Raw genomic sequence first — 56,969 nt, forward strand, 5'->3', positions numbered from 1 at the left:
TACTTTTTGGTGTATAATAGTTTTGCATCTCAGAATCTTTCTAATTGTTGTTGTGGTGATTACAATTATATCTCTCTGAGATGTTTTTTGATACCCTTAGGTGGCTAACTTCATTTTAGAACTTTCCCAAAGAAAATCACGTATTGAAAAAGTTGTAAAAATGGTAAAATAGGTTGACAGAGGGCATTGAATGTCATATAATAAAATAGTTGCCGCTATAGTTAAATGGTATAATAGAGCAATGGTAATGCTCCGTTCCGAGTTCGATTCTCGGTGGTGGCAGATAGCGAGTTGACTACGGTCAGCTCTTTTATTTTGGAGAGAGACATGACGTACGAACAAGAATTTTTAAAAGAATTTGAGGAATGGGTTAACACTCAAATTATGATTAATGAGATGGCAATGACAGAAAGCCACAGAGTCTTGGAAGAAGACAAAGATGAAAGAGCTGCAGACGCTTATATTCGCTACGAAAGTAAGCTGGATACCTATCGTTTTATCCAAGGCAAATTTGCTAATTATAAAAACGGCAAAGGATTTCATGAGTTGCCAGAAGGATTATTTGGAGAAAGGAAATATTAAAATGGTAAAAAATCGTAAAAAAGCACTAAAACATCAAATGAAACGTCAAGGTTTGTTGAAAACGACAGCACCTGTTGTTAACGTCGCAGAGACAGCTTTAACAAAAGAAAAATCAGCTCCAGTTTCAAAAGCAACATTGAGTCTTGAAGAATTTTCAGCGATTTCAGCAGTAGCTGATATCCGTAGCAATCTTGTCGAAACACTTTATAACGAGGGTATTCGTTCACTTGCAGACTTTGCTAACGTTACCGAAAAAGAACTTCTTGCCCTTAAAGGTATCGGACCTGCAACGGTTAAAAAATTAAAAGAAAACGGCGTTACACTTAAAGCTTAACTCAGTTGAATAGACTGAGTTTTTTTCTATAACAGTCGATACACAACTTGTAAAAAAATTACGTTATAAACGGCAAAAACCATCTAGCTCACGTAAACTAGATGGTTTTCTGTTTGTTAAGGTCGTGATAAGATTTAACTGCTGGAACATCTGTCTCGTGTTTTCCAATTAATTTTTCCATCCAAATCATATTATACCAGCGATTAAATTTATAGCCTGATTTGTGAAAGGTTCCAACTAGCTGATAGCCCTGTTTTTCATGAAAACTTTGGCTCACATTGGTCAAGTAATCGTCTTCGACTTCTGCTTGTGCAATGCAGGCATTAAGATTGAGCACTCCCATTTCTTTTAAGATGCTTTCCAGACTTTCGTAAAGCCTAGCCCCTATCTTCTTACCACGCGCAGCTTTGTCCAAATAAACCGTGACTTCTGCAGACCACGCATAGGCTGCTCTGGGATGAAAAGCTGACGCATAGGCATAACCAAGAATACGACCATCCTCTTCAGCAACCAAATAAGGATAGAACTCTTGAACCGACTGCATGCGCTGCTGAAAATCTTTTAACGTCGGCACCTCATACTCAAAAGTAATCGCCGTTTCCATGACATAGTAGGCATAAATCTCAAGTAAGTCCTTGGCATCTGAAAGTTGCGCTGGACGAATTAAAATTGACATCTTATACTGCTCCTAAAAATATCGTTTGGATGAGGCCAACTGATAGATAAATTACTAACAAAATAGCAATAAGCCAGATCACCCAAGTCTTTAAGTCCACTTTCCGTAACTTTAATTGGAATAACGTATTCACAACTAAGGGAATTAGACTATAATAAGCAGATAGTTTAACCGATAAGGTCAACTGATTTAATAACATTTCTGAAACGCCATTAGATGTCTTGAGATAATAAACTCCAATTAGAACACCTACACTGACAATGAAAAAGGATGACAGTAATCTGCGATAAGGCATCTCTTTGGGCGCTGTAAACCAAACCCAAATACCATAAAAAGCAAACCAACACAACAGTAAAAATGGATGAACAGGTAACATATGAGATTCCTTTCTGACGTCTATTGATAGGTCAATTATAACACTATCACTCTAAAAATCAAGAAATACCCAGCTGCGATGTACTTACCATTAAAGAAAAGGACTATAACATGTCAGCGGTGCTAGCCAAAGCAGCTGCTCAACTGAATAGTATCAAACAAAAAAGAGCCCTACGGCTCTCTTTCAATGCTTATTTAACAAAGTCCAAAAGTGCAAGGAAGCTTTCTGGTTGAAGTGAAGCACCACCAACAAGAGCTCCGTCAACATCTGGGCAAGCCATATACTCAGCAACATTTGCTGGGTTTACAGAACCGCCGTATTGAACACGAACTTTGTCAGCAACGTCTTGACCGAAGTCAGCTGCAACCACATCACGAACAGCTTTACACATGTTTTGTGCATCTGCTGAAGTAGCTGATTTACCAGTACCGATAGCCCAGATTGGCTCGTAAGCGATAACTGATGATGCTACTTGCTCAGCAGACAATCCTTTAAGAGCAGCAGACACTTGCGCACCTACAAACTCAACTGCTTTACCTGCTTCGTAAGTTTCAAGAGACTCACCACAGCAGATGATTGGCGTCATACCATTAGCAAAGATTGCGTGTGCTTTTTTGTTGATGTCTTCGTCAGTTTCGTGGAAGTAGTCACGACGCTCTGAGTGACCGATGATCACATATTCTACACCAAGGTCAGCGATTGTCGCTGGGCTATTTTCACCTGTAAAAGCACCTGCATTTTCAAAGTAGCAGTTTTGAGCAGCTACTTGCAACTCAGTTCCTTTAACACCTTTTTTCATACCTTCAAGGAAGATAGCTGGTGAACCGATAACTGTGTCCACAAGTTCGTTTGATGGAATAGCATCTTTAACAGCTGCAACGAATTCGCGTGCTTCAGACGCAGTTTTATTCATTTTCCAGTTACCAGCAATAATTGGTTTACGTGACATTTCACATACCTCTTCTATTTTTTATTTACATTGTCTATTTTATCACATTTTAATTTTTATAGCTAATCATTTTCATCCAATATCAAAATAGGTTTTCAAAAACTCTTTTTCTTTCGGTGTCAGGGGGCGGTAGCTTCCAGGCTCTAGCTCTTCTTCTAGGTGAAAACCTCCGAAGGAAATGCGTTTTAAATAGGTCACTTTGACACCATAGGCTAGAAACATTTTTTTGACCTGATGAAATTTTCCTTCTGAAATGGTCACCCTAGCACAGCTCTTTTCTGAACTAGAGCTAATAATCTCAAGTCTAGCTGGTTTACAGGTCGTTCCGTCTAAGAATGCTATGCCTTTTTCAAAAAAAGCTGGCGCATCAGCATGGAGTTTGTCATTAACTTCGACGTAGTAAGTCTTGTCGACGTGGTGCTTGGGATGTAACATGCGAAAGCCGAGTGGACCATTATTAGTAATGATAACCAAGCCTTCTGTATCACGGTCTAATCGCCCCACAGGATAAAGTCCCTCACGGTAATCTGTCTCCGTTATTAAATCAATGACAGTCTGGTGCTCACGATCTGTTCGAGCAGAGACGACACCAGATGGTTTGTTCATCAGATAGTACACCTCTGGGCTGTGCGTCACCTTTCTTCCTGAAACGGTAATCTCTTGAAGACTGGCATCAACGTTGAGATTAGCAGTTGTTACCACTTCTCCATCTACTCTTACCTGATGTGCTTTCAGCAATTTTTTAATATCATTTCGAGAACCTAGGCCCGCCTCTGTCAGTAGTTTATCAAGTCTCATGATTTTATTATAACATATCATCCAATTTGACTATGACTTAATCATACGACCTACTGTCATATACACCCAAGCAGAGTTTCCCTCTCTTCTGAGATTATTGTGCTCACTTCTCTCAAAAACTTCAGGTTACAAAGCTACCCCAAATACTTCTAAATAATTTAGTTCTTCAGTTGTCAGTCGTCTAAACTCACCACGCTTTAAATCTGTTGGTAAGGTTAATGGTCCCATCGAAATACGTTCTAAGGTGACCACTTCTTTGCCACAAGCCGCTACCATACGTTTGACCTGATGAAATTTTCCTTCACGAATTGTGATTTTAACGCGACAACTCTGACGACTGTCATCAGCTGACAAAATCTCTAATGTTGCTGGTTGGCAGGTATGGTCTTTGAGGGCTATGCCTTTTTCAAAAGCCAAAATATCCGACTGATCCATAACCCCTGAAACGTCTGCTAGATACTCTTTGTCCACGTGCTTTTTGGGCGATAGCATCGCATGAGCCAGCTGACCGTTGTTGGTCAATAGAAGCAAGCCCGTCGTATCAATGTCTAGTCTTCCCACAGGAAAAACCTCTTTGTGGCGAGCAGTATCATCTAAAAGGTCCAAAACTGTATGATGGTGGTTATCTTCCGTCGCAGAAATCACACCACTAGGCTTGTTGAGAAGGTAATAAACAAAAGTCTCGTGAGTAAGCCGTTGACCTTGGTAGAAAATCTGGTCTGTTGTTTCATTAACCTGAGTTTTAGGTGAGGTTTCAATCTGACCATTAACAGTAATTTGCTTCTTCTTGAGAAACACCTTTACTTCCGTTCGAGAGCCAATGCCACAATCCACTAAAAATTTATCTAGACGCATGCTACTTCCTTTCTTTTTAACTATTATAGCATAGAAAAAAGAGAAGACCAATTGCGGTCCTCTCCAAAATTCGGCGTTGTCATCTACTTGTTATCGTTGATAACAAGGCTTAAAAATTCGTTTTGTAATAATCAGTGATCCCTTTAACGATACCATTTGCTAACTTCTCACGATAGTCTACTGTAGCAATCTTTCGATTTTCTGCCGAATTTGATAGATAGCCTAATTCCAACAGTACCGCAGGCGCTGTTGTTTCGCGAAGAACTGCAAAGGTATTGCGTTTAACTCCACCATTTTTAGCACCGCTTGTTCCCACAACAGAATTTTGAATCGTTGACGCAAGGCTAGCGCTTAGGCGTAAACGTTCTTTATCATTATGGTAAGTTTTGTTAATTCGTGATGGGTAGTCTGAATAATACTGATAATAGTAGGTTTCAACGCCAGATGCAGATGGTGACGTTGCAGCATTAAAATGAATACTGATGAACAAATCTGCATTAGACTGATTAGCTTTTTCAGAACGAGGAAGCAAATCAACAAATCGATCATCCGAGCGTGTTAAAACAACTTGATAACCAAGTTTTTCCAACTTAGTCTTAAGACGATTTTGCATATCCAAGTTCAAAGTCTTTTCTTGTTGTCCATAGTAGGCAGCACCTGGGTCTGAGCCACCGTGACCAGCATCTAAATAGATGACTTTATTGACAGCCTTATAGTTTCCTTTTGAAGCAGAACCTTTTTGGATGTTCTTTACTTCCAGATTAACTTGGCTTTCAGATACAAAATCCTGTTTACCTTTCTCGTCTGTCACATAGAGATGGACATGATACTTACCACTACTGTACTTATGGTCGCTTGCTCTAACTGTTAGTTTATAAGTTCCATTACTTTGTTTACTTGCCGTATACCACTTAATATCATCCTGTCCATTAGCATCTGACCAGGTTGGTAAGTGGACTTGTTTAATACCATTTGCTGATTTAAGGTTAGAAACAATCACATCAAAAGTTCCAGTTTGATTGTTCACATTTTTAATCTCTAATTTAGCTGTCGGCTTTGGCAATGCCTTAATATCAATAGTATCGCCATCAAGGAAGGTTAACTTGCCATCTTTTGTACGACCGTAACTATGAATATGGTAAATTCCCGTATCATATTTATGGTCTTTGATGTCAACGGTCAAACTATAGCTACCATCTGTTTCCTTTTTAGCTTGGTACCACTTAATATCATCTTGATCACTCTTAGCTGACCAGGTTGGAAGCATAACTGTTCCAATAGTGCTCGGAACATTCTTGACGGTAACCTTAAAGCTCGTTGCTGTCAATGCTTTAACCGTTGTCTCAGGTTTAGAGCTTATTGGTACCTTTTTCGGAGCCGCAACATCATGTGTCACTGCATTTAAGAAAATATTAGCAACTGAACCTGCATTACCATAAACATGAAGATGGTAACGTCCACTTTCATACTTATGCTCTTTGGTATCAACGGTTAATTGATAGCTACCATCTTTTTGTTTATTAGCTACATACCACTTAATGTCATCTTGACCACCTTTATCTGTCCAAGTCGGGATACGAACTTGGTTAATATAGCTTGGAACATTCTTTACAGTCACACCAAAACTTGTTTCTGTGAGAGGCTTAATCGCAGTCTCCACTTTAGGAGTTGCAACATCATGTGTCACTGCATCTAAGAAAATATTAGCAACTGAACCTGCATTACCATAAACATGAAGATGGTAACGTCCACTTTCATACTTATGCTCTTTGGTATCAACGGTTAATTGATAACTACCATCTTTTTGCTTGTTGGCTACATACCACTTAATGTCATCTTGACCACCTTTATCTGTCCAAGTCGGGATACGCACTTGATTGATGTAACTTGGAACATTCTTAACCGTGATGGTAAATTTATCATCTGCAATGCCTTTAACACTGCTCTCTACCTTTGATTTTGGTTGATCATAAGTTGTACTAGCAAGGAAAGTCTTCTTACCTGAGCTTTCTCCATAAAGATGGAGGTGATATTTATTAGTCTCGAATTGATGTTGATCAAGAGAGACTGTCACTTTATAATTACCGTTTGCTTGTTTTTGTGCTTGATACCATTTGATATCATCTTGACCATTCTTTTCAGTCCAAGTCGGAAGCAGCACTCTCGTGTATTTCGCTGGTACATTGCCAATAGTAACTTCAAACAGACGATCATTGAGCGCTTTAACCGTTAGAGATGGTGCTTTAGGAACTGGCTGAGTATAAGTCGCTTGACCAACATAGACCTTCTTACCATTTGGTTTTTCCTCATAGTAATGAATATGATAACGGCCTGTAGAAGATTTATGGTTATTAGTATCTACAGAAAGCTTATAAGTCCCATTATTCTGTTTTTGTGCCTGATACCATTTGATGTCATCTTGACCATTAGCAGCAGACCAAATTGGTACGTAAAGCTTTTTGAAATACTTTGGAACATTTGAAACGGTAACCTCAAAACTCGTTTGGCTAGTCGCCTTCACATTAGTCTCGAGTTTTGGTTGCGCCAATGTGACTTCTTCTGATTTGACAAACGTCATCTTTCCAGTTGCTTTTTGTCGCAAATAAGCATGGAGATGATAAAGCCCATACTCCCAGTGATTGTTATAGGGAACTGTTGTATGCGCATTGTTCATGGTGTACCACTTGAGATCGTCCTGACCCATAGCTTGTGACCAGACTGCAACACGTACTTCACTATCTTTTGGGATTTCCCCAGAATAGCTAACTTCCATATTCTCAGCAGTTTGATTTACCGTAATAGCATTCTGGGCAGGCGTTTCTGCAACTCTTGCCTCTGCTAACTTAGGTTCAGTAACTACTGCTTTTTGTTGTTGCTTAAGCTGATTCTCAGCTACTTTAGTGACCGCCGTTGCCTCTGTCTGCTTTCTTGATGTCGCTACGCTCACTTCACTTATAGGCTGTTCAGTAGTCGTCGTTACCTTACCTGTATCAGTGACAGCTACTGACTGTGATGTTAGTGAGTTACTCTTTGCTTCAGTTGTAGAGGCTTCCGTTTGTAAAGAAGCAACCACCTTCTCAGAACTTTCCGTTACAGCAACTGAACCATTTTGAGTCACTGAACCTATCTCTTCTGCTTGTACATCGTTTTTAGCAAGAAATAGCGTAAGCGCTAAAGGAATTACCAAATAACTTTTAAAAGATTTTTCCATTATATCTCCCGGACTTTCCGAATATTTTTATTATTATACCATATTTTTATGCATTAATAAAGTAATTTAGTCATTAATACCCATTATTTTATAATATTTAATATCATAGTTGCAGATATTAGCCAAACGATATACAACTTATCCTCATAAGAGAAGTCACTTTTGTATAAGACTAACCTAATATTTTTTGATAAAATAGCAGAGCAGAATTTATTATTGAAGGAGTCATTATGGAAGACTTGGAAAAAAGAATGCTATCTCACGCTTCTGGTGAGCACCGCTTTGACCCAAATCAGCAAAAAGCATTTTTAGGAACCTTTAGAGAACGAGTGGTGTTAGCTGTCAAAATAACCGATTTAGGTCCTGAATTGTTTAAAAACCTCCCAGAGTTTCTAGCAAATCTCAACCAAAATTGGCAACCTTTGGTGGCTAAAATTTCCTCAGAAATCAGTCTATCATCCCAAATGACCTTGATGAAATTATCGGAACAGCATAACCTTCCTAGCACGATTGTACAAGAAAAAGAGGCAACCTCTCCTTACGCCTTTATCGTACATTCTGACCACGCCATCAACCTAGAACAAATCGAACCAGTGTTAGCCACAACCTCAGACAAAACAAGTCCTGAACAGAAAAAATTATCCTTTTTTAAAAAATTATGAAAAAAGCGATAATTGTAAAATCGAAGCTACAATAGGTAGTGCCCTCAAATTGAAGATAGAAAAAGAGGTAGGAATTTTCCCAACCTCTCTTTTTAAAATCGAATCATTTCTCGACTCTTTTCATAAGAATTGACAAAGCGATCTGTTACGCCAGGCTCTACAATTTCTAGAGCATAAGAGATATCATCAAAAGCCTCTTTGTAATTAAAGTGCATTTGGAAGAGTTCCATTGTGCGATCATAGCTTTCTTGAACATTTTGATCAAAGCTACGGTAGCGATTTGAATACTGTAGTAACTGTTCAGTCAAAACAGCGTCTTGAACAACTTTATAAGTCACTTCTTCTAAATTAGCCATTGCTTTAGTAGAGACTTCCTTCATTTTATCAACCGTCATCATATCGACACGACCACGACTGAGTTCATCGCGAAGCGCTTCTAACTGCGAGCTTGCAGTGAAAAATTGGCTCATAAAATCTTGCGGAATTCCTGGAAGATTGCGTTTTTCCATAAAACGCTTAATGGTGTGAAGGCGATTGATATAGACTTCTAATTTATGACGAGCATTGACTTCGCCTTTCTCAGTCCCTTTCAAGCTATCGTAAATAGCTAACTGTCCTTCTTCAACATCAGCAATCTTAGATTGTAACTTTTCCAAAACCTTTTGCCATTCAGAAAATGGCTTTTCTTGCTCTGCCATGTTATCAAGTGCCGGTTGCAACTCTTCTTCCATATCAGACAAGTTTGAGCTATATATTCCTAACTTGTTACCAATGCTATCGCTGAAAATATAGCGTTGCGTTAGGCGATTAAGCTCATTAATTAGACTCGCATTGTTTCCTTTAACATGAGCCAAATATTTTGGTAAGCGATTTGTTGCTTTAACGACTTCCTTATGTGCAGCGATTTCACGTTCGAAAAGATCGTAAAAGCCATTTAAGCGCTCTTGAATGTCTCGGCAACTTGTTTCAGCCTTAACCAATTCAAGATCTGCCAAATCATCAGAAGTGTCACTAATCGCTTCACGGATAGCTTGAAAACCAGTTTCAATATCGTCTTCAGCAAAATAATAATTTTCTTCTAATAAGCGACTGTAGCCCGTTTCTAAGTCTTCTAATTGGTCTGGGAAATCTTCCTCTAATTTTGTAACAATCGGTGGGATTTTCTCAGAAATTTGACCAAGAGCAATCGTGTGCTCTTCAGCTTTTTCTAAAATTTCTGCCGCTTCAACAGGGTCACCAGAAGAGTTAAGCGTCACAAACTGTGAAAATTCAGATTGAATATGAGTAAGTTGCTTGCTAATCTCTGGCATAGCTTTGCCATAATGATCAGCTTGGTTTGCAATTTCTGTTTGCAATTTTTCATACATATCCAAAGCGTAAGTCACTCGCGAACTGTTTTTTTCTTCTTGCTCTGCCAAAACTGCCAAAGCTTCGCGAATCGCTTTAATGTCTTCTTCAACAACATCCAATTGACTTTGAATACCTTTGATTTCATGCTTTGCCTTGATGAAATTAAAGGTATCATTTAGACTCTCAGCTTCAAAAATATGATTTTCAATATCTGAGAAGGAATTTAGGGTTAAATCAACCCATTTTTGATTCCACTCTCGAAACGAGGTCTGGCTTTGTCCAATCAAGTGTAAGCTTTTAACATGCTCAATCTCTTCATTGACAGGTAACTCAAAAAGTTCTTGCTTTTTCTCTTCTAAACTTGCAATCAAGGCGTCATTTCTTTTTCTCACAACAACGCCAAACAAATAGGCAATAATCACTAAAATAATTATTGCTACTATAAGTAGAACGATTCCGTTCGACATGGGGATCTCCTTACATATTTTCTAAAAGGTCTATAACATTACAATTATAACACAGCTATAGCCTCTTTTCAATCAGATGACCAAGTTTAAATGTCCAAAGTTGAATAAACTGCGTTTTCTTCAATAAATTCACGACGCGGTTCAACCTTATCCCCCATCAACATATCAAAGATTTTGTCTGCTTCAGCAGCATCATCAACTGATACACGCGCCATGAGACGACGTTCTGGATCCATTGTAGTTTCCCAAAGTTGATGATCATCCATTTCCCCAAGACCTTTATAGCGCTGAACTGTTGGTTTTGAACGCCCTACAGTATAACGCGCCAAAGCTTCTTGAAGTTGAGTTTCTTGATCTGCACCTGGTTGAATGTATTCTTTAATTTCAGACCCAACTTTAACCCCATAAATTGGTGGTTGGGCAATGTAAACATACCCTGCTTCTAAGACTGGACGCATAAAGCGGTAAATTAATGTCAATAAAAGGGTGCGAATATGGGCACCATCAACGTCGGCATCTGTCATGATAACCAATTTTTGATAGCGAGCTTTTGACACATCAAAATCAGCACCAAATCCTGTTCCCATAGCTGTGAAAAGGCTACGAATTTCTTCATTAGCTAGGATTTTATCCATGGTAGCTTTCTCAACATTCAAGATTTTACCTCGAATTGGTAAGATTGCCTGATATTCACGGTTACGACCTGATTTTGCTGAACCACCCGCTGAGTCTCCCTCAACGATGAAAAGTTCATTCATTTCAGCATTATTTGATGAACAATCCGCCAATTTACCTGGAAGATTTGAAATTTCAAGCCCTGATTTTTTACGGGTTACTTCACGTGCACGCTTGGCTGCAATTCTAGCTTTAGAAGCCAAAATCCCCTTCTCAACGATTTTACGAGCTGTTTGAGGATTTTCCAAAAGGAAGCGTTGGAAGGCATCTGAAAAGAGGCGATTCGTAATTTTGACCACTTCAGAGTTTCCAAGTTTTGTTTTCGTTTGCCCTTCAAACTGTGGATTAGGGTGTTTGACAGAAATAACTGCTGTTAGTCCCTCACGCACATCTTCACCCGTTAGATTATCATCCTTTTCTTTAAGGATGTTGTTGCTACGCGCATAATCATTAACGACACGGGTCAAAGCGGTGCGGAAACCTTGTTCATGGGTACCACCTTCATGCGTGTGAATATTATTGGCAAATGACATGACTGTCTCATGGTAACCTGTTGTGTATTGCATGGCAACCTCAACAGAAATCCCATCCATTTCACCATCGGTGTAAATAGGGTGCTCAAAAATAACATCTTTATTCTCATTGATGTACTCAACGTAAGATGTAATCCCACCTTCATAGTGGAAGTCTTTTTTCTGTTCAAGCCCCTCACGTTTATCAGCAATTGAGATTTTCAATCCCTTGTTCAAGAAGGCTAACTCTTGAATACGTTTTGCGAGTTTAGAGAAATCATATTCTGTTGTCTCTGTAAAAATGTCAGGGTCTGGTGTAAAGTGGACAGTCGTCCCTGTACGATCAGTTGTACCAATCACTTCAAGGTCTGCAACCACTGCACCACGACGATATTCTTGGTAATGAATTTGACCATTTTTATGGACATGTACATCGAGTTGTGTCGAAAGGGCATTTACAACCGAAGAACCTACTCCGTGCAAACCACCAGACACTTTATAGCCACCACCGCCAAATTTACCACCTGCGTGAAGAACCGTAAAGACAGTCTCCACCGCTGGGCGACCAGTTTTTTCTTGGATATCGACAGGGATTCCACGTCCGTCGTCTACTACTGTGATTGAGTTATCTGGTTCGATGACCACATCGATCTGGCTAGCAAAACCTGCAAGTGCCTCATCGATAGAGTTATCAACGATTTCCCAAACCAAGTGATGGAGACCTTCCTTTGAAGTAGATCCGATATACATCCCTGGACGCATACGAACGGCTTCAAGACCTTCCAATACTTGGATTTGGCTGGCATCATACTCCTGCGCTAAAGCTTCTAAATTTTTATTTTCGTCAGTCATTTAAGTCACTATCTCCATCAAGGATTTTTTATTATCAACGAGCAAGGTGTCAAAACCTGCAGCTCGTCCTGCTTGTCTATCAATCTCACGATCACCAATCACAAGAGCCTTTTCAATATGATATTTGTCTTTCAAATAGAGCATACTCTCAGGATTTGGTTTACGGGCAAACCCATTGTTTGATGTCACCACTTCTGTGAAATAGGGATAAAGCTCTGTGAGTTCTAGAATAGATAACACTTGCTTATTGCGATGTGATATCAAAAAATTGCGACCATCTTCAGCTACAATCTTGGCTAAAATCTCACGAGCTCCTTCAAATAATACAGGATGTTTAAGGTATTCTGCTTCAAACAGTTTATACTCTTGTAAAAAGCTTTCTTCATTAGGAATAAAGAAATCAATTGCCGCATTTGTTGATTCTTTCAATTTCATGTAGACATCATCATGCGACGCTTTTATGCCATAGTTTTCTAAACAGGCTACAAAAGCTTGCGTGGAAACTTCATAGTTATCAAGTAAAGTTCCACCTAAATCCCATATGTAATCGTGATAATTCATACCCTTCATTATATCATATTTCTTTCATTTTTGACAGAAAGAGGTAAGAACAGCACGACAAACGCATGAAATCTTCTATTTCCATTTTGCAAGTGTTGAAAGTTTTTTGCCCTAAAGCAATTGTTTTAAATACTTGTCAAAGGACAGACTTAGGGCATATTTCTTACGACGCAGACTCATCTTCTTTCCAAAATCTAACTGTTTTAATACCGCTAAACAGAATTTATCCATGACATTTAAATTAAATGCGAGTTGTTTATTCAAAGTCTTATTGGCATCTTCACGAAAAACAACATCTAGTAGCCAGTGCATGCTCTCTATCTGCCAATGCCCCCTTACATAATCACACAACTCTTTAGCGCTAACCTGACAACTTAAAATAAAGTAGCGGGTTTCTTCGCTCTCTTGACCATTCTTTGTTATCTGAATACGCGCCCGTCCAATGCTTTGGATATGTCCCCAATCGGGATGCTCTTGACGTATCCACTCTGTATCAGTAATGACTTCATACTGTCTCAATTCAATCTGACCGTGCGCTTTCTCAAGCGTTTCATAGCTATCGTCAAAGTTCTGAGAGAGTTCAAAATAGGGACGAATACCTTCTAAAAGGCTCTTTTGATTCTCTTTGACTGCTAGACAATAATCTGCTTTCTTCATGATAATCTTATCCGCAATATCCTTTTGTGTGCCCATAGCGTCAATACTAATCATGCACCCTTTTACTGAAATCATGTCTAATAATCGTGGAATCGCTGTAATCTCATTGCTTTTTTCATCACTCGCTACCTGGCCATACGAAATCCCTAAATCTGTCGCATAGGCTGAGACAATATGTAGGGCTTTTTGAGTTTGACTGGCATTACCACGGATAGTCTTCCCGTCAATGGCTACTAAACGTTTTGAAAGTTGTGGTAAGGTTTTAGCTGATGAGTCACATGGTTCAAGAAGAGAAGTCCATATCTGTGTGAGTTCTACAAGAACTTGTGAATCTAAAGTCGCAAAAACACGTTGTAGAGTGTCATGAGAGGGAATGCCATTTTCTAATTTGAGAACGGTGCGTAAGGATTTCTCATAGGCAATACCAAACTCCTCTATCTCATCCCAGTGTTCTGCGCCTGATAAGCGAGCAAAGAAGATCAAAAGAACGATATCTGACAATAAGTGTTTGACTTTCCATGGCTCACGATCATCTCTCACAGTAACCAAGAAATTTAAAAGGTCTTCCATAACAAAATCCTCCACTTTTATTATAGCGGAGAATGTTGAGTTAATTTATGAAAGTCTTTTTTGTAAGCCATATTTTCTTCATGCGTTTGTCGTGTAAGAACAGGAATTGATTTATCAAAAAAATCAATTTCCTTATCTTACCTCTGTCGTGTTTTACAGTATTTAATTGTAACCTCAATCCTATCTATTCAGGTTATTATGATAAGCCATGGACAAAATCAGTCCAACGCCAATCAAATTAGAGATTAGAGAGGATCCCCCTTGAGAAATAAAAGGCAGCGGAATACCTGTCAGTGGTAAAATCCCTAGCGCTGCTCCAACATTTTCAAAAACATGGAACAAAATCATCATGATAAAGCCGACCGCAATCACCGTATAAAAACGGTTATTGGACTCCAAGGTAATGCGCAACATCCTGTAAAAGAGCCACAGGTAACAGCCTAAAACCAAAGCTGAGCCAATGAACCCAAAATTCTCACCAATAACGGTAAAAATCATGTCACTCTCACGAACAGGAACCGACAGTTCTGCAACATTGAACCCTTTCCCAAATAAACCACCACTACCTATCGAAATTAATCCCTGCGTTTGCTGATAGGCAATTCCTGTAGCATAAGCAAAAGGATCCAGCCAGGCAGAAATACGATTGATCTGATAGGTGTCCATTCCCATATGAAAGAGCCACTCACGACCTTGCTCCCAAGAAAAGAGAGCAATAAAAGCGGCGATGAGGAGAAAGACAGAAAGAATAATGGGCAATAAAATTTTCCATGAGACACCAGATAACACCGTAACCCCTGCTAAAATAGCAATAAAGACAAGGGCTGTCCCCAAATCTTTCTGAGCTGCCAAGAGAGCTAGGACTGGCAAGGTTATCAAGACATATAATCCTAATAATTTCCAATCTTCTACCAACTCTTTTGATTTCCTTTTTTTCTGAAATGTAACGGTTACTCTTGCCAAAGCTAAAATGTAGGCAATTTTCATAAATTCAGATGGCTGATAAAGTGTGATATTATTGATTGTCACCCAGTTTTTAGCACCTGTAGCTGCATAGAGGCTAGGACTATAGAAGAACAAGGGTAAAAACATGGTCCCAAGTCCCAAGATGTAAAACCAAGGCGTTGCCTTCCATAAGAATTTTGTGTTAAAAAACATCACTACAAAAGCTGATAAGATTCCCAATAGCAACCACAGTCCTTGCAAGAGGAGAACATTTCCCAAACGATCAGGATAATCTGCCAATGTCGCAACATAGACCGACAAAAATCCCATAACTAACAGAAAAAAAACAGGTAGCAATAGAGAATAATCAACCCGCTGCTCCCAAGTTTTTAAATGCTTTACCATAAGATCCCTCACCTACCAAACTATCCTAAATTAAATGTCTATCCATTATAGCATGATTATCACTCAAGCACTACCACTTTTTGACTGGTATAAATACTGTGTTTTCGATTAACGCTATAGGAGAAAGCTACAGCAACCAAAAAGAAAGGAGTGTTTTCAAAGCCAAAAAACTCACCACCAATAAAAATAGGAGCTAAGATGGTGTTTGTTGCAGAAGCAAAAACAGCAATATAGCCACTAGCTGCCACAATTTCTAAAGGCAACTGAAAAACGCCTGCTAAAACAACGCCTAGTGATGCCCCAATAGAAAAGAGCGGCATCACTTCTCCCCCTTGAAAACCAAGAGACAGCGTCAACACGGTTAACATAATTTTCAACAGCCAATCATAGCTGGTAATAGTTCCACCAGAAAAAGAGGCCTCAATCAAATTTGTCCCAAGACCAGAATAACGCCCCTCATGGCACAAAAATAGCATAAGAGACAATAAGATACCAACACAAAAGATGCGATGATAAGGATTTTTAACCAGCTCTGCCATTTTTTCCTTCGTCCAAGATAAGCTAGCCGCAAAACCATTACCTACTAGACCAAAGATAAGTCCTGCTACTGCTAATTTCACAAAGGTCAGAAAATCTAATCTTAAATCACTTTCAATCAAATGAGTGAATTTTTCCAACCCTAGGCTATTAGAGGTCCACGCAGCCGTAAAAGAAGCAAGGATTGTAGGTAATACAAATCTTACACGGAGTTGCTCTATCACTAACACTTCTAAAGCAAAAAAGAGTGCCGCCATCGGTGTTTGAAATAGTCCTGCAAAACCCGCTGCCATTCCCATGGTTAAAAATAATGGCGAACTTTTTTCAAAAACTATATAACGAGAAAAGAAATGTGAAATGGTAGCCCCAATCTGTACCGCAACACCTTCACGACCTGCAGACCCACCAAATAAATGCGTTAGCCATGTTGTGACGACAATCAGCGGAACTAAAATCAAGGGAATTTGCTCGTCTTTTCCTTGACCCACTTCAAAAATAAGAGCCATCCCTCTCTTGGCTTGCCCGCCAAATGTTCGATAGAGAAAAACAATCAATAAGCCTGAAATCCCTAAAAACGGAATCAGATAGAAAAAATGCTCTGTCCGAATTTCTGAAATGAGGAGCAAACCTTTCCCAAAAATCGTATCAATGACACCAACAAGAACTCCTATAAAGAGAGCAAGTAAACAGGTCAAAAATGTCTCTTTTAACGTTAAATCATTGCCGTCTTTTATTCCTTTTAACACTCTTTGACCCCTAATTGACGACTTTGATATGCCCTAGAATGTTTCATCATATCAGAAAAGGTTGCCACAATCGCCTCTTCAAAGTCTTTATTTGCAACTTGGCGCGCAACCTTATCTAAGACCATTTGTTCACGAGAAGTGTCTAAAACAGCCTTTCCTGTCGCCCTTTTATAAGCTGTCACTTGATTGACGAGGCCCATGCGTTCTTCTAACAAGGCAATAAGCTGCGCATCAATTTTGTCAATATCTTGACGAATAAGGTTTAAATCCATGTGTTATCTCCTATTCTCTACAGGCAATTGCAGAGCATTCCTTTCTTTAACTATGATGATTAGTGAAACAGGGCTTGATTGACCAAATGAATATCACTTTCATTGACAACAAGATAAATGGTCGCTCCTGCTTGTAACATTGTTTTTCCAGTGACAACTTCACTCTTACCATGAACAACTTGTGTCGTAATGAGAACATCTGCTGGCAACTCCAACTCCGAAACACGTTGACCGACCAATTGCTCAGTGACAGGTAATTCGATCATCGTTGGTTCATTATTTTCCAGATGACTCACTGGTACCATTTTAGCTAACATGGCCTCGTAAATTGGTTCGCCGCCCAGTAAATCCATGGTTAGGTAGGATACCAAAACAACAATGCCAATCGTCATCAATTGAGACAAATCTCCCACCATCTCAGTAACCAAAATCATCGCTGTCAGCGGAGCCTTAGACACCGCACCAAAATAACCAGCCATACCCAAAATGATAAAAATCGTCACCTGACTTGCCTGCGCTAGCCCCATTGTTTCCAATAAAAGGCCAAAAATATAGCCAGATAAAGAACCGAGAGCTAACAGTGGCAAGAAAATCCCACCAGGAAGACCACTTCCATAGGCAATCATGCTCCAGACAAAGCGAATCGCTAAGAACAAAATAGCTGTGCCAAGTAGCATGCCACTATCAGGCAAGTGTAAGATGAGATGGTGTCCACCGCCCAATAATTCTAATGAAAAGTAGCCAACAGGAAAGGTTAGAAGCAATGCAAAAATACCATAAAAATGCGCTGGAATCTTAAACATCTTTCCAAGTGCATCGTAAACTTTACCAACACGAAGCACCACCCATTCATAGCCATACCCTAAAAGACCTAAGAAAATCCCCATAGGAACAAGGAGTAAGTATTGACTAAGCTGCAAAACTTCAAAACCGTCAGGCATATGAAGGACTGGCGTCAATCCAAAAATATTTAGCGAAATGATATTGGCTACCAAACTCGCAACTAAAGCAGTTATCCAAACCAGTCGTGAAAAATGGTGATAAACTTCTTCAACAATAAATAGCAGCCCTGCTATGGGTGCATTGAAGGCTGCTGAAAGCCCCGCTGCCGCACCACTTGCAATTAAAATCCTTTTTTCTTTGGGCGTCACCTTAAGAGACTCTGCTAGTCCTTTGGCAGTAACCGCCCCCAACTGGATACTAGGACCTTCACGCCCCAGCATCAAGCCCATGGAAATCGCAAGACTGCCACCGACAAATTTTTTCCAAAGGACTGACCACCAGGAAACACGTAACCTTCCCATCAGTTCTCCCTCAACATGAGGAATCCCAGAACCTTTAATATCTGAATCGGATTTCACTAATAGACCTACTAAAATGATTAGCACTAGGCTAATCCCTACCCCCCCAATAAGATAGGATGGTTGGTTACTTGCATGCGCATAAGCTTTCAAGGTCCAATCTGTTAGAATACCGATAATAAGACGAAAAAGACTGACAACAACTCCCGCTAGAACACCCACTAAGCAGCCTCTCCAAACCGCTACCAGAAGATGTTGCGATGACAAACGAAATTCTTTTTGATGTGTTTTCATAATAAGTTTCAATAGTACATAAAGAAGGTTAGAGTGACCCCCAACCTTAATCTCTTATCCTAATTTTGCTGATAATGTTTCCGCAAAGGCTTCTAGATTTTCAATATCTTCATCCTCTGCCGCCAAGTCTACCTTAACAGAATCAGCACCCTTTGTGGCACCTGTCAAAGCAAACTGTTCTTCAAATTCATCAACGGATTTACAGAAGTAATCGTAGAAAGTATCTCCTGAGCCAACAACTCCAAAAATCTTTCCTGATAAATCGACATCTGCTAAATCTTCATAGAAATCGACAATTTCATCTGGCAATTCACCATCACCGTAAGTGTAAGTAGCCACAATAGCAATATCAGCATCTTCAAAGTCAGCGGCATCAACGGTTGTACACTCATCAACATCTACTGTGTGCCCTAATTCTTCCAACTTCTTAGCGACGATGTCTGCAATTTCTTCCGTATTTCCGGTCATGCTGGCATAAACAATTTTTGCTAAAGCCATAGTTTCCTATATTCCCTCCAAAGTCAAATTACTATTATTATAGCATACTTTTAAAGAAATGGGGCATAGCCTTCAGCAAGTTTTTGCAAAAGCAATTCCTTTTCACTATCACTAGCAAAAGAGCCTTTTATCGCATCTTGATTATGCTGGTAAAAATCTGTGGGACTTGTGCCAAAATGAGCCGCAAAAAGACCGTACTCTTTCGTTAAATTGGTATCTGACACAGTTCGATTATCTGTGTTAATCGAGATATTAGCCCCTGCTGCTTTTAGGTCTAAATAAGGGTAATCTGCAATTGTCTCAATCGCTTTCGTTTGTAAATTGCTTGTAAGAGCTAATTCTGCTGTCAAATCTGCAGCAACAAACGATTCAAGCAAACCTGGAATTTCCATAATAGCTGTTGTATGCCCTGTTCGCTTGACACCAGCTTGAATCGCATAAGCAATATTTGTTGCGCAACCACATTGCTCCCCTGCATGCAAAGTCATTTTAAAACCAAGATCATGCGCATGCTGAATGCCTTTACTTAGACCTTCTGCTGGAAAATCAACTTCATTACCAGCAAAATCAGCCCCTACAACATAAGGTTCCTCACTGGCTTTTACCTCTGTAAACATCGCCATTGTAGCTTCTAAATCATTTTGACGCAAGCCACAAACCAAAGCCTTAGCCACAATACCAAAATCTTTTTCAGCTTTTTGCAATCCTCGGCAGACTGCTCGGACCACCTGTGCTACTGATAGCCCTTTATCCATTGATAATTCAGGTGCAAATCGGATTTCTGTATAAATAACATTTTCCTCAGCTGACTGTTTGGCAACATCGTAAGCCGCCAACTCCAACGCCTCTTCCGTCTGTAACAAAGGACGAATAAAATCAAAGGTTTTAAGATATTCATTTAAGCAAGTGATATCGGCAGGGGCTGTCACAAGTGATTTTAACTCATCATCACTCGCTGGAATGGAAATCTGTTCCATGGCAGCCAATTGACGAATCATCGGCAACGACAACGAACCGTCTAAATGACAATGTAGTTCGGTTTTTGCAAGCTTTGAAAAGTCAACTTGATTCATGAGAGACTCCTTTTTCCTAAAAGTTGTCATTATCTTACCATAATGAGCCAAAAAATCAACAAGAAATACGAACTTTTAGAAAATCTTATCCTTTTCTTTAGATTATTCTTATCCTCTAAAGATTAACTTTAGAATTTTGGCAAAGTCAATCTCTTACTTAACCTCCCAAAGCACAATTAGCAGCTCTTTTGTCAACTATTTATATGCTAAATTTTTGAAAAAAACCTTTCTTTTTGATAGGCTAATGACAAGAAATTTAATAAGGAGAAATCTTATGTCAGATTATATTTTACCTGAAGTTTGGGAAGCCCCCCAACAAATGGGCGGGGCTTGGGGTGGTCTCAATCAACCAACTGCTGGAGCACGTTTTGAACAAACCTTACCAAAGGGGGATAAACCTTTCCAAGTCTATTCACTGGGAACACCAAATGGTATCAAGGTTACCATTATGCTAGAAGAATTAAAAGAGCTTGGACTTGCTGCTGATTATGACCTTTTCCGTATCAAAATCGGAGACGGTGATCAATTTGGATCTGATTTTGTCAGCATTAATCCTAACTCAAAAATTCCTGCTATGCTCGATTTATCAGGAGATGAGCCTGTCCGTGTCTTTGAATCTCCGTCTATCTTGCTTTACTTAGCTGACAAATTTGAACACTTTATTCCTAAAGATTTTACTAAACGTACAGAGGTGATGAATTGGCTCTTTTGGCAAACAGGCGCAGCACCTTTCTTAGGTGGTGGATTTGGACATTTCTTCCATTACGCTCCTGAGAAAATCGAATATGCTATCAACCGCTTTGCTATGGAAGCGAAGCGCCAATTGGACCTTTTGGATAAGGAATTAGCCACTAAAACTTATATCACTGGTGAGGAATACACTATTGCCGATATCGCTATCTGGTCTTGGTACGGTCGTCTCGCTCAGGATAAGGTCTGGGATCGTGCTGGTATTTTTCTTAACGTCAAAGAATACAAAAATCTGCAACGTTGGACAGACCTCATTGCTAATCGCCCTGCTGTTAAGCGTGGACTAGAAGCCACTTATCAAGAGATTGACGCATGAGTTGGCAAGTTAAAACCTTAGATGAATTGACTCCACGTCAACTACATGCTATCTATCAGACCAGAGTAGCGGTTTTTGTCGTTGAGCAAACCTGCCCCTATCCCGAAGTTGACGAGTACGACCTTAATGCCATGCATTTATTTCAGGAAGACAATTGCAGCATCAAAGCCTATTGTCGCCTCATTCCTACAGATAATACCATCAAACTCGGTCGTGTCCTAGTAACAGAGGCCTATCGTGGAACTGGATTAGGGAGAAAGTTAATTAATCAAGCCCTATCAACCTGCCAACAACACTTTCCTAATCAAACCATCTATGCTCAAGCTCAAGCACATCTTAAAGATTTTTACGCTTCCTTCGGATTTAAAGCCATCTCAAAAGAATATCTAGAAGATGGCATTCCACATGTCGATATGACTTTAACTGCTTAAAAAGGGGGCAATTCCTACAGCACAGAATTTGGTACTCGTATAATATGGTATAATAACTAAAAACAATCCAAGAGAGGTAACCATGACTTTTCATTCTATTCTTGATAAAATCAAGGCATACGACACCATCATTATCCACCGCCACCAAAGACCTGATCCTGATGCCATTGGTTCTCAAATTGGTTTGCGTGAGATCGTCCGCACTAATTTTCCAGAAAAAACAGTTCTAGCAACCGGCATCAACGAACCGACGCTGTCTTGGATTGCGGAGATGGATCAGGTCGCTGATAGTGACTATGAAAACGCCTTGGTTATCGTCACTGATACTGCTAACACACCTCGAATTGATGATGAGCGCTATCAGACTGGAGAATACCTGATTAAAATTGACCACCATCCAAACGATGATGCCTATGGAGACCTTATCCACGTTGATACGACTGCCTCATCTGCTAGTGAAATTATCACCGATTTTGCTCTGACTGTCGGTCTGAAACTTTCTGATTTTGCAGCAAGCGTCCTCTACAATGGGATTGTCGGTGATACTGGGCGATTTTTATACCCTGCGACAACTAGCAAAACCATGCAAATTGCTGCTAAGTTACGCGAATACGACTTTGATTTTTCAGCTATGGCCCGTCGAATGGATTCTTTCCCTATGAAAATTGCTAAGCTCCAAGGCTATATCTTTGATCATCTCGAGGTTGATGAAAATGGGGCTGCGCGTGTCATCTTGACCCAAAAAATGATGGCAGATTTTGACGTGACAGAAGCCGAAACCTCTGCCATCGTTGGAACGCCTGGAAAAATTGATAGTGTTGAAAGTTGGGCAATTTTCGTGGAACAAGCTGACGGCACCTACCGTGTTCGTCTCCGCAGTAAGTCAGCTATTATCAATGAGATCGCCAAACGCCATGATGGTGGCGGACATCCCCTTGCCAGCGGAGCCAATTCCTATAGCTTGGAAGAAAATGAACAAATTTACCAAGAAATTAAAGAATTATTAGCTAAATAACTTGTCAAGCTCTGCCATTTTTGATAAAATAACAGAGTTAATAATAACTATGGTACGTAAAGTACTATGGCAGAAAGGAACTCATTAACAATGAAAAAAGATATCCATCCAGAATACCGTCCAGTTGTTTTCCTTGATACAACTACTGGTTACCAATTCCTTAGCGGCTCAACAAAAGCTACTAAAGAAACTGTAGAATTTGAAGGTGAAACTTACCCACTTATCCGTGTGGAAATTTCATCAGATTCACACCCATTCTACACTGGTCGTCAAAAATTCACTCAAGCAGACGGACGCGTGGACAAATTCAACAAAAAATACGGTCTCAAAGACGCAAACGCAAAATAAGGTCGAGAAACCGCATTATAAAGCCATTCCTAGTTTTAGGAATGGTTTTTATTTTTAAAAAGGTAACGGAAAAGGTAACGATTTAGGGTTATGCCTCTAAAAATTTGATAAATTTTTCCGCAGTCTGCTCCTTGACGTTTTCGGTTACGTGGGCGTAAATATTCATAGTTGTTTTTATATCTTCATGCCCTACGCGCTCTTGAACTTCTTTTATAGTTGCCCCAGCTTCAAATAATAACGATATGTGAGTATGGCGAAAACCGTGAGGTTTGATATAAGGAAGGTTATACTTCTTCAGAATTTTCTTTAAGCGATAATTGATAAAGTCAAATCCTCTAGGTTTACCCGTTTCCGCTGGAAAGAGGATATCAGTATCTTTTAAACGGTTAGGAAAGTTAAAGAACTGCCTTTCTTGTCTCCATTTCTTTAATATTTGCACGGTGACGGTATCAAGGGCTAGGGTTCGCTTACTTTTCTTTGTCTTTGGGGTTTGGAAAATAACGGCATTGTTTTCGCCGTATGCTACTGTCTGATTGACTGATAGCTTGTTAGTAGTGAAATCTATATCTTTCCACCGTAACGCTAAAACCTCGCTCTTACGCATACCAGTATAAGCAAGTAGTCGGAAAACCGTTTTTAATTCTGCATTATCTTCCTTGTCAACACATTCAAGAAAGGTTAACAACTGCTCCCGATTATAAAAGTTCTCTAGCTTTTTTTCATCTTCATCTACTTCTGCGGATTTACGGGGCTTTATAATCTTTCTCATTGGGTTATCATTAACATAACCGAGACTAACCGCATAGTCTAGCACCGTCTTAGTCATGCCTATAAAGTTAGCATACTTCTTATATTTCTTAAACCATTCAAGCGCCTGTTTTTGGCACATTGGTAGGCTTATCTTATCAATATAGCACGCGCCAAATACTGGTATGATATGTAAATCAGCTTGCGCCTTTTGTCGGGCGTAGGTGCTTGGTTTTACGGTGTTTTTGTAATGTTCTAACCATAGGTTATAAACTTCTTGAAAAGTTATCTTTTCAGGCTTATTAAAATAGCCGTCAGTCTCTACCTTGATAAGTAACTGACTTTCTGCCAACTTAGCTTCATTGCGGGTTTTGAAGCCTTTCTTTTTAACCCGTTTGTCCTTTCCTGTGAGTGGGTCTTTTCCCACGTAAGCTATAAAATAGTATCTAGTAGTACCATCTTTTAACGTATAGAGTTTAATCATTAGTGTACTCCTTTTTCTTTAACTGCTTACCTCGCCTAGTTTAGAAAATAAAGAGTATTGACACGCTTGCGCGTGAATTACCGCGCGATTGTCAAGCGTAACTAGATTTGTTATACTGAAATAGCCCCTTTGGGATAGGAAGGGGGTGAATAGTCATGTTAGACGTATTCCTTACAGTATTTCTTGCGCCTTTGCTTGTTGCTATCCTAACGGCATTATTTGAGTATTGGCTCAACTCACGCAAGAAATGACCCTTAGGGCATAGCTAGAAATAGCTAAGAGCCAAAAAGAAAACCCTCAACGTTGCGACCGTTGGGGGCTTTTTTTGTGCCATGCTAGACACATTCCTTACTGTTAAGGGTATTATATCCCAAAACTGCCCCCAAAGTCAAGCGGTTTACTTGTCATCATTTTTTATTAGTTGTCATCAGTTATTTTTAGCTAACCGAGAGGCAGGCTTTTTTGATAATTAACAAATATACCACACGCCAACCTAGAAAGGTTGGCTTTTTAGTTGTCTGTGTTTCTGCTTGCTAGTTTTTTGATAAGGTCATAAGCTATCTCTCTATCTCGTTTATCAAGGGTTATATAGTCTATAAGAATATCACTAAAATTAGTACCTAGTTCTTTATCAGCAATCACTAGACGTAGGACTATTGAAAAATATCCCTCGTCTATATCTGATAACCCTTTTTTTAATCTATTAAATTTTATAGGGTCATCTATATAGCTTTCTAAAAATGTATAAGCTTGTTTAGCTTCTTCTTGCTTTTTGAGACTGACTTTATTTAATTCCTCTATATCTATTTCATTAAAAAAATCCGCAATAGTAAAATCAAACTCCAGATTGTTATCAGCAACAATTTTAATAAAATTGTCTCTTGTAATATCCAAATAATTATATAGCTTAGACGCTTCTTTAAACGGGATAAAATTTTTCTCATTTTCCCACGTTTCCAAAACTTCTTTAGGAAGTCCCAAAAGTACCGACAAGGTATCTATACTTAGATTAAAAAATTTTCGCGTCTTATCCAAAGTTAAAAATTTAGGTTCTGTCGCTTCATCTAAACCTAGTAAATACCCAACCGAAACACCGAAGAAATCGGCTAGAGCTTGGGCTTTTTCGGGTTTTATTTGACTTTCTCCATTTTCCCAGCGCGATACACTCATTTTAGTAGTATATAACTTATCAGCTAATTCTTTTTGAGTTAGTTTTTTCTCTCTCCGTAACTCTTTTAATCTATTCATGGTAAAACCACCTTTCAAAAGTGATTATATCACAAAATAACATAAACTGTTATTTTTTTGAAAAAAATACTTGCAGAGTAACGGAAAATGTTATATTATATCCTTGCGGTAACAAAAAATGTTACAAACCAACCGCCTTTCAATTCTATTCATGGTTGGCAATATCAAAACAAGGAGGTATTTAATGCTTATCACAGTTGAACACGCTGAGAAAGTTCGTATTAAACGTGGGCGCTTGGATTTAACTAAAGCTGAGACGGCTAAACGTATTCAAGTTACACCGAACACACTAAAAAAAATCGAGTTAGGAAACTATGACGCTCCTAAAGCGGTTTATGAAAAAGTGATGAACTTTTTACTAGAAGAATAGGAGGAACATACTATAGGACTACTAACCGCACTACTGCACTTGTTAACGTGGGCTTTTGCTACTGACTACCCCGAGGAGGAAGAAAGCTAATGCCTAGTATTGATAAAGATACCGTGATTTGTCAAAGTAAGGACGGGAACAACACACCTATCACCGCAGAAATGGCACTTAATGACGTTTTTCAAATCTTAGATGATATTGATACACTACTAACGTCAGCATTTGGCACAGACGGGCTATATAGAAAGCCTTTTGACACTAAGCTAGAAGTCCTTTATCAGATTTGGGCGCTACTTTCCGAAGCTTTGGAAGATAATAAATAAGGGTGTAACGACTACTTACACCCTAAATCCTACGGAGGGCGCAACCCCTTAAAACTACGAACCGACCAATAAAACCTTAAAACAATATGATTAAGTAAAACAACGGCTTACCTCGCCTAGTTTAGAAAATAACCACGCCGAGCGCGTGACAAAAAGGAAAACAACTATATGATTAACGAAACCGAACATACTTCAATGACTAAAAATGATTTTTTAGTGTTACGCACCGCAGACTTGAAAGAAAATGCTACTTTTAACGACCTAGCACTTAAAGTGGCACGTCTTGAGCTTTCTCTTATGGATTTACTAGATAGCACGCTAGACGCGGTAAAATACCCCGATATGGCGATTTTAAGCGTACCCGAGCATCTACCTAAGTTAGATAAAAAGGCGCTTGATTTACTGCTAAAATTGGACGAGGAGGGCGACTATATCGCTCTATGGGGATATCTGTCAGATGAAAAAAGCAGAGCTTAAACAACTTCTTCAACGTGCCAAGGAGGCGGACAAACTGCTTGACACCATAACCGACCAACTCGCCCACCTACAAAGCGAAACATTAGAAACAAGCCTAGCACAACCATTTGAAACGGTTAGCCGTTTTATATGGGGTGTCATCAAGTATTTAGAAAGAGAAATTGAGAAAACACATGACAACACCTAAAACTAACCCAACTTATCAAGAGTTTAAGAAATGGATAGACGAACGCGAGGCACTCGCTAGCGCCATGCAAGAAGTTAAAAATCCCGATGTTTTAGACGGCTTGCTAGAAAGCAACGCCCTTGCCTGGTATGACATTAAAACCATGCTAGAAGATTTTACCCTACACTACCAACCAAACGGCAAGCCCAAGCATAAAAAACGCAAGAACAAGGTAGGCAAGCGCCCCGACATGGTTTCTGTTTTAGTCAATCTGTTTAAAATTGATGAACTACTAGGAACGTTTGAAAGTCTTCAAGAAGATATCAAACCCAAATATCGCGAGGTTTACGGCAATGCTTGGATAGAGCTGGAAGAACTCACAGGCTCGCTAATTAGCCACTGTATGAACGTTATTACCCCTAGAGAAAGCCGACAAATTGACAAAATCCAAGAAAAAGAGGCAGAAAGCGAGGGAGACAATGGCTAAAACACCTTTTACACAAGAAATTTTATTACAAGTTTACAATGAAAACGGACTTATTTCTTTTGACTTGCTAATGGAAAAGCTGAACGGTTGGCGATTATCAGACATTAAAGAGCGACTTAATCAATGGCGTTTTAGAAATGTGATTAATTACACCGTTCAAGATGGCGAAATAACCGACTTTCAGCTTTTGAAAAACAAAGTTGAAAGCTCGCAAGAAGTAAGTGAGGGGCGCAAGTTAAAGCTAGAAGCGTATTTTAAGCAAGTTCTAGCTACCGCAGAAATCATCAGCAAAACCACCGCAAGCGACACCAACAGATTAAAGGCTATTCAGCTTCAACAACAAGCTATCAACGAAATACCAGACAAGTATTTCAAAGAATTTCATGAACTATACGCCTAGAGTACCTTAAATTATTAAATTTAGGGGGGAAAATCAGCGTTTTAAATTGATTTTAATATAAATCATCACCTAATACCTAAAACGGCGTATAAAGGATTTTAGAGGGCAAAAACAAAAGGAGGCTAAGAATGACCGTCGCACTACTCGGAGAGCAAGCAAGCGTAGAGCTAGTAAAAGGCACGCTAGACATTGCTAGAGAAATGGCACGCGCAGAGGTTGAAAAACAATTAAGAAAACCCCTACGGCAACAAGAACTACTAAAAGAATATCGGTTTGATATCCGTTACCTAAAATACCTAAAAGCCAACGGACTAAAGTCACGCAGGCAAGGGAAATCAGTGTATTATGACGTTCGAGACGTTGACGCCATTCTTGAAAAACTTAAAGAATAGCAACAAAAAAAGGCTTATAGAACCGACCAAAGTTTAAAGCCTTTCAGTAAATATGATTAAGCAAAAGCACACTTTAGAAAAAAACTAAGGGCTTTTACTATTGCTTAAATCATATCACACCTAAGCAATAGAGACAAGATATAAATGATTTTAGGTTAGGTTATCGCCATAGATAGCTAAACTATCTAAACCACTAGAATTAACTACACACTTGATAAGCTATTTATTTTAGCACAAATTTACACGACCATAGCAAAAAAAGCTAGTAAATTTAGGGCGGTTATCCGCTGAGGGATAGCTTAAGCAAGCAAACGGATATAGTAAAAATCTCGTATAGAAAAACCTAAAAAGGCAACTCTTTAAATCACGGATAAGCACGCGCACCAGCGCAGGCAATTACACAGGGAATAAAAAATAGAAAGGAAAGGCATGACAGAAATAAAATTACAATCAAAGCAATGGACTGACGAAGAACTAGAGCAGAGACTGGAAGAAATCAGACTAACACGACCTGAACTATTTCAGTTTATCAGTGATTTTATCGAACAAGTTTTAACACTTGAAGACATAGAGAAATTTTTAGAATTAAGTGACAAAGAAAAACGCCAATATATCAAGAATCATTTAGCAAAGAGAGGTGTAACATGCCGAACGAACTGAACTTAACACCAACACAAAGTATTATTTTAATCATCGTATGCTTGGTTATTCTCGTTTTATTATGGCACTATGACAAGCCTAGCGATGTTTCAGACACAAAGCCGACAGAAACACCAAAGGACTACGTAAAAGAGCGCTACGGGGCTTATATATGGCTTTCTAATAAACATTACAACTAAGGAGGGTTATTTTATGGAACTCCATGGAAATTATAAGCGCGTGCTTGACCTTTTAAGAATTGGAAGTGATAATGCCATGACATGTAAAGAGATATCTAGGTTATTGAATTTAACTCCCCGAACTGTTCGGGAATGTATTAGAAATTTAATTTTAAAATACAAAATCCCTATCATTGCTAAAAGAAAGGGTAACAATCGAGGTTATTTCATTCCTAGCAATGATAGTGAACTATTGCAAGGTATTATAACCCTAGAAAGTCAATTAACGGAGGAAGAAAAACGCCTGTCCATTTTGAATGAAATAGACTTACAAGCTTTTCTGAACAAATATAGAGGGTCTAAAAATGTATGAAATACTAGAAATCACAATCCATAAAAATCATTTAGCGCGCATTTCATTTCTTTCTGACAATCCTAGCAAGTGCTACTACAAAGATAATCATTTTAAACTGGTTTATTTCAAACCTATACACGTTTTTTTAACTCCTTTTTCTCACAGTGGGATAAATTTAGCTATCAGAGAGAAAGAAAGTAATGTTAAGGGGTGGGAGCTTGTTAGAATGAACGCGATTAACTTAGCAGATAATAAACTGATTGCTTTTCTCGAGGGGTTAGAACTCCAAGCACTAGCAAAACAAAAACAAGGGCGACCACTAACCCTTAATGACTGGTTGCTTGAAAAAGTCTGCTACGGGATTGATACAGAGGAGGACACAACTGCTTTTATTAAACTGCTTTATTTCAATGGTTACGACCCCTCGAACATTATAGAACTATTTGCAAAATTAGTGACAAGGACGGATTTAGCTTTACACTTTATCAATGAACTAAACAAAATCACAAAGGAGGGCGAAAGTGACACAACAACTATTAAGGAACGTCACACCGCTTGCGCGTGAGTTTAAGCAATCCTTCAAATTAAGCACTTTTAAAAATTGGCAAGAGAGAGTTAGAAGCTTTGTTGACAATAAACAATCTGAGCGATTAACACAACTTATCAAGGAAGGGTTAGAGGAAAAACAAGCACAAGCTGAACTTAAAAAACCTATACCACCTTTAACCGTTGCCCACTATATGGCGGAATTATTAACTATTTGCCGTATAGATAGCGACGAGGGAACAAAACCAGTCTATTACTACAATCCCGACCAAGGAATATATACCAATGATAGGGAATTTTTAAAAGATTTTGTGAGCGTTATAGAACCACGTCACAACGAGAAAAGGGCTAGTGATTGTATTTACCACTTAACCCGTAAAGCGCCACACAGAACACCCGAAGCCGACCCTTTTCTAGTAATTGTCGGCAATGGCATTTACAACCGTAAAACAAAGCAGTTAGAACCCTACACACCGTTAAAGGTATTCACACATAAAATAGCAACCAATTACAACCCAAACGCCAAAAGCCCTAAAATTAAAGGTTGGGAGTTTGATAGCTGGTTACTTGACTTATTTAACAACGATAAAGACTTATATACCCTTGCTTTACAACTTCTTGCAGCAGTCGTCAGAGGCGAAAGCCTCGCTAAAATGTTTTGGTTTGTCGGAGAGGGAGGCACAGGTAAAGGAACACTTCAAGAGCTCTTTATTAATCTTATCGGGCGTCAGAATATCGCTAGTATCAAAATAACCGACCTAGACGCAAATAACCGCTTCACACTAGCCCAAGCAGTAGGGAAACAAGCTATCATTGGGGACGACGTACAAGCTGGGGCGATTATCCGAGATACTTCAAAGTTGTTTAGTTTGGTTGGTGGTGATACCGTAACAGTAGAAAAGAAAGGTAAAGACGCTTATAGCACATTTATAAAAACGGTTGTCATTCAATCTACAAACGCTTTACCTAGAATAAAAGGCGATTATCACGCTATTAGGCGCAGAATGGTTATTCTACCATTTACAAAACGCTTTAAGCAAAAACCTAACCGAGCTATTAAAACCGACTATATCACGCGCAGAAACGTCCTAGAATATATTTTAAAGCGCGTGATAGACCTTAATTTTTCAGACTTCATAGAACCCAAAGCCTCGCTTAAGTTATTAGATGAATATCAAGAAACTATTGACCCTATTCTTGCTTTTAGTCAAGACTTATTTCAAGGTATTCATTCCACTTTTATCCCTAATGATTGGGTATGGTGGAATTTTCAAGGCTATACGGAACACTATAACCACCAACACGACTTTAATAGCCAAAGCTTTCACGGCTCTTTTACAAGATACTTGCCCGATGGTTGGGTAAAACTAAACTACCCTGTTACCTTGAGAGTAGGCGCAAATCTACCAGCAGGCTTTTACCCTAAAGAAGACCAGCCAAGCTATTTGCCACACTATGAACCACCAAAGAAAAAGAATCAACGAGGCTATAAAAAATTATAATTTTCTACTACTCCTACTACGCTTTCTACTACGACATTAGGGAATAAGTGTAGTAGATTAAATCCCACCACTTCACTACTCTACCTTATTCTACTACACCTACTACACTTAAATATATAAAGAATAATAAAAGAAAATAAGTAAAAGGTATAGTATATATATTTATAAAAAAATCAACGAGTTGCAAGAAAGTGTAGTAGGTGTAGTAGAATTGTGAAACTCCTTGCGCCCCAAGGGTTTTCGTTACTACTCTTATTTTTCTTAAGTGAAGTAAGGTGAAGTAGAGAGTAGTAGAATTAACCACAAAGGAGGCGACTTGATAAACCATCAAACCAATATAGACCATTTTAGAATACGCAGTTACGGCAAGTATAAAGGGCTTACCGAAGCGGAGGCGAAACGTAAGCAATGGGTAGAGAACGACCGCAAACGAGAGGAAAGGCTACTTAGTTTAGAAAATTGCTCTGAAAATCAGCCACCCTCAGAGCGCGTGAATACGATAGATAAGGAGGTATAGCTTATCAATTTAGTTGAACCATTAAGGGATAAAGACGATATCCAAGCCATGAAAGACTATTTAAGGGCATGGAGTGAACGCAACTACATGATTTTCCTTGTTGGCATTAACACAGGTTATCGCATAAGCGACATTTTAAAACTCAGAGTTAAGGACGTGCAAGGCTGGCATATCCGAGTTAAAGAACAAAAAACAGGCAAGACTAAAAGTATTAAAATGACTAGAAAACTCAAGAATGAGTTAAGGGAATATATCAAAGATAAGCCACTTCATCATTATCTATTTCAAAGCCGTAACGGAATAAATAAACCGCTAGACCGCAGAACAGTCTACTGGATATTGAAAACGGCTGGGGAAGATTTAGGAATAGCCAACATAGGCACGCACACCATGAGGAAAACTTTTGGTTATTGGTATTATAAGAAATACAAGAACGTTGCCGATTTAATGACAATCTTTAATCATTCTAGCCCAGCCATCACTCTTATTTACATAGGTGTAAGGCAAGATGATTTAGATAGTAAGATGAGTAATTTTGATATTTAAAAGCCATTTTAGATATTTAATTAGACATATTGAAGCAAACGCTAGAAAGTTTATTAGAAATCGTGTAACCCCTTGATATCGTTAGAGTTAGAGGGTGAAACATAATTAGACAGAATATAAGATATGACTAATTAAGTGAACGCCATTTTATTGATTTTTACAATCATTTCAGCAAAGAATAAACTCAAGTCCTTGTAACTATGTTATAAGGGCTTTGGTTGTTGTTAGCAGATTATAGACAATAGGGGGGTGACAACCTAGCACATACACGCGCCGAACTTCACGCCGTCATTCTACAAATTTTTTCGCGCAACAAAAAGGAATTTTAAAGTTATAGAGTAACTACCCCACCTAAAAAAAATCGCTTCAAAATAGCGACATGGAAACCGGTGGTAAGGGGTAACTAGACAAAAATGTAATTTTATTTTTCAAGGGGTGGGGGTACTTCTTTAAAAAAATCATTTAAAAATGTTTTCAACTATACTTTATTTTCTACAATCCCCCCGATTTAATTAAACGCCTACCTAGGTATAATAACGGTGTCAATCCCTTTGCGTATCTCTCCCCCAAAAATAACTAAAATTGATACAAGAAAATAGCAATTTTTCCTAAACCTTACCAAGCTAAAAAGCTCCCCCCATTCCTTTGAAAACTAAGCCTATACGCGGGAACCGGTGAAGGGAACTTTTTCCAAGTCGAGCATATCTAGATAAAAAGGGGGTAAAAACTTGTTGATAATTTTCAAACTTGAATAATGCTTATGTTATAATAAACTAACGGAGGCAGGACATGACCTATAATCAAAACTATTTAGATGATATACTGGTAAGAATGGCTTACCATTCTAGCGGTATCGAGGGCAATACAATCACTTTACCCGAGACCGTTAGTATTATATTAGAGAACACACTACCAACAAATCGCAAAAGTATCCGTGAATTTTATGAAATTGAAAATCACAAACAGGCTTTTAATTATCTACTTGATTTACTGGCAGAGGATAAACCCTTTAATTTGGGGCAAATCCAAGATATGCACACGCTTTTACTTGACCGACTACAACACGACCGAGGACAATTCAAAAAGCAACAAAACGCCATTATAGGAGCAGAGTTCAAGACCGCAAGCCCCGAAGAAACCCCGTTACTCATGAGGCAATGGGCGGACAATACCGCTTATAGGCTTGACATAGCCCTTACTGAAAAGGATATATTAGACGTTTTGGCTGATACTCATATTCAGCTGGAACGCATTCACCCTTTTTCAGATGGTAATGGGCGCACAGGACGGCTTGCGCTTATGTATCTTGCCATGAAGTACCTAAAAAGCCCCGTGATTATCTCTAAAGACTACAGGGCGGAATATATGGAACATTTAGCAAACCAAGACACCAAGAAACTTTCTGAAATGCTACAACAGTCTTTAAATTATGAACGAGAGCGCGTGACGCAATTCTAATCAACAATCTAAAATTACTGTTTATGCAATATTTTTATAATTATTCCATTGGTTTTTATTTTCTAAACTAGGCGGGTAAGCTATTCTAGTGTAACGTTTTTGGTAACGACTGATGAAAGGTCATGAAAAACGTTGATTTAGTTTAATGTTTTAATTTCTATTATAATAGTGCGCTTGTATTATATAGATTAATGATGATAATTTATAAAATATTAAATACGGTCTCAAAGACGCAAACGCTGCGAAATAAGATTAGTAGCCTTTCCGATTGGGAAAGGTTTTTCTTTTGCTTTTTATTTGACAACGTTTTCATTTAGTAGTAAAATGATGTCATCAAACTATCGGAGGAACGGAGCCATGATCAACTAAGAACATGTTATTGATAAACCTTATCAAGATGTGTTTTTAGTGTGCTCTTTTTCTATTTTCTTTTAGGATGTTACCCGATAGATGCTTCGTTTTAGAAACGATTTCTTTGTTGTTTTTTTAGTTGTCACAAGCTACGCAGCAAGGCGTTCTAGGATACTATTGGTATTACTGAAAGTGAACACACTCTCAACTTGGTAAGGTTGGGAGTTTTTGTCGTCCTCCCACAAGTGACGATTAGAAAGGAAAACCACATGACAACAACCACTACTACTCACAATACCATTCTTAATCAAATCAAAGAAAAGCAAACAGCTCACAAACATGATTTCCACAGCAATAAGTCTCTACATCATGCAACGAAGGCTCAAAGAGCAGGTGGCTATCACAATCGTGGCAATCGTTAACAGAAAGAGGTAACGCCTATTTTACAACTCCAAAATCTAACCATCACCCATCAAAAGGACCTCTCTACTCTCCTTAATGACTTATCGCTTGTCGTCAATCCTGGTGACAAATTGGCCATTATCGGAGAGGAAGGAACGGGTAAATCAACCTTGATGCAGGTTCTCTATCAGCCAGAACTCGTCTCACCCTACGCTTCCATAGACGGACATATCATCAACCACTTTCACTGCCCTGCCTATCTCCCACAGAGCCTGCCTCAAGAAAAGCTTGAGCTTACCGTAACAGATTTTCTTTACCAAGGTGCCGACTTTGATCGCCTTGATTTTAATCGCCTCTATCAATTAGCTGACGAACTTGATTTTCCTTTGGCTGATTTTGAAGAAAAAGGGCAGAGCGTAAAAAGCTTATCTGGTGGAGAAAAACTAAAACTCCAACTGATTAGACTGCTCAGCTATGAACCAGACCTCATTCTTCTTGACGAACCCTCAAATGATTTGGACTTGGAAACCCTGCAATGGCTCGAATCCTTTATCAGACGTAGCCCAGAAACGATCATCTTCATCTCTCATGATGAGCAGTTTTTGGAGGCTACCGCGACAGCTATTTTACACTTAGAACTCGTCAAAAAACGAACCCAAGCCAAGGCAACTTATCAACCAATGACCTATAAGGAATATCAGATATGGCGCAAGGAGACCTATGAGAAACAATTACAACTTGCTAATAAGGAGAGGGAGGAGCATGCTGACAGACTGGCTAGGATTCATCGCCTCCACCAGAGTGTTGAGCATCAATTAAGGAATACCAAAAATGATGTGGCTGGTCGGCTTCTGGCTAAAAAATTCAAAAATATCAAATCTCAAGAAAAACGCTATGATAAAGAAGCTGCAGCCTTCACCGCCATTCCCGACAATGACGATATCATCAACCTCTTCTTTTCAGGGATCACACCGCTTCCTTCCAGAAAAACCTTACTCAACTGGGAGAATGACGTTTTAGAGACAGGTCAAGTGATTGACATCCGCATTTTAGGTCAAGACAAACTGGTCTTTACGGGGAAAAATGTGATTGGTAAAACACGTCTGCTCAAGAAAATTCATACGCATTTGTCAGCGCAAGCTGATATCAAACTAGGTTACATGCCTCAGACCTATGAGGAAAGTATGGACAATCAGATGACTGCGCTAGCTTTTCTCAGCGAAACAGCGACCGCGCAAGAGAGTCGTACTTTACTTGCAAGCCTTAAATTTACTCGTGAAGAAGTCACTCATCCGATGGGACAGCTATCTGGCGGCCAAAAAGCCAAACTTTTCTTTGCCAAAATGGTGCTAGAGAAAGCCAATGTTCTTCTTCTAGATGAACCAACTCGAAATTTTTCGCCAACCTCGCAACCTGAAATCAGAAAGTTATTGCAAAACTTCCCAGGAGCCATCATCAGCGTGTCACACGACCGAAAATTCATTGCGGAAGTGGCTGAAATACGATATGAATTAACAGCTGAAAATCTTGTTAAACACTAAAAAGAGCAGGCCACACTAGGCTTGCTCTTCTGTGTTTTCTTTGGCTAGTTTTTCGCGTTCCAAGCGGAGTTTACGGTTGGGATTGAGGAGGGTAAAGAGTTCCTCTAATTTTTCTTTATTCCAAACATCAGCCGCTGAAACAAAGTTGCCATCTTTATCTTTAAAAGATATCGGTTTATCTCCCATGAACTTGCCTCCTGTTTTATTTCCTAAAAATCTCATAATAGTGACTGTCGAACGTTCCAGCATTACAAGTACAACCATCTGGAACGATTTTAAAAAGCGTCATCCCCAAGTGCTTCATGACCTTTCCTGAAGCAGGATTTTCCTTAGCATGATAGGCAATAATTCGGTTAACATGGACTTCATTGAATAAGAAGTGAATAATTTCTTGCAAGGCTTCCGTCATCAACCCTTGATTCCACCATTTTTTCCCTATTTCATAGGTAATTTCAAGTTCTGAAGATTCTTCGTTGAGAGTGATGACAAATACTCGACCAATTGGTTGAAGCGTTGATTTCAAGACAATAGCCCAATTATAACGATTGGAATTGGCATACAAACCCATCCACCAATGTGTAAATAATCCATTTTTCACGACAAGGTCTTCAACAGTCGTCATCTCATCATAACTGGTCCATTTCCACACGTCAAAGTCAGACCAACAATGATGAAACATAGCTTCAGCATCTTCTAACTGAAATCGCCTTAGAATAAGGCGATTTGTTTCAAGCTGAATTGTTCCTTTATGATCCATAGCTCAACTCCAAATATTTTTGAAATGCACAGCCAACCCCCTCCACTGTCCATCACTCGCTTGTTATTTCTCTGCTTGTTACCTACGACACGGAGGAAAAACAGTCGATATTACCGTTTCTCCGCAGTTAGTAACTTCATCATCGCTCCTTTCCAATTTCTAAGGAGCGACCTAAAGTTTGCCACTGGCAAACTTTAGTCCACAAACTCAAATTCAAAGTTTCCGATGCGGACGATATCACCGTCTTTGGCGCCACGTTCGCGGAGGGCTTCGTCAACTCCCATACCACGCAACTGACGGGCAAATTTCATGATAGACTCGTCACGTTCCATATTGGTCATGACAAAGAGACGTTCTAATTTCTCACCATAAAGTACCCAAGCAGCATCATCGTCACGCGTGATTTCAAATGGACGTTCATCCGCATTGAAGCCATAGTAAACTTCATCGTCTTGCATGTCTTCTTCGGTGTAAAGTAGGAATTCATCTGTCTGATCAAGCAGCTCTGCTGTTGCTTCCAAGAGATTATCCAAACCTTGATGCGCCAAACTTGAGATTGGAAAAATCATTGGCAACTCATCAAATTCATCATAGTTAGCTGCTAATTTTTCCTTGAAAATCTTCAAATTCTCTTCTGCTTCTGGCATGTCCATTTTATTGGCAACAATAATCTGCGGACGCTCCATCAAGCGCAAGTTGTAAGTTTCAAGCTCCGTATTGATTTGCACATAGTCCTCATAAGGATCACGACCTTCACTCGCTGACATGTCAATGACATGCAAGATGACACGCGTGCGCTCAATGTGACGAAGGAACTGAGTCCCCAGACCAACACCTTGAGAAGCCCCTTCAATCAAGCCTGGAAGGTCTGCCATCGCAAAGCTTTCACCAGACTTGGTACGCACCATACCAAGGTTAGGCACAATCGTTGTAAAGTGATAAGCACCAATTTTTGGTTTGGCTGCCGATACCACACTAAGAATGGTTGATTTACCAACTGATGGGAAACCAACTAAACCAACGTCCGCGAGGATTTTTAATTCTAATTCAAGCTGACGCTCTTCACCTGGCTCCCCATTTTCCGCAATCTCAGGTGCAGGATTACGAGGTGTCGCAAAACGGATATTCCCACGGCCACCACGACCACCACGCGCAATAATAAACTCTTGACCATTCTCTACCAAGTCAGTTAGCACTTTACCGGTCTCAGCATCACGAACAGTTGTCCCTTGAGGAACTGAGACAATAAGGTCTTTAGCACCTTTTCCGTGCATCCCTTTGGTCATCCCTTTTTCACCATCTTGGGCCTTAAATTTACGGTTGTAACGGAAGTCCATAAGGGTGCGCAACCCTTCATCCACTTTAAAGATAACTGAGCCACCTTTTCCGCCATCTCCGCCCCATGGTCCACCATCTGGCACATACTTTTCACGGCGGAACGCCACCATACCATCACCACCACGACCAGCCTTTACACTAATCTTAGCAGTATCCAAAAACATTGACATAAATTCGATACAGAGGGCGCCCAAATCAGATAGAAAAATAGGAAACCAACGATGAGTGCTTGCACACAAGTTGGTTTATCTTTTTTCCGAGGATTTAGCCCGAGTTCAGTTTAGTACAATACCTAACCGAAGTCCCCTCTTTCCTTTCTCTTTTTAACTAAATAGAATAGCTTCATCCAGACCTTAGTCCTTCACGACTATCTCTTGTTCTTTTTTATTGATAAAAAGCAGAGCTCTTGCCCTGCCAATTGTAAATGAATTCCACCTTACATCAAGACGTTGATGGCACTAAAGACCACACCGCCAAGCGTAATTAAAATCATAAAGATGACTACAATTTGCACTAAAATTTCAAAAGGTGTTTTTTTACGATTGCCATTATCACCAAAAGCCATGATTATTCCTCTTCTTTGCTTAATTCCTATCTATATTACCATGAAATGAGGGATTTCGCAAACAATAGTAAAGATTTTTCATTGAGAAATTTAGAAGAATATGCTATATTTAAAAGCGACTTTTAGAAAATAGGAGAAGGTTATGACATTACCTAATTTTGAAGAAAACTTAAAAAAATATGCCGACTTGCTTATTGTTAAAGGACTTGGTGTCAAAAAAGGCCATACTGTTATTATGACTGTTGATGTGGAGCAATCACAATTCGCCCGCCTTTTAGTAAAATCAGCTTACGCACACGGTGCTGCTGAGGTTGTTCTTGACTATGCTGATGACCAAATCACGCGCGAAAGACTCCTACACGCTGACGAAGATCGCATCACAACTGTTGCTGATTATGTGGTTGCTAAATCAAATCATTTCCTAGAGAAAAAAGCAAGCCGTCTCTTTGTTCGCTCATCTGATCCAAATGTCTTCGCTGGTGTTGACCAAGATCGTTTATCAAAAACACAACAAGCTTTGTCAATCGCACTTGCGAAACAACGCGAAGCTACTCAAGCCAATAAAGTGAGCTGGAACTTGGCCGCAGCTGCTGGTAAAGAATGGGCTGCTCTTGTTTTCCCTGACCTTGCTACCGAAGAAGAGCAAGTTGATGCGCTATGGGATACCATTTTCAAATTGAACCGTGTTTACGAAGAAGACCCAATCAAGGCATGGGATGAGCACCAAGCTAACTTGGTTGCAAAAGCTGAGCTTCTTAACAAGTACCAGTTTGATGCTCTGCATTACACTGCACCAGGAACAGACTTGACACTTGGAATGCCTAAAAAACATGTTTGGGAAGCCGCTGGTTCTGTTAACGCTCAAGGTGATGAGTTCATTGCCAATATGCCAACAGAAGAGGTCTTCTCAGCTCCTGACTTCCGTCGTGCAGAAGGATATGTCTCATCTACCAAACCACTCAGCTATGCTGGAACAATTATCGAAGGCATGAAATTCACCTTCAAAAATGGTCAAATCACAGAAGTAACCGCTGAAAAAGGCGAAGCTACTATCAAGAAATTGGTTGAAGAAAGTAAAGGTGCACGTGCGCTTGGTGAAGTTGCCCTCGTCCCACACAAAACACCAATTTCACTATCAGGTTTAACCTTCTTCAATACCCTATTTGACGAAAATGCTTCAAACCACTTGGCAATCGGTCAAGCTTACGCTTTCTCAATTGAAGGTGGAACTGAAATGACTCAAGAAGAACTTGAAGCTGCTGGACTTAACCGTTCAACGGCACACGTTGACTTTATGATTGGTTCAGAGCATATGGATGTCGATGGTATCACTGCCGATGGACAAATCGTTCCTATCTTCCGTGGTGGAGAATGGGCAGACTCATTCAAATAATCACTTGAAATCAAAAACGCTAGCTCCTGCTGGCGTTTTTTTGATTTCAAAAAAAGACAAACCGAACAGGCTTGCCTTATAAATCAGCTTTCTTATCTATCGAACCACTTCATTAGAGAATATTGTCGTAATCTTCGCGAACCTCTTTTGGCCAAACGCTTGACTGCACTTCTCCGATGTGTTTTTTACGGAGCAAGAACATGACAAGTCGTGATTGCCCAATACCACCACCAATGGTTAATGGGAAAAGACCGTTTAGAAGAGCTTTATGCCATTCTAATTCAAGACGATCTTCATCGCCTGTGATTTTGACTTGACGTTTCAAGGCATCTTCGTCAACACGAATTCCCATTGAAGACAATTCAAAGGCTGTTCCAAGTTGATCATTCCAAACAAGAATATCACCATTCAGCCCCTTGTAGCCACGCTCTGAATGACTGGTCCAGTCATCATAGTCAGGAGCACGCCCATCATGAGGTTTACCATCTGGTAACACACCGCCAATTCCAATTAAGAAAACGGAACCATATTCTTTACATACTGCATTTTCACGTTCTTTTGGCGTTAGATCTGGGTAACGTTCTACCAATTCTTCTGTATGGATAAAGGTGATTTGTTTAGGTAAAATGGATTCAATATCATAGCGAGCTTCAACCGCAAGTTCCGTCAGACGAATCGCTTTATAAACTTTTTCAACAGTTTCTTTCAAGTAAGCAATGTTACGGTGCCCATCAGGAATAACCTTCTCCCAGTCCCACTGATCCACATAAACAGAGTGAGTTGGGTCGAGAGAATCCTCATCTGGACGCAGAGCCTTCATGTGAACAAAAAGTCCTTCTCCCTCATTAAAGCCAAAACGTGCCAGCGTATGACGTTTCCATTTTGCCAATGAGTGCACAACCTCGAAGGTGTGCTCAGGGATTAATTTGACCTTAACCGATACAGGATTTTCAACACCCGACAAATTATCCTGCATACCATCACCCACTTGGCTCAAAATTGGTCCTTGGACTTCAACAACTTCTAATTTATCTTTCAAATACTGGGTAAAGGTATTTTTAACAAACGAAATTTCTTCCTGCTGATGGATAAAACTTTTCTTCATCAGAACTCCTCGCTTCATTTCAATAATTGGAACTATTATACCTCCTTTTCTATTAAAAAAAAAGCCCTTATGAAGGCTTTTTATGATAAAACGTTCTTTTTGAGGTAAGAAATAGCTGGCGCAGTTAAACGACGGGGGCCTCTGATGTTCGTAACTCCCAATTCTTTTAAGCGGTCAAGCGTTAACTCAGAATCGCTGAGCTGCTGGCGTAAACGGATAAGCATCATCTCACCATCTTCCTCTGCAAGATGGTCATCTAAAACTTCACAAATATACCGCACCGCTTTTGTCGGAGCAGTAATATAAATTAGAACGACATCCCCTTTTTTAAGGGATTTTTTCTGATGCCAATAAACCGTTTGATGCGCCGCAAATTCCCTGTCAATATCATAATTTTTCATATTGGCAGGAATAATCCAATAGTCCGTACCATTTGGATTGGACACTGTTTTTGGCGCAACCAATTGACGGCTTTTGAGCACTAACTCAAAGAGTTCTTGATCAGATACCTTACCATCCAAAACCACAGTGACCCACGACTTCTTAGACATGTGATAGGCTGGATAAATCGAAGTTTTCTCAGTAAGCCTTGGAATATCATTCGGAGAAACCTTGATATTAATGATTTCCACAACTTCTTTTAAATCTTCGTTCGACCACTCCTCATCCCCTAGCTGCAACTTCGAGCGTTCCACAGTCCCTACTAAACCGTACCATTTTTGATTATCGGGATGACGAAAAGCTGTAAAACTTGGAAATTTGGCAAAAGGACTATCCGTTTGATCTCCAAAATTTTCGGTCAAATAAATAGCAAGACGATTGGTTTGTTCTTGAGAAAATAGCTGAGCTTCAAAACAAGTGGCCGCAATTCTTTCTAAAATCTCAAGATATCCTTCTCTAACTTGACCAACAAATGATCCTACTGCACGCTCAACACGTAATGCTAAATATTCCTCATCAAGCTCCAAATCAATAACACAAGCAGAAAGATGCCCATCTTTTGAAATGCTAACTCTAGCTTCAAAACTATCCTCTAAGAAGCTCTCTGTGTAATGATAAATCTCTCCATCAAAAGAAAATCCATAAGGAATTAACTTATCAAAACATACTCGCTTTTTGGTAAATACCACATCTTCTAAAGCCATTACACTTTCTCCATAGATATAAAAGAGCGTAGGGAAGGCAAAACCATGAACGGTTATCTTCTACTGCACTCTAAATCACCCTGACATTATTGTAAAAACGAAGAGGCTGGAATCATTTTCACAACCTCTTCACTTTCTGCCCCCTGCAGGAATCGAACCTGCAACTAATTCTTAGGAGGAATTTGTTATATCCATTTAACTAAGAGAGCTAGTAAAAAATCTGCCACAAAGACAGATTTTTATCCATACGTTATTCCTAACTCTTCTAAATTAGAGGAGTTGAACTGAATACGACCTACGAGCTGTGCAAAAAAGACAGTTTTTCCACGAACGCCAACGTCCATTGTCAAAAACTCCTATTTTTGCTTTGCTCGCTTAACGGTCTTTATATCTTAGAATTAGCGACGGATTTCTTTAATACGAGCAGCCTTACCTTGAAGAGCACGCAAGTAGTAAAGTTTAGCACGACGGACTTTACCGTAACGTACCACTTCAATTTTATCAACACGTGGTGTGTGGATTGGGAACGTACGTTCTACACCGATACCACCTGAGATTTTACGAACAGTGTACATTTCTGAGATCCCTTGACCTTTACGAGAGATAACAACACCTTCGAAGATCTGGATACGTTCGCGGTTACCTTCGACAACTTTCGCGTGAACGCGGACAGTGTCACCAGGGCGGAATGATGGGATATCAGTACGAAGTTGACCTTCAGTCAAACTTTGGATTAATGGATTCATTTTTTATTCTCCTATCTTACTAATCTTAAGAGCAGTTTGTCGTCCCAGCGGATTAGCCGTAATTTCTGTGTGTCCATTACACACTCTTATTATTTTAGCAAAAAGAGCGGACGCTTGCAAGTCAAATGTTGGGAAAATTCATCTCCTTATCAACTGCTAATACTTAACAAAAATCAAAAATTACTTTTTTGCTTCTTTCTTAAAAGTGCGGACGCTCCAAAGGTCTGGGAGACCTTTGGAGGTGGGAAATAGAGCTGACGAAGTCAGTATCACAACCTCCTACGGAGTTTCATTGCTAGATTTGAGTCTCTTTTTCGCAGTAGATGATTGGCTGTACTTGTCGACTAATCGACAGCGTCCAACCTAATCATCCTTGCGGGGGAACTACTACGAAATTGATTTTCAATTTCTGTAGTTCTCCCAAAAATCCGTTCTTATCAAGCAAATTACCCTCGCTTTTTGATTTCTAAGCTCAGGCTGAAACTGTCCACTGGACAGTTTCACTCCCACATCCGCACAGCTCCAAATGTCTGGGAGACCTTTGGAGGTTGGAAATAAGATGAACGAAGTTCATCACATTCGTATAGGATGGCCGCTAACGATTGCGTGGTAGTAAAATAGTCCAGTGGACTATTTTAGGTGGACACTTGAAAATGAAAAAGTGTCCAGTTAGGACTTCCAATCAGCCACTGCGTCAATCTGTTAATGCCATTAAAAATAGAAGGTTGAGATATTTATGTCCCAACCTCCCTCAATTATTATTTATTTTGTCTCAATAAGTCCAAGTTCACCATCTTCACGACGATAGAGAACATTTGTCACGTTGTCTTCAGAATCTGTGTAAATGAAGAAGTCGTGTCCTAATAATTCCATTTGAAGCAAAGCTTCTTCTAAGTCCATTGGTTTTAAAGTGACATGTTTTGTACGAACAACCTTAGTTGCTGGTGTTTCTTCAGCAGCTTCAGCTTCAAATTCGCTCGTAAAGACTTGACCTGTAGCTACTTTTTCACGGTGTTTCTTCGCAATCTTAGTTTTGTTTTTACGAATTTGACGTTCAATTTTATCAACTACCAAGTCAATAGAACCATACATATCTTGTGACACATCTTCTGCACGAAGCGTGATAGAATCAATCGGAATCGTTACCTCTACTTTAGCTGTCTTTTCACGGTAAACTTTTAAATTAACACGAGCACTCAATTCTTGATCTTCATGGAAGTATTTCTCGATCTTACTGATCTTGCTTTCTACATAATCACGGATAGCTTCGGTTACTTCAATATTTTCACCACGGATACTAAATCTAATCATAGTAGATACCTCTTTTCTCGCTTTTTTAAAAGCGCTTTCTTTTTACACTTTTATTATACTCTTTTTAGAAAAAATTGCAAGCCTTTTTAGCGTGCTAGTGAAAATGTTTTTATTTCTTTCACTCCTTTTTCATGAAAAAGCTGGGCTGCTAACTGTAAAGTCATTCCAGTTGTATAAATGTCATCTATGAGAAGGATTTTATCAGGCAAAGCTTTATCGAACCTTAACTCAAAAGGATTTTGAGATTGCAAACGTTCTGCACGAGATTTATCCGATTGCTTTTTTACCTCTCTTTTTATCAATAATTCTTGATAAGATAAGCCAGTACCATCCAATAATCCTGTTACTTGATTAAAACCACGCTCTGCCTTTCGCTTGTCACTTAATGGAATAGGAACCAGAGTATATTCGCGATAAGATTTCAAGGCAAGTTTTAAGTCATTCAGAAATACTTTTCGTAAGAGATAATCACCCTGAAATTTATAGCGACTGAAATAGGCTTTCATGGCAGTATTGTAGCAATAGATTGCCTGATGATTAACCGACTTTCCCTGCTTCTGCCAGTAGAGACAATCGCTACAAACCTCGCTTTCCCCATATCTATAACACAAGGGGCAATGCTGCTCTGCTATTTTTTCAAAAGTCGAGGAACAAGCGGAGCAAACCAGGGTCTTAGAGGGAGCTAAGGTTAATAGTTCTTGAAAACTAGGGCGTTTTTTAAGCTCAGCTGCGCATATTAAACAGGTCATGCAAAGCCTCCTTTTTGATTCATCAGGCGAATCTCAGCAATGGCTCTTGCCATCTCTATAGTCATGCCATCGTGAAAGAAAATCAATTCTCCTGTTGGTCTCTCCATTGCTCTTCCGACACGGCCACCAATCTGCACAAGAGAGGACCGCGTATAGAGTTTATGGTTGCTCCAAAGTACAAAAACATCTACACAGGGAAAGGTAACTCCCCTCTCTAAGATAGTGGTTGATACCAAAACAGTCAGCTTTTTATCTCTAAACTGCTGAACTAATTCTAAACGATTTTCTGTTGTTGAGGCAACAAACCCAATAGTTTCCTGTGGAAATGTTTTCGTTAAGATTTCAGTAAACCTTTGTCCTATCTCAATGTGAGGAAAGAAAATCAAAAGTGGATAACCCGTTTCTCTTTGTGAGGCTACCTGTTTCAACAATTTTGAAGGGAGTTTGTCTTTTTGAAGACTAAATAACAGTCCACTCAGCCACTTCATTTTGGGAACCACGAGAGGATTGGCGTGGAAACGTCTGGCTAAATCTAACTTTTTAAGCTTTCCTTGTTTGACTTGTTTATCCAATGCATCCGTTGAGGTAGCTGTCAAAAAAACTTTGACGCCATCAATTTTAACCGCTTGGTTAAGACCATGATAAAGCATGGCATTATCAACGAAAGGAAAAGCGTCCACCTCATCTATAATCAGTAAATCAAAGGCTTGGTAAAATTTAAGCAACTGATGGGTTGTTGCAATAACCAAGGGCGCTCTAGTATAAGGCTCACTCTCACCATGCAAGAGCGCTATGGGACAAGAAAAATCTCTGCTAAGGCGTTTATGAAGTTCTAGACAGACATCAATCCGTGGACTAGCTAGACAAACCTGTCCACCTTGCTCCAAAACACTTGCCACTGTCTCATAAATCATTTCGGTCTTTCCAGCCCCTGTCACCGCATGAATAAGGATATTTTCCTTATTAGCCACAGCAGTTTTCATGCCATCTGAGATTTCCTGTTGGTACGACGTCAGAGTTCCTTGCCAGATCAGATACTTTTCTTTAGAAAAAGGCTGCGCTGGGAAATAATAGAGAGGCTGGCTTTGTCGATTTCTCCCTAACATAAGACACTCCCTGCAATAATAGTCACCAGCTGGCAACAGCCAGTCTGTTAATATGTGACTGCCACATCGCTGACAACAGAGTTTCCCTTTTTGCTCTAGCATGGCTGGTAACTGTTTAGCTCTGCTTTTTTCCTCATCGGAAAGTTGATGCGCTACAAATAAACGTCCGTAAAAATCTTCCATACTTGACTATTCGGATTTCATTAAAAATATGGTAAAATTTGGGTATGAAAAACTATAAAACAATTGCTAAAGACGGTATTGTCGAAGAAGAGATTAAAAAATCGCGCTTTATCTGTCACCTTAAACGTGTGGAAACAGAGGAAGAAGGGCGTGATTATATCGCTCAAATTAAGAAAGAGCACTACAAAGCTAATCACTCCTGCTCTGCCATGATTATTGGGCAAGATGGACAGCTCAAGCGTTCTTCAGATGATGGAGAACCATCAGGTACTGCTGGTGTTCCGATGCTGACTGTTCTAGAAAAACAAGGGCTAACCAATGTCGTCGCTGTGGTCACGCGCTATTTTGGAGGGATTAAACTTGGAGCAGGTGGGCTTATTCGTGCTTACGCTGGTTCTGTCGCTAACGCTCTGACAGAGATCGGAATTGTCGAAGTTAAAGAACTAGATGGTCTCCAAATCCAGCTCAGCTATTCTCAGTATCAAACCTTTGGAAACTTCCTTGAAGCTGAAACGCTTCAAGAGTTTGACACCCAATTCGGGGCAGATGTGACGACCACTATTTACGTTGACAAGGAAAAAATGGACACTACCATTGCTAAACTCACTGAATTTTACGCTGGAAAGGTAACCTGTCAAAAATCAGGAAATCAAATCGTAGAAGTTCCAGTCCAGTAATCTTTCCCATGATAAGAAAATCTTATCACCACTATAAAAAATTAGTATTTTACAGCACCCGCTTTTCTCCTTATAATAGCGATAGAAAAGTGAGGTATCTGTATGACTAAAATTTATAATAATATTACTGAATTGGTGGGGAAAACCCCTATTGTGAAATTGAACAATATTGTTCCTGAAGGGGCTGCTGATGTTTATGTGAAACTCGAAGCCTTCAACCCAGGATCATCTGTTAAAGACCGTATTGCTTTAGCCATGATTGAACAGGCTGAAAAAGATGGTAAAATCACTCCTGGTGATACCATTGTTGAACCAACATCTGGTAATACTGGTATCGGACTCGCTTGGGTTGGTGCTGCTAAAGGCTATAAAGTCGTTATTGTTATGCCTGACACCATGTCAATTGAGCGTCGTAAAATTATCCAAGCTTATGGTGCTGAGCTTGTCCTCACCCCTGGTAGTGAAGGAATGAAAGGCGCGATTGCCAAAGCACATGAAATCGCAGAAGAGCGCAATGGTTTTGTACCGTTACAATTTGCAAACCCTGCTAACCCTGCTATTCATGAAGCAACAACTGGTCGTGAGATTCTTGAAGCATTTGGTGAAACAGGACTAGATGCCTTCATCTCAGGAGTTGGAACTGGTGGAACAGTTTCTGGCGTCTCTCACACTCTAAAAGCCGTAAACCCAGAAGTTCAAATTTTTGCCGTTGAGGCAGATGAATCTGCCGTACTCTCTGGAGAAAAACCTGGGCCACATAAAATTCAAGGCATTTCAGCTGGTTTTATTCCTGATACACTTGACACAAACGCTTACGATGATATTATTCGTGTCGCTTCTGACAATGCGCTTGCAACAGGACGTTTAATCGGTGCCAAAGAAGGCTTCCTCGTAGGAATTTCATCTGGAGCTGCTATCTATGCAGCAATCGAAAAAGCTAAAGAGCTTGGCGCTGGTAAAAAAGTACTCGCTCTTCTTCCAGATAATGGTGAGCGTTACCTCTCAACAGCACTTTACGATTTTGAATAATTCCAATTTTCAATGACAATACCAAAAAACTCTTAGAACTGGTTCTCACCAAAACTAAGAGTTTTTTATTATATAGTTGTTTGAATTAATAATAGGACACTATCTAATCAGGATAGTATGAGATAAATCTATCCATCATATTTTTGATTGTCCTATTCTTGATTCAAAACATTATAATGATGCTCAATGGGAAATAATTCTGACAAAGTCAGCGTCAAAACCTCCTGTAGAATTTTAACGTTTTTTGACAAACCTGAACTTTTTCAAAATGCAATGACTACATTATTTTTCTTTGTCTCGCAGGAAAGTCAAACTTTCATCAATCCAATCTGACAGATTATCTGCCAAAGGTTGAAATCCAATTTTCACTCTACTGTTTGAAAAACGGTGACGTTGTGGAAAATGGTGTTTTTCTTCCTCTAGGCTACGCATAGACAATGATGCCTTGCCACTGTATTCATCATAATCAATCACCTGAACTTGGACATGGTCACCAATTTTAAAAACATTGTAAATACTGTCGACATAACCTGTTTTAACTTCAGAAATATGAATGAGGCCCTTGATGCCATTTTCTAAAACCACAAAGGCGCCGTAGGGTCTAAGACCTGATACTGTGCCTTCATATTTTTGTCCAATTTTCATTAGTCAACAACCTCAATGGTTTCAATCACCACATCTTCTACTGGTTTGTCTGAGTAACCTGTTTTCACAGCTGCAATAGCATCAAGAACAGCGTAAGAGGCGTCATCCATCAATTGTCCAAAAACAGTGTGGCGGCGATCAAGGTGCGGCGTTCCACCATTTTCAGCATAATATTCTGCAATCGGCTCTGGCCAACCACCACGTGCAATTTCCTTTTTGCTGTATGGCAGGTTTTGATTTTGGACAATAAAGAATTGGCTACCGTTGGTATTTGGTCCAGCATTTGCCATTGACAAGGCTCCGCGAAGATTATAAAGTTCATCTGAAAATTCATCTTGGAAGCTACCGCCATAAACAGACTCACCACCCATACCTGTTCCAGTTGGGTCACCACCTTGAATCATGAAATCTTTGATGATACGGTGGAAGATGATCCCATCGTAATAACCAGATTTTGCTAAATCCACAAAATTCTTAACTGTTAGTGGAGCATGATCTGGGAAGAGTTTGATGACCATATCACCATGGTTTGTTTTAATTGTTGCAACTGGTCCTTCAACAAGGGTCAAGTCTAATTGTGGGAAGTTCAATTCTTTTTCTACCATTCCTAATTTCTCCAAGGCATTAAAAATGCCATCTTCTTCTACTGTGTCTGTAATGTAATCTGCTTTTTCCTTAAGTTCTGGGACAGCATTGCCCATCGCTATTTTGAAACCAACATAGTCAAAAATTTCCATGTCGTTTGGACCGTCTCCAAACATCATGGCATTGGCTGGTGTCAGACCTTCTTTGTCTAAAACTTGACCAACACCTGAAGCTTTTGAAATGCCATCTGCGACAACATCTGATGAATGCACATGCCAAGGGACTAAACGCAACTGGTTAGCGAGCTCTTCTGGCAATCGAAGCTCTGCATTGTTTTCCGCAAAAGTCCACATGTGATAAACATCATTCTCTAAATGGAAATCTGGCGCCACTTCACATTCACCATAAACAGGAATCATGGCTTCATCAATCAGTTTGCTTCGTTCGGAAACGACTGGCTTGTCCTTACCGGCAAAACCATAGGCAATGCCCTGCTCTTTTGCCCAAGTCACATATGCTTTGGCAAGTTCTGGAGCAATTGGCTGATTGAAAACTTCTTGTCCTTTACGGTCAATGACATAAGAACCATTAATCGTGACAAAATAGTCTGGATTAAGGTCACGAATTTCTGGAACAACACCATACATGGCACGACCTGACGCAATCCCTGTCAGAAATCCTTTTTTCTTTAGACCAGCAAAGACGGTTTTTATGCTTTCTGGCATGTATCCCGTATCTTTCACACGGAGTGTATCGTCAATATCAAAGAAAATGACTTTAATTTTCTTAGCTTTGTATTTCGTTTTTGCATCCATCTTTAAAATTATCCAAGGCCTTTCTCAGTTTTAAGTCAAAACAACTAATAGCTTATTATAGCATATTTATGCCTAAAAGGTGTAAGTGAGAGTAACTGACATCATTTCCAACAGTCTAGATAATTCCTTTATTCGCTATCTGGAACCAATTTATGCTTAAAGGCGTAAACAACAGCTTGTGTACGGTCAGCGACATCTAATTTAGACAGAATATTAGAGACATGGGTCTTAACTGTTTTTAAGGAAATAAAGAGTTCGTCAGCAATGGTTTGATTGTCGTAACCTTTTGCTAATAGCCCTAGAATGTCACGCTCTCGCGCTGTTAACTCATCGTGAAGATGTGGGTCATCCCGATAATCTTTGAATTTTTGATTGACCTCAGTTTCAATGGCAAGATTTCCCTTAGCAACTTTTTGAATAGCATTAAGAATTTCAGCCGCATTTGAGGTTTTGAGCATGTAACCTTTGGCACCTGCTTCAATGACTGGGTAAATTTTTTCATTGTCCAAATAAGATGTTAGTACCAAAATTTTGGCTTCTGGCCACTCTTTCAAGACTTGCAAAGTCGCTTCTACCCCATCAAGTTCTGGCATCACTAAATCCATGACCACAACATCTGGTCTTAATTCCAGAGCAAGTTCAACGCCCACTCTGCCATTGTCAGCCTCACCAACCACTTCAATATCCGGCTGCAGGTTAAGAAAACTCTTCAACCCAAGTCTGACCATTTCATGATCATCTACCAAAAGTACGTTAATTGTCATCCACTTCTCCTTCCATCAAAGGCACTCGAATATCCAAGGAAGTGCCTCTTCCCTTGCTACTCAGCAGTTTCATCGTCCCTGCTAAGTCTTCCACACGGTCTTCAATATTTTTAAGTCCATAGCTGAGCTCCCTCTTAGCGTCTAAATCAAATCCCTGTCCATCATCTATCATCTTGAGTTCGACATCACTCTCACCTTGAATGAGATAAACCTCTAGATGATTAGCCTTGGCATGCTTCAAGGTATTGCTAATAAACTCTTGAGCAATCCTGAAAAGATTTTCTTCGATAGCTTTTGGAATTTCAAAAACTTCTGCTCGGTAATCAACTTTGATATTAGCCTTATCCGTTAATTCCTTTAATATCATGCGCAGACCTTCTGAGAGAGTTTTCCCCTCTAACTCCGTTGGCCTTAAGTGCAAGAGTAAGATCCTCAAATCATTTTGCGCATCGTTGACAATACCTTCCACCGTTTTCAGCTGTTCTTGCAACTGCTTCGTTGTCAAATCCGGTGCTACATGAGATAGACCTGACAACATCATACTAGAAGCAAACAATTCCTGACTAACCGTGTCATGAAGGTCTCTTGCAATCCTGCGTCTTTCTTGCTTAACAATGTCCTCACTATTTTCGATATAGGCATTTTCCGTTTTTTGCAAGTTCGTTGTCAAATGCCTCATCTTACTTGAGAGGCGCAACAAATTTTGACTGAGTTCCGTTTCACCTGATTCTCGTATTGGCTTATTATCCAAAATTTTGCGCAATTGATAGTTGGTTTGGCGTTTACTGTACTCATCCAGCAAAAACCATCCCATGAGCAGTATCACCATTAGCGTAACAGCCAATGATAGCAAACTCCATCCAAGATTAAAAATCAGATTGAAGTTTGAAATAATGATGTTGAGACTTAAGCCCAAACTATCAAAGAGAACAAACGTCACAGTCCCTAAAATGAGGATGTCGAAGATAAACAGTGTCATAATGGTTTTAATTTTCATCGTCTCACCACCTCTACATTTCCAGCAAGAACGCTGACAACGAGTTTCACTCGCTTATGAGACTGTCTGTAACACTCTTCTTCTAAGGTAATGGTTTCGTTACGTAAATCGTATTCAGGATAGTCCAAAAAGGTAATACTGCCATAAACACTCGATGCATTTAGGCGAACGGCAACATCAATCGGTACAATGACCTGAGTTGGTCCGTAAATCTTACGAATGAGAATATGATTGTCTTTACCAGCTACAATAACTTCTGTCAAATCAATCGTATCATTTCCTGTCAATCGGATAATATTGATATCATCAAAAGCAAAGCCTGTACGCTTTAGGGGCTCATGCTCACCAATCCATTGATTGGTAGTAGAAGTGACAGATAACTCTTCCTCAAATTGAATTAAGGCTCTACGATTTTTTTGCTTCACCTGAGAAAAATGGTTAATCAGCATGTAAACCATCCCAAATAAGATGGCAACAATGACATACGGGTTTAGCATAAACACTAAAAAGAGTAGCCAAAAACTAGCTATCAAAAGAAAATTATTGCGACTGCCTAGATTATAAAATCTCAGCAAAAGTAAGGTTACAACCAAGAGCAAGAGAAAGGCTGAAATATCCTTAGACAATATGGTCATGATCGCCATTGCTAAAAGAATACTTTCAACAATTAAGAAAATATGAAATTTTTTCATGTCACTCCTTTATACTTAACAAAAATCAAAAATTACTTTTTGTTTCTTTCTTAAAAGTGCGGACGCTCCAAAGGTCTGGGAGACCTTTGGAGGTGGGAAATAGAGTTGACAAAGTCAACATCAAAACCTCCTACGGAGTTTCATTGCTAGATTTGAGCTTATCTCTATCGCAGTAGATGATTGGATGTACTTGTCGACTACTCGACAGCGTCCACCCTAATCATCCTTGCGGGGGGAACTACTACGAAATTGACTTTCAATTTCTGTAGTTCTCCCAAAAATCCGTTCATATCAAACAAATTCCCCTCGCTTTTTGATTTCTAAGCTCAGGCTGACACTGTCCACTGGACAGTGTCACTGATATGAATACTACTATAGCGAAAGAAACATGTTAGCCTCACTTCGTTCGGTAGTCCATCAAAAGTATTAGAGGTTCTAAAATGCTAATTTTGATTTTGGATGAGTATTACCTATCGTCATCACTATTGTTCATTTTATCAGAATTATGGTTAAATTTCAGCCGTTTCATAGGAAAAAGCAAAAAATCCACCCTAAGGCGGATTTTTATCTAATTGGTCGCACTCGTTTCTGCTTCGCTAACAGTTGTATTTTCAGATACGCTTGCTGATTCACTGTGGCTAGCCGTTGTTTCAGTAAGGGTTGTTGTGGTAATATCTCCCTGGATGTACAGAGCTATATCTCCTTTGCCTTTGACTGAAATCGCTTCTCCATAGTAAGGTTCTTGAGCAACAATAACACTACCGCGACTTGGTTTTTTCACCTCAACATAACCGGCTTCAGACTGAGTGTAAAATTTAATCCGTGACTCTGAGATTCCCAAAGTAGTTAATATGGTAACTGCTTGATTGTAAGTCAGTGCATTACCAGACTCATCTGTCGTCACATTTGGCATGATAATGTTATCTTTAGTCGCAACCTTAAAAACAATTTTTGTTGAATCTGTAATCGTATAAGTAGTCCCAGCTTCTGGCGTTTGAGAAATAATTGTTCCTACCTCAAATTCAGTTCCTTCAATATTCTCATAGCTGATATTTTCTTCTGCGACATGATAAGTTTCGATTAATTCTTTTTTAGCCTGTTCGTAAGTTTGACCTGTGTAGTTTGGCATTTCAAAACTCTTATGACCTAAGGAAACGTATAAATCAACTTTAGAGCCTTTTTTGCGGTTTGACCCTGCTGTAGGATTCGTTTTGACCACTCTTCCAGCCTCAATAGAGTCATTATCAATTTCGTAAACTTTTCCTAGCTTCAGACCAGCATCTTCAAGAGAATGCGTTGCCTCTTCCTGCGTTTGACCAACAATATCAGGAATAGTGACTGAAGGTGGCGTTGAAAGCGCCAAGTAACCAAAGAGGATACTAAACAACAACAGAACTCCTAAAAAGATTTTAAAGAGTGTTGCGATTGGATGACGTTTTTTCTTGTTTACTTTTTGTGAGGCTTGCTCTTGATTTTCCAAGATTTCTGGGGCTGCTTGCCCTATTTCAGGTTCTGGGGTTGGTTTTAATAGCTTATCACGAGGTGTTTTAGCTGTATTGGTTTCAACTTTAGGTAAGCTAGTTTTCGATTGCATACCGTCATCAAATGTCAAACGGCGCTCTCTTGCTCGACCAGAATCCAGTGCTGAAGAAAGGTCTCTAATCATTTGATAAGTCGAAACGTAACGATCTGTCAACTTTTTAGCTGTCGCACGCAAAACAACATTTTCCAAAGCCTGTGGCACGGTGTTATTTTCTGCTATAATCGACGGCAATGGTTTTTGAAAATGCTGCAGAGCAATCGTTACGGCTGAATCACCATCGTAAGGGATATGTCCGGTCAACATTTCAAACAGCATAATCCCCATGGCATAAATATCACTTTGAATGGTTGCTTTAGAACCACGCGCCTGTTCAGGTGATAAATAATGCACTGACCCGAGCATTGAATTGGTTTGGGTCAAACTGGTTTCAGCAAAGGCCACCGCAATCCCAAAATCCGTCACCTTGGCTCTACCATCTCTAGTCAAAAGCACATTCTGAGGTTTCAAGTCTCGGTGAATAATCCCTTTTTGGTGAGCTAACGTCATCGCTGACAAGACCTGTCTCATGATGCGAATGACTTCTTCATTTGATAAAGGTCCGTGGTCATGAATATATTTCTTCAAATCTGAACCGTCAACATATTCCATAACAAGAAATTGTTGACCATCTTCCTCACCAATGTCACGAATCGCAACAATATTAGGGTGAGAAAGTTCTGCCATGGCACGCGCTTCACGTTGGAAACGAGCGACAGCAACTTGGTCCGTCTGATAATTAGTCCGAAGCACCTTAATAGCGACTTCCTCATTGTCCAAAATCAGGTCATTTGCCAAGTATACATCGGCCATGCCACCACGACCAATAGATTTGAGAATACGATACCGACCAGCAAACAATTTGCCAATCTGAATCATTCCACGTCCTCACTTTCGACCGCAACTAAGGCAACGGTAATATTGTCAAGCCCACCTTCAAAGTTAGCTTGCTCAATAAGCGCCTCGGTCTTAACATCAAGACTTGTTTCTTCTGAAATGATATCAACAATCATTTGATTAGACACCAAATTGGTTAAACCATCACTATTAATCAGAAGATAGTCTTCCGCTTCCAAGACTTGTACTGCAACATCAATTTCAAGTGGCGCAGCCTGACCGACAGACTGTGTAATGATATTCTTTTGAGGATGAACAGCAGCCTCTTCTTCTGTCAATTGCCCTGCTTTTACCAAGGCATTAACCAAGGAGTGATCACTAGTCAAAAGGGTATATTGACCGTCTCGAATAAGTCCAATGCGAGAGTCACCGACATGGGCAAATATCGCCACATTTCCAAGAAAGGCAACAACTTCAACTGTTGTTCCCATCCCCTTGTAATCATCTGTTTGTCCAAGCTCATAGATTTTTTGATTTTCAGCTTCAATCGCTTCAAACATCCAGTCGCGAATTTCACTGAGTTCTGTAAACTCAGTATTAACCCAAGAGCGCCCCAAGTCTGTCACTGCCATTTCACTAGCAATATTTCCTGCACGGTGGCCTCCCATGCCATCTGCAAGGACAATCAGTGTAATATCACTTTTATTTGTGTATTTATTGATAAAATCTTGGTTATTGGAACGTTTTAAGCCAATATCCGTTTGTAATGCAATTTTCATAGTTGTATCCGCTGAACGTTGTCAGCTCTTCCTCCTAAGACACTAATCAACTCGACGGAATTTCGCAATGAAGAATCCGTCAGTCCAATATTGTTCTGGCGTGATAGTCAAACAGCCATCCACCACAATATCCTTCTGTGCATGTTCTAATGGTACCTGCTCAAATTGAGGATGCTGCGCTAAAAATGCTTTGACAACCTCTTGATTTTCTTCAGCTACAATCGTGCAGGTACTATACACCATTATACCACCTTTACGCAAGGTTTGACAAACACTTGATAGGATTTCCAGTTGCGTTGCTTGTAGGCTTGTAAAATCCTTGATGTCTTTATTATATTTAATATCTGGTTTACGTCGAATAAGACCAATCCCTGAACACGGGGCATCAACCAAAATTTTATCAAAGGTTTCTGGTTCAAAATGCTGGTGCACTTGACTAGCATCCATTTTTTGCGTTTGAATCCTGTCTGAAACACCTAAGCGTTCCGCATTTTCACGTATCAGCTGGAGCTTATGGTCATACAAATCTAAGGCTGTGATGGTTCCAGTTTTGAGATAGCTGGCCATGTGAACAGTTTTTCCACCGGGAGCCGCACAGGCATCCAGAACATGATCACCTTCTTGGATATCTAAAATCGGAGCAACTAACTGACTGGTCTCATCTTGAATGGTAATGGTACCTGATTTGAACCAGTCACTTGCAGCAAAATGACCACTGGCTTTCGTTAGACCAACTGGTGACAACAGTGACTTGTCCGCACCTGTTTCCTCAGTAATCTCATCCAATTGCGCAACATTCGCTACACGAACACTTGCTTTATTTCGCACAAAAAGACTTTCAAAAATAGCCACTGCACGGTCTTCGCCATACTGTTCGATAAGTTTTTTGACCAACCAAACTGGCAGTGAATACTTGATGGAATAACGTTTGTTCACACGCTTAATCGTATCAGGATCTGGCAGTGGCTCACTACTTAATTTGCGTAACACTGCATTTACTAGCTTCTCAGCCCCTTTTTTATTA

Annotated in this window: 62 protein-coding genes and 2 tRNA genes (1 of these 64 running past the window's edge); 27 read left to right on the top strand and 37 right to left on the bottom strand. The window is 39.6% G+C overall.

What is annotated here, in order from left to right:
- Positions 1–211 precede the first annotated feature (211 nt).
- From EAF07_RS06195 to EAF07_RS06205, 3 genes are all read left to right on the top strand, one after another.
- Positions 212–282 (top strand) — tRNA-Thr (locus EAF07_RS06195).
- Between the two features lie 45 nt (positions 283–327).
- A complete protein-coding gene (locus EAF07_RS06200; RefSeq protein WP_121835722.1) occupies positions 328–582 on the top strand; it encodes a DUF1912 family protein in 255 nt (84 codons plus the stop codon).
- The gene (locus EAF07_RS06205; protein ID WP_121835797.1) at positions 578–916 is read left to right on the top strand and encodes a helix-hairpin-helix domain-containing protein; all 339 of its coding nucleotides are present in this window, start codon (positions 578–580) and stop codon (positions 914–916) included. Before EAF07_RS06200 ends, EAF07_RS06205 begins: the two co-directional genes overlap by 5 nt.
- Before the next feature lie 97 nt (positions 917–1,013).
- On the opposite strand, the gene EAF07_RS06210 is transcribed toward EAF07_RS06205, so the two are convergent.
- From EAF07_RS06210 to EAF07_RS06235, 6 genes are all read right to left on the bottom strand, one after another.
- Positions 1,014–1,592, bottom strand: a complete 579-nt coding sequence (locus tag EAF07_RS06210) for a GNAT family N-acetyltransferase (RefSeq protein ID WP_121835724.1) — start codon at positions 1,590–1,592, stop codon at positions 1,014–1,016.
- 1 nt (position 1,593) lies between these two features.
- Positions 1,594–1,968, bottom strand: a complete 375-nt coding sequence (locus EAF07_RS06215; protein WP_121835726.1) for a hypothetical protein — start codon at positions 1,966–1,968, stop codon at positions 1,594–1,596.
- Positions 1,969–2,158: 190 nt separating this feature from the next.
- Positions 2,159–2,917 (bottom strand): triose-phosphate isomerase, encoded by a 759-nt coding sequence (gene tpiA / locus EAF07_RS06220; protein ID WP_121835728.1) that lies wholly within the window; start codon positions 2,915–2,917, stop codon positions 2,159–2,161.
- A 72-nt stretch (positions 2,918–2,989) separates the two neighbouring features.
- Positions 2,990–3,715 carry a pseudouridine synthase gene (locus EAF07_RS06225; protein ID WP_121835730.1) on the bottom strand — a complete coding sequence of 242 codons (726 nt, stop codon included), beginning with the start codon at positions 3,713–3,715 and terminating at the stop codon, positions 2,990–2,992.
- Positions 3,716–3,841: 126 nt separating this feature from the next.
- Complete coding sequence (locus EAF07_RS06230; protein WP_121835732.1) at positions 3,842–4,570, bottom strand: pseudouridine synthase; 729 nt, start codon at positions 4,568–4,570, stop codon at positions 3,842–3,844.
- A 109-nt stretch (positions 4,571–4,679) separates the two neighbouring features.
- Positions 4,680–7,781 (bottom strand): GBS Bsp-like repeat-containing protein, encoded by a 3,102-nt coding sequence (locus EAF07_RS06235; protein ID WP_121835734.1) that lies wholly within the window; start codon positions 7,779–7,781, stop codon positions 4,680–4,682.
- 230 nt (positions 7,782–8,011) lie between these two features.
- Here EAF07_RS06235 and EAF07_RS06240 point away from each other — a divergent pair, with 230 nt between their 5' ends.
- Complete coding sequence (locus tag EAF07_RS06240; protein ID WP_121835736.1) at positions 8,012–8,443, top strand: DUF1694 domain-containing protein; 432 nt, start codon at positions 8,012–8,014, stop codon at positions 8,441–8,443.
- Positions 8,444–8,535: 92 nt separating this feature from the next.
- Here the strand turns inward: EAF07_RS06240 and ezrA are convergent, their stop codons facing one another.
- The 10 genes from ezrA to add all read right to left on the bottom strand — a co-directional run bounded on the left by ezrA (position 8,536) and on the right by add (position 20,158).
- Positions 8,536–10,260 (bottom strand): septation ring formation regulator EzrA, encoded by a 1,725-nt coding sequence (gene ezrA, locus EAF07_RS06245; RefSeq protein WP_121835737.1) that lies wholly within the window; start codon positions 10,258–10,260, stop codon positions 8,536–8,538.
- A gap of 86 nt (positions 10,261–10,346) precedes the next feature.
- Positions 10,347–12,299, bottom strand: coding sequence for a DNA topoisomerase (ATP-hydrolyzing) subunit B (gene gyrB, locus EAF07_RS06250; protein ID WP_121835738.1), 1,953 nt, complete (start codon positions 12,297–12,299; stop codon positions 10,347–10,349).
- Positions 12,300–12,860 (bottom strand): HAD-IA family hydrolase, encoded by a 561-nt coding sequence (locus EAF07_RS06255; RefSeq protein ID WP_121835798.1) that lies wholly within the window; start codon positions 12,858–12,860, stop codon positions 12,300–12,302.
- Between the two features lie 111 nt (positions 12,861–12,971).
- Positions 12,972–14,087, bottom strand: coding sequence for an ISAs1 family transposase (locus tag EAF07_RS06260; protein ID WP_121835739.1), 1,116 nt, complete (start codon positions 14,085–14,087; stop codon positions 12,972–12,974).
- A gap of 180 nt (positions 14,088–14,267) precedes the next feature.
- Entirely contained in the window at positions 14,268–15,437 is a 1,170-nt protein-coding gene (locus tag EAF07_RS06265; RefSeq protein WP_121835740.1) for an FtsW/RodA/SpoVE family cell cycle protein, read from the bottom strand.
- Positions 15,438–15,496: 59 nt separating this feature from the next.
- The gene (locus tag EAF07_RS06270; protein WP_121835741.1) at positions 15,497–16,720 is read right to left on the bottom strand and encodes a chloride channel protein; all 1,224 of its coding nucleotides are present in this window, start codon (positions 16,718–16,720) and stop codon (positions 15,497–15,499) included.
- Complete coding sequence (locus tag EAF07_RS06275) at positions 16,714–16,992, bottom strand: chorismate mutase (protein ID WP_121835742.1); 279 nt, start codon at positions 16,990–16,992, stop codon at positions 16,714–16,716. The genes EAF07_RS06270 and EAF07_RS06275 overlap by 7 nt, the downstream gene beginning before the upstream one ends.
- Before the next feature lie 59 nt (positions 16,993–17,051).
- Positions 17,052–18,587: a ClC family H(+)/Cl(-) exchange transporter gene (locus EAF07_RS06280; RefSeq protein ID WP_121835743.1), complete on the bottom strand. Its 1,536-nt coding sequence runs from the start codon at positions 18,585–18,587 to the stop codon at positions 17,052–17,054.
- 54 nt (positions 18,588–18,641) lie between these two features.
- Positions 18,642–19,085, bottom strand: a complete 444-nt coding sequence (locus EAF07_RS06285; protein WP_121835744.1) for a flavodoxin — start codon at positions 19,083–19,085, stop codon at positions 18,642–18,644.
- Between the two features lie 50 nt (positions 19,086–19,135).
- Positions 19,136–20,158, bottom strand: coding sequence for an adenosine deaminase (gene add, locus EAF07_RS06290; RefSeq protein WP_121835745.1), 1,023 nt, complete (start codon positions 20,156–20,158; stop codon positions 19,136–19,138).
- A gap of 274 nt (positions 20,159–20,432) precedes the next feature.
- On the opposite strand from add, the gene yghU reads away from it, so the two are divergent.
- The 4 genes from yghU (at position 20,433) to EAF07_RS06310 (ending at position 23,018) form a co-directional block, all read left to right on the top strand.
- Complete coding sequence (gene yghU, locus EAF07_RS06295) at positions 20,433–21,224, top strand: glutathione-dependent disulfide-bond oxidoreductase (protein ID WP_121835746.1); 792 nt, start codon at positions 20,433–20,435, stop codon at positions 21,222–21,224.
- Positions 21,221–21,655, top strand: a complete 435-nt coding sequence (locus EAF07_RS06300) for a GNAT family N-acetyltransferase (protein ID WP_121835747.1) — start codon at positions 21,221–21,223, stop codon at positions 21,653–21,655. The genes yghU and EAF07_RS06300 overlap by 4 nt, the downstream gene beginning before the upstream one ends.
- 82 nt (positions 21,656–21,737) lie before the next feature.
- A complete protein-coding gene (locus tag EAF07_RS06305) occupies positions 21,738–22,670 on the top strand; it encodes a DHH family phosphoesterase (protein ID WP_121835748.1) in 933 nt (310 codons plus the stop codon).
- Positions 22,671–22,760: 90 nt separating this feature from the next.
- The gene (locus EAF07_RS06310) at positions 22,761–23,018 is read left to right on the top strand and encodes a type B 50S ribosomal protein L31 (RefSeq protein WP_121835749.1); all 258 of its coding nucleotides are present in this window, start codon (positions 22,761–22,763) and stop codon (positions 23,016–23,018) included.
- Between the two features lie 88 nt (positions 23,019–23,106).
- Here the strand turns inward: EAF07_RS06310 and EAF07_RS06315 are convergent, their stop codons facing one another.
- Positions 23,107–24,249 carry a site-specific integrase gene (locus EAF07_RS06315; RefSeq protein ID WP_121835750.1) on the bottom strand — a complete coding sequence of 381 codons (1,143 nt, stop codon included), beginning with the start codon at positions 24,247–24,249 and terminating at the stop codon, positions 23,107–23,109.
- A 510-nt stretch (positions 24,250–24,759) separates the two neighbouring features.
- Positions 24,760–25,497, bottom strand: a complete 738-nt coding sequence (locus EAF07_RS06320) for a helix-turn-helix domain-containing protein (protein WP_121835751.1) — start codon at positions 25,495–25,497, stop codon at positions 24,760–24,762.
- A 184-nt stretch (positions 25,498–25,681) separates the two neighbouring features.
- Here EAF07_RS06320 and EAF07_RS06325 point away from each other — a divergent pair, with 184 nt between their 5' ends.
- From EAF07_RS06325 to EAF07_RS06400, 16 genes are all read left to right on the top strand, one after another.
- A complete protein-coding gene (locus EAF07_RS06325; protein WP_121835752.1) occupies positions 25,682–25,867 on the top strand; it encodes a helix-turn-helix domain-containing protein in 186 nt (61 codons plus the stop codon).
- Between the two features lie 89 nt (positions 25,868–25,956).
- Positions 25,957–26,190 carry a hypothetical protein gene (locus EAF07_RS06330; protein WP_121835753.1) on the top strand — a complete coding sequence of 78 codons (234 nt, stop codon included), beginning with the start codon at positions 25,957–25,959 and terminating at the stop codon, positions 26,188–26,190.
- A gap of 168 nt (positions 26,191–26,358) precedes the next feature.
- Positions 26,359–26,667 carry a hypothetical protein gene (locus tag EAF07_RS06335; protein WP_121835754.1) on the top strand — a complete coding sequence of 103 codons (309 nt, stop codon included), beginning with the start codon at positions 26,359–26,361 and terminating at the stop codon, positions 26,665–26,667.
- A complete protein-coding gene (locus tag EAF07_RS06340; protein WP_121835755.1) occupies positions 26,648–26,854 on the top strand; it encodes a hypothetical protein in 207 nt (68 codons plus the stop codon). Before EAF07_RS06335 ends, EAF07_RS06340 begins: the two co-directional genes overlap by 20 nt.
- Positions 26,841–27,320: a hypothetical protein gene (locus EAF07_RS10785; RefSeq protein WP_245962708.1), complete on the top strand. Its 480-nt coding sequence runs from the start codon at positions 26,841–26,843 to the stop codon at positions 27,318–27,320. The genes EAF07_RS06340 and EAF07_RS10785 overlap by 14 nt, the downstream gene beginning before the upstream one ends.
- The gene (locus EAF07_RS06350) at positions 27,313–27,720 is read left to right on the top strand and encodes a hypothetical protein (RefSeq protein ID WP_121835756.1); all 408 of its coding nucleotides are present in this window, start codon (positions 27,313–27,315) and stop codon (positions 27,718–27,720) included. Before EAF07_RS10785 ends, EAF07_RS06350 begins: the two co-directional genes overlap by 8 nt.
- A 128-nt stretch (positions 27,721–27,848) precedes the next feature.
- Positions 27,849–28,112: a hypothetical protein gene (locus EAF07_RS06355; protein ID WP_121835757.1), complete on the top strand. Its 264-nt coding sequence runs from the start codon at positions 27,849–27,851 to the stop codon at positions 28,110–28,112.
- Between the two features lie 429 nt (positions 28,113–28,541).
- Positions 28,542–28,772, top strand: coding sequence for a hypothetical protein (locus EAF07_RS06360; RefSeq protein WP_121835758.1), 231 nt, complete (start codon positions 28,542–28,544; stop codon positions 28,770–28,772).
- The gene (locus EAF07_RS06365) at positions 28,757–28,951 is read left to right on the top strand and encodes a hypothetical protein (protein WP_121835759.1); all 195 of its coding nucleotides are present in this window, start codon (positions 28,757–28,759) and stop codon (positions 28,949–28,951) included. Before EAF07_RS06360 ends, EAF07_RS06365 begins: the two co-directional genes overlap by 16 nt.
- 13 nt (positions 28,952–28,964) lie before the next feature.
- The gene (locus tag EAF07_RS06370) at positions 28,965–29,303 is read left to right on the top strand and encodes a helix-turn-helix domain-containing protein (protein WP_121835760.1); all 339 of its coding nucleotides are present in this window, start codon (positions 28,965–28,967) and stop codon (positions 29,301–29,303) included.
- Positions 29,304–29,511: 208 nt separating this feature from the next.
- Complete coding sequence (locus EAF07_RS10540) at positions 29,512–29,850, top strand: hypothetical protein (RefSeq protein ID WP_142925595.1); 339 nt, start codon at positions 29,512–29,514, stop codon at positions 29,848–29,850.
- Positions 29,807–31,333 carry a DNA primase family protein gene (locus EAF07_RS06380; RefSeq protein WP_121835762.1) on the top strand — a complete coding sequence of 509 codons (1,527 nt, stop codon included), beginning with the start codon at positions 29,807–29,809 and terminating at the stop codon, positions 31,331–31,333. The genes EAF07_RS10540 and EAF07_RS06380 overlap by 44 nt, the downstream gene beginning before the upstream one ends.
- A gap of 520 nt (positions 31,334–31,853) precedes the next feature.
- On the top strand, positions 31,854–32,396 hold the full coding sequence (locus tag EAF07_RS06390; RefSeq protein ID WP_121835764.1) for a site-specific integrase: 543 nt from the start codon (positions 31,854–31,856) through the stop codon (positions 32,394–32,396).
- A gap of 789 nt (positions 32,397–33,185) precedes the next feature.
- Positions 33,186–33,854, top strand: coding sequence for a Fic family protein (locus EAF07_RS06395; protein WP_121835765.1), 669 nt, complete (start codon positions 33,186–33,188; stop codon positions 33,852–33,854).
- 620 nt (positions 33,855–34,474) lie between these two features.
- The gene (locus EAF07_RS10635) at positions 34,475–34,627 is read left to right on the top strand and encodes a hypothetical protein (protein WP_183121669.1); all 153 of its coding nucleotides are present in this window, start codon (positions 34,475–34,477) and stop codon (positions 34,625–34,627) included.
- An 18-nt stretch (positions 34,628–34,645) separates the two neighbouring features.
- Entirely contained in the window at positions 34,646–36,148 is a 1,503-nt protein-coding gene (locus EAF07_RS06400) for an ATP-binding cassette domain-containing protein (protein WP_121835766.1), read from the top strand.
- Positions 36,149–36,163: 15 nt separating this feature from the next.
- Here EAF07_RS06400 and EAF07_RS06405 read toward each other — a convergent pair whose 3' ends face one another.
- The 4 genes from EAF07_RS06405 to EAF07_RS06420 form a co-directional block, all read right to left on the bottom strand.
- Complete coding sequence (locus EAF07_RS06405) at positions 36,164–36,334, bottom strand: hypothetical protein (protein WP_121835767.1); 171 nt, start codon at positions 36,332–36,334, stop codon at positions 36,164–36,166.
- Positions 36,335–36,350: 16 nt separating this feature from the next.
- Complete coding sequence (locus EAF07_RS06410; protein ID WP_121835768.1) at positions 36,351–36,905, bottom strand: GNAT family N-acetyltransferase; 555 nt, start codon at positions 36,903–36,905, stop codon at positions 36,351–36,353.
- Between the two features lie 194 nt (positions 36,906–37,099).
- On the bottom strand, positions 37,100–38,413 hold the full coding sequence (gene obgE / locus EAF07_RS06415) for a GTPase ObgE (RefSeq protein ID WP_121835769.1): 1,314 nt from the start codon (positions 38,411–38,413) through the stop codon (positions 37,100–37,102).
- A 266-nt stretch (positions 38,414–38,679) separates the two neighbouring features.
- The gene (locus EAF07_RS06420) at positions 38,680–38,808 is read right to left on the bottom strand and encodes a DUF4044 domain-containing protein (protein ID WP_083959937.1); all 129 of its coding nucleotides are present in this window, start codon (positions 38,806–38,808) and stop codon (positions 38,680–38,682) included.
- Between the two features lie 142 nt (positions 38,809–38,950).
- Between EAF07_RS06420 and EAF07_RS06425 the strand changes: the two genes are divergently transcribed.
- Positions 38,951–40,201 carry an aminopeptidase gene (locus EAF07_RS06425; RefSeq protein WP_121835770.1) on the top strand — a complete coding sequence of 417 codons (1,251 nt, stop codon included), beginning with the start codon at positions 38,951–38,953 and terminating at the stop codon, positions 40,199–40,201.
- A gap of 112 nt (positions 40,202–40,313) precedes the next feature.
- On the opposite strand, the gene asnA is transcribed toward EAF07_RS06425, so the two are convergent.
- The 7 genes from asnA to EAF07_RS06460 all read right to left on the bottom strand — a co-directional run bounded on the left by asnA (position 40,314) and on the right by EAF07_RS06460 (position 46,546).
- The gene (asnA, locus tag EAF07_RS06430) at positions 40,314–41,306 is read right to left on the bottom strand and encodes an aspartate--ammonia ligase (RefSeq protein WP_121835771.1); all 993 of its coding nucleotides are present in this window, start codon (positions 41,304–41,306) and stop codon (positions 40,314–40,316) included.
- An 80-nt stretch (positions 41,307–41,386) separates the two neighbouring features.
- Positions 41,387–42,451, bottom strand: a complete 1,065-nt coding sequence (locus tag EAF07_RS06435; RefSeq protein ID WP_121835772.1) for an MmcQ/YjbR family DNA-binding protein — start codon at positions 42,449–42,451, stop codon at positions 41,387–41,389.
- A 137-nt stretch (positions 42,452–42,588) separates the two neighbouring features.
- Positions 42,589–42,660: transfer RNA gene (locus EAF07_RS06440), tRNA-Arg, on the bottom strand.
- Positions 42,661–42,849: 189 nt separating this feature from the next.
- Positions 42,850–43,197 (bottom strand): 50S ribosomal protein L19, encoded by a 348-nt coding sequence (rplS, locus tag EAF07_RS06445; protein WP_027971744.1) that lies wholly within the window; start codon positions 43,195–43,197, stop codon positions 42,850–42,852.
- A gap of 762 nt (positions 43,198–43,959) precedes the next feature.
- Positions 43,960–44,508: a ribosome hibernation-promoting factor, HPF/YfiA family gene (gene hpf, locus EAF07_RS06450; RefSeq protein ID WP_121835773.1), complete on the bottom strand. Its 549-nt coding sequence runs from the start codon at positions 44,506–44,508 to the stop codon at positions 43,960–43,962.
- Between the two features lie 86 nt (positions 44,509–44,594).
- Positions 44,595–45,257: a ComF family protein gene (locus EAF07_RS06455; RefSeq protein WP_121835774.1), complete on the bottom strand. Its 663-nt coding sequence runs from the start codon at positions 45,255–45,257 to the stop codon at positions 44,595–44,597.
- Entirely contained in the window at positions 45,254–46,546 is a 1,293-nt protein-coding gene (locus tag EAF07_RS06460; RefSeq protein ID WP_121835775.1) for an ATP-dependent helicase ComFA, read from the bottom strand. The genes EAF07_RS06455 and EAF07_RS06460 overlap by 4 nt, the downstream gene beginning before the upstream one ends.
- A 44-nt stretch (positions 46,547–46,590) precedes the next feature.
- Between EAF07_RS06460 and EAF07_RS06465 the strand changes: the two genes are divergently transcribed.
- Together EAF07_RS06465 and cysK are read left to right on the top strand one after the other, a co-directional pair.
- Positions 46,591–47,223, top strand: a complete 633-nt coding sequence (locus EAF07_RS06465) for a YigZ family protein (protein WP_121835776.1) — start codon at positions 46,591–46,593, stop codon at positions 47,221–47,223.
- 102 nt (positions 47,224–47,325) lie between these two features.
- Entirely contained in the window at positions 47,326–48,252 is a 927-nt protein-coding gene (gene cysK, locus EAF07_RS06470) for a cysteine synthase A (RefSeq protein ID WP_121835777.1), read from the top strand.
- 282 nt (positions 48,253–48,534) lie between these two features.
- On the opposite strand, the gene EAF07_RS06475 is transcribed toward cysK, so the two are convergent.
- The 8 genes from EAF07_RS06475 to rsmB form a co-directional block, all read right to left on the bottom strand.
- Positions 48,535–48,897: a S1 RNA-binding domain-containing protein gene (locus EAF07_RS06475; RefSeq protein WP_121835778.1), complete on the bottom strand. Its 363-nt coding sequence runs from the start codon at positions 48,895–48,897 to the stop codon at positions 48,535–48,537.
- Entirely contained in the window at positions 48,897–50,297 is a 1,401-nt protein-coding gene (locus tag EAF07_RS06480; RefSeq protein ID WP_121835779.1) for a Cof-type HAD-IIB family hydrolase, read from the bottom strand. The genes EAF07_RS06475 and EAF07_RS06480 overlap by 1 nt, the downstream gene beginning before the upstream one ends.
- Before the next feature lie 128 nt (positions 50,298–50,425).
- A complete protein-coding gene (locus EAF07_RS06485; protein ID WP_121835780.1) occupies positions 50,426–51,061 on the bottom strand; it encodes a response regulator transcription factor in 636 nt (211 codons plus the stop codon).
- The gene (locus tag EAF07_RS06490) at positions 51,051–52,058 is read right to left on the bottom strand and encodes an envelope stress sensor histidine kinase LiaS (protein ID WP_121835781.1); all 1,008 of its coding nucleotides are present in this window, start codon (positions 52,056–52,058) and stop codon (positions 51,051–51,053) included. Before EAF07_RS06490 ends, EAF07_RS06485 begins: the two co-directional genes overlap by 11 nt.
- On the bottom strand, positions 52,055–52,750 hold the full coding sequence (liaF, locus tag EAF07_RS06495) for a cell wall-active antibiotics response protein LiaF (protein WP_121835782.1): 696 nt from the start codon (positions 52,748–52,750) through the stop codon (positions 52,055–52,057). The genes EAF07_RS06490 and liaF overlap by 4 nt, the downstream gene beginning before the upstream one ends.
- Before the next feature lie 568 nt (positions 52,751–53,318).
- Positions 53,319–55,208: a Stk1 family PASTA domain-containing Ser/Thr kinase gene (gene pknB, locus EAF07_RS06500; RefSeq protein WP_121835783.1), complete on the bottom strand. Its 1,890-nt coding sequence runs from the start codon at positions 55,206–55,208 to the stop codon at positions 53,319–53,321.
- Positions 55,205–55,945 carry a Stp1/IreP family PP2C-type Ser/Thr phosphatase gene (locus EAF07_RS06505; protein ID WP_121835784.1) on the bottom strand — a complete coding sequence of 247 codons (741 nt, stop codon included), beginning with the start codon at positions 55,943–55,945 and terminating at the stop codon, positions 55,205–55,207. The genes pknB and EAF07_RS06505 overlap by 4 nt, the downstream gene beginning before the upstream one ends.
- Positions 55,946–55,987: 42 nt before the next feature.
- On the bottom strand, positions 55,988–56,969 hold the 3' portion of the coding sequence (gene rsmB / locus EAF07_RS06510; protein WP_121835785.1) for a 16S rRNA (cytosine(967)-C(5))-methyltransferase RsmB. Its footprint extends 341 nt past the window's final position; 982 of the gene's 1,323 nt are visible here — the last part of the coding sequence; the start codon falls outside the window, past its right edge; its stop codon occupies positions 55,988–55,990.

This window comes from Streptococcus hillyeri, from assembly GCF_003686955.1.
Taxonomy (GTDB): Bacteria; Bacillota; Bacilli; order Lactobacillales; family Streptococcaceae; genus Streptococcus; species Streptococcus hillyeri.

Excerpts from the sequence above, each read along its gene's own strand:
- EAF07_RS10785 (WP_245962708.1), top strand. The coding sequence starts at position 26,841 with ATGACAACACCTAAAACTAACCCAACTTATCAAGAGTTTAAGAAATGG.
- EAF07_RS06265 (WP_121835740.1), bottom strand. The coding sequence starts at position 15,437 with ATGGTAAAGCATTTAAAAACTTGGGAGCAGCGGGTTGATTATTCTCTA.
- add (WP_121835745.1), bottom strand. The coding sequence starts at position 20,158 with ATGAATCAAGTTGACTTTTCAAAGCTTGCAAAAACCGAACTACATTGT.
- EAF07_RS06305 (WP_121835748.1), top strand. The coding sequence starts at position 21,738 with ATGACTTTTCATTCTATTCTTGATAAAATCAAGGCATACGACACCATC.
- EAF07_RS06370 (WP_121835760.1), top strand. The coding sequence starts at position 28,965 with ATGGAACTCCATGGAAATTATAAGCGCGTGCTTGACCTTTTAAGAATT.
- EAF07_RS06465 (WP_121835776.1), top strand. The coding sequence starts at position 46,591 with ATGAAAAACTATAAAACAATTGCTAAAGACGGTATTGTCGAAGAAGAG.
- EAF07_RS06335 (WP_121835754.1), top strand. The coding sequence starts at position 26,359 with ATGATTAACGAAACCGAACATACTTCAATGACTAAAAATGATTTTTTA.
- liaF (WP_121835782.1), bottom strand. The coding sequence starts at position 52,750 with ATGAAAAAATTTCATATTTTCTTAATTGTTGAAAGTATTCTTTTAGCA.
- EAF07_RS06460 (WP_121835775.1), bottom strand. The coding sequence starts at position 46,546 with ATGGAAGATTTTTACGGACGTTTATTTGTAGCGCATCAACTTTCCGAT.
- gyrB (WP_121835738.1), bottom strand. The coding sequence starts at position 12,299 with ATGACTGACGAAAATAAAAATTTAGAAGCTTTAGCGCAGGAGTATGAT.
- EAF07_RS06230 (WP_121835732.1), bottom strand. The coding sequence starts at position 4,570 with ATGCGTCTAGATAAATTTTTAGTGGATTGTGGCATTGGCTCTCGAACG.
- EAF07_RS06420 (WP_083959937.1), bottom strand. The coding sequence starts at position 38,808 with ATGGCTTTTGGTGATAATGGCAATCGTAAAAAAACACCTTTTGAAATT.
- EAF07_RS06275 (WP_121835742.1), bottom strand. The coding sequence starts at position 16,992 with ATGGATTTAAACCTTATTCGTCAAGATATTGACAAAATTGATGCGCAG.
- EAF07_RS06395 (WP_121835765.1), top strand. The coding sequence starts at position 33,186 with ATGACCTATAATCAAAACTATTTAGATGATATACTGGTAAGAATGGCT.
- EAF07_RS06455 (WP_121835774.1), bottom strand. The coding sequence starts at position 45,257 with ATGACCTGTTTAATATGCGCAGCTGAGCTTAAAAAACGCCCTAGTTTT.
- EAF07_RS06240 (WP_121835736.1), top strand. The coding sequence starts at position 8,012 with ATGGAAGACTTGGAAAAAAGAATGCTATCTCACGCTTCTGGTGAGCAC.
- EAF07_RS06225 (WP_121835730.1), bottom strand. The coding sequence starts at position 3,715 with ATGAGACTTGATAAACTACTGACAGAGGCGGGCCTAGGTTCTCGAAAT.
- EAF07_RS06280 (WP_121835743.1), bottom strand. The coding sequence starts at position 18,587 with ATGAAAACACATCAAAAAGAATTTCGTTTGTCATCGCAACATCTTCTG.
- EAF07_RS06435 (WP_121835772.1), bottom strand. The coding sequence starts at position 42,451 with ATGGCTTTAGAAGATGTGGTATTTACCAAAAAGCGAGTATGTTTTGAT.
- rplS (WP_027971744.1), bottom strand. The coding sequence starts at position 43,197 with ATGAATCCATTAATCCAAAGTTTGACTGAAGGTCAACTTCGTACTGAT.
- EAF07_RS06260 (WP_121835739.1), bottom strand. The coding sequence starts at position 14,087 with ATGGAAGACCTTTTAAATTTCTTGGTTACTGTGAGAGATGATCGTGAG.
- EAF07_RS06350 (WP_121835756.1), top strand. The coding sequence starts at position 27,313 with ATGGCTAAAACACCTTTTACACAAGAAATTTTATTACAAGTTTACAAT.
- EAF07_RS06315 (WP_121835750.1), bottom strand. The coding sequence starts at position 24,249 with ATGATTAAACTCTATACGTTAAAAGATGGTACTACTAGATACTATTTT.
- obgE (WP_121835769.1), bottom strand. The coding sequence starts at position 38,413 with ATGTCAATGTTTTTGGATACTGCTAAGATTAGTGTAAAGGCTGGTCGT.
- EAF07_RS06405 (WP_121835767.1), bottom strand. The coding sequence starts at position 36,334 with ATGGGAGATAAACCGATATCTTTTAAAGATAAAGATGGCAACTTTGTT.
- EAF07_RS10540 (WP_142925595.1), top strand. The coding sequence starts at position 29,512 with ATGAACGCGATTAACTTAGCAGATAATAAACTGATTGCTTTTCTCGAG.
- EAF07_RS06325 (WP_121835752.1), top strand. The coding sequence starts at position 25,682 with ATGCTTATCACAGTTGAACACGCTGAGAAAGTTCGTATTAAACGTGGG.
- hpf (WP_121835773.1), bottom strand. The coding sequence starts at position 44,508 with ATGATTAGATTTAGTATCCGTGGTGAAAATATTGAAGTAACCGAAGCT.
- EAF07_RS06210 (WP_121835724.1), bottom strand. The coding sequence starts at position 1,592 with ATGTCAATTTTAATTCGTCCAGCGCAACTTTCAGATGCCAAGGACTTA.
- EAF07_RS06200 (WP_121835722.1), top strand. The coding sequence starts at position 328 with ATGACGTACGAACAAGAATTTTTAAAAGAATTTGAGGAATGGGTTAAC.
- EAF07_RS06285 (WP_121835744.1), bottom strand. The coding sequence starts at position 19,085 with ATGGCTTTAGCAAAAATTGTTTATGCCAGCATGACCGGAAATACGGAA.
- EAF07_RS06255 (WP_121835798.1), bottom strand. The coding sequence starts at position 12,860 with ATGAATTATCACGATTACATATGGGATTTAGGTGGAACTTTACTTGAT.
- EAF07_RS06330 (WP_121835753.1), top strand. The coding sequence starts at position 25,957 with ATGCCTAGTATTGATAAAGATACCGTGATTTGTCAAAGTAAGGACGGG.
- EAF07_RS06235 (WP_121835734.1), bottom strand. The coding sequence starts at position 7,781 with ATGGAAAAATCTTTTAAAAGTTATTTGGTAATTCCTTTAGCGCTTACG.
- cysK (WP_121835777.1), top strand. The coding sequence starts at position 47,326 with ATGACTAAAATTTATAATAATATTACTGAATTGGTGGGGAAAACCCCT.
- pknB (WP_121835783.1), bottom strand. The coding sequence starts at position 55,208 with ATGATTCAGATTGGCAAATTGTTTGCTGGTCGGTATCGTATTCTCAAA.
- tpiA (WP_121835728.1), bottom strand. The coding sequence starts at position 2,917 with ATGTCACGTAAACCAATTATTGCTGGTAACTGGAAAATGAATAAAACT.
- EAF07_RS06310 (WP_121835749.1), top strand. The coding sequence starts at position 22,761 with ATGAAAAAAGATATCCATCCAGAATACCGTCCAGTTGTTTTCCTTGAT.
- EAF07_RS06355 (WP_121835757.1), top strand. The coding sequence starts at position 27,849 with ATGACCGTCGCACTACTCGGAGAGCAAGCAAGCGTAGAGCTAGTAAAA.
- EAF07_RS06300 (WP_121835747.1), top strand. The coding sequence starts at position 21,221 with ATGAGTTGGCAAGTTAAAACCTTAGATGAATTGACTCCACGTCAACTA.
- EAF07_RS06505 (WP_121835784.1), bottom strand. The coding sequence starts at position 55,945 with ATGAAAATTGCATTACAAACGGATATTGGCTTAAAACGTTCCAATAAC.
- EAF07_RS06485 (WP_121835780.1), bottom strand. The coding sequence starts at position 51,061 with ATGACAATTAACGTACTTTTGGTAGATGATCATGAAATGGTCAGACTT.
- EAF07_RS06320 (WP_121835751.1), bottom strand. The coding sequence starts at position 25,497 with ATGAATAGATTAAAAGAGTTACGGAGAGAGAAAAAACTAACTCAAAAA.
- EAF07_RS06215 (WP_121835726.1), bottom strand. The coding sequence starts at position 1,968 with ATGTTACCTGTTCATCCATTTTTACTGTTGTGTTGGTTTGCTTTTTAT.
- EAF07_RS06475 (WP_121835778.1), bottom strand. The coding sequence starts at position 48,897 with ATGAAAATTGGACAAAAATATGAAGGCACAGTATCAGGTCTTAGACCC.
- EAF07_RS10635 (WP_183121669.1), top strand. The coding sequence starts at position 34,475 with ATGACAACAACCACTACTACTCACAATACCATTCTTAATCAAATCAAA.
- yghU (WP_121835746.1), top strand. The coding sequence starts at position 20,433 with ATGTCAGATTATATTTTACCTGAAGTTTGGGAAGCCCCCCAACAAATG.
- EAF07_RS06490 (WP_121835781.1), bottom strand. The coding sequence starts at position 52,058 with ATGAAAATTAAAACCATTATGACACTGTTTATCTTCGACATCCTCATT.
- asnA (WP_121835771.1), bottom strand. The coding sequence starts at position 41,306 with ATGAAGAAAAGTTTTATCCATCAGCAGGAAGAAATTTCGTTTGTTAAA.
- EAF07_RS06480 (WP_121835779.1), bottom strand. The coding sequence starts at position 50,297 with ATGGATGCAAAAACGAAATACAAAGCTAAGAAAATTAAAGTCATTTTC.
- EAF07_RS06360 (WP_121835758.1), top strand. The coding sequence starts at position 28,542 with ATGACAGAAATAAAATTACAATCAAAGCAATGGACTGACGAAGAACTA.
- EAF07_RS06365 (WP_121835759.1), top strand. The coding sequence starts at position 28,757 with ATGCCGAACGAACTGAACTTAACACCAACACAAAGTATTATTTTAATC.
- EAF07_RS06425 (WP_121835770.1), top strand. The coding sequence starts at position 38,951 with ATGACATTACCTAATTTTGAAGAAAACTTAAAAAAATATGCCGACTTG.
- EAF07_RS06340 (WP_121835755.1), top strand. The coding sequence starts at position 26,648 with ATGAAAAAAGCAGAGCTTAAACAACTTCTTCAACGTGCCAAGGAGGCG.
- ezrA (WP_121835737.1), bottom strand. The coding sequence starts at position 10,260 with ATGTCGAACGGAATCGTTCTACTTATAGTAGCAATAATTATTTTAGTG.
- EAF07_RS06410 (WP_121835768.1), bottom strand. The coding sequence starts at position 36,905 with ATGGATCATAAAGGAACAATTCAGCTTGAAACAAATCGCCTTATTCTA.